The sequence below is a fragment of the Flavisolibacter ginsengiterrae DSM 18136 genome, assembly GCF_059568575.1.
Map to the genome: position 1 here is coordinate 1 of NZ_JCANTR010000021.1, position 57,671 is coordinate 57,671.

Annotated in this window: 55 protein-coding genes (1 of these 55 running past the window's edge); 28 read left to right on the plus strand and 27 right to left on the minus strand. The window is 40.8% G+C overall.

Annotated features, from left to right (window positions below; genetic code table 11):
- Positions 1-293: 293 nt before the first annotated feature.
- From BP74_RS17715 to trmD, 6 genes are all read left to right on the plus strand, one after another.
- Entirely contained in the window at positions 294-677 is a 384-nt protein-coding gene (locus tag BP74_RS17715) for a hypothetical protein (protein ID WP_496376136.1), read from the plus strand.
- Positions 678-688: 11 nt separating this feature from the next.
- Positions 689-1,141, plus strand: coding sequence for a cytochrome c oxidase subunit II (locus tag BP74_RS17720; protein WP_496376138.1), 453 nt, complete (start codon positions 689-691; stop codon positions 1,139-1,141).
- 37 nt (positions 1,142-1,178) lie between these two features.
- On the plus strand, positions 1,179-2,924 hold the full coding sequence (locus BP74_RS17725; RefSeq protein WP_496376140.1) for a cbb3-type cytochrome c oxidase subunit I: 1,746 nt from the start codon (positions 1,179-1,181) through the stop codon (positions 2,922-2,924).
- Positions 2,921-3,541: an SCO family protein gene (locus BP74_RS17730; protein WP_496376142.1), complete on the plus strand. Its 621-nt coding sequence runs from the start codon at positions 2,921-2,923 to the stop codon at positions 3,539-3,541. Before BP74_RS17725 ends, BP74_RS17730 begins: the two co-directional genes overlap by 4 nt.
- A gap of 95 nt (positions 3,542-3,636) precedes the next feature.
- Positions 3,637-4,164, plus strand: a complete 528-nt coding sequence (locus BP74_RS17735) for a c-type cytochrome (RefSeq protein ID WP_496376144.1) — start codon at positions 3,637-3,639, stop codon at positions 4,162-4,164.
- 100 nt (positions 4,165-4,264) lie between these two features.
- Positions 4,265-4,951: a tRNA (guanosine(37)-N1)-methyltransferase TrmD gene (trmD, locus tag BP74_RS17740; protein WP_496376146.1), complete on the plus strand. Its 687-nt coding sequence runs from the start codon at positions 4,265-4,267 to the stop codon at positions 4,949-4,951.
- Positions 4,952-5,004: 53 nt separating this feature from the next.
- Here trmD and BP74_RS17745 read toward each other — a convergent pair whose 3' ends face one another.
- From BP74_RS17745 to BP74_RS17765, 5 genes are all read right to left on the minus strand, one after another.
- Positions 5,005-5,232, minus strand: coding sequence for a hypothetical protein (locus tag BP74_RS17745; protein WP_496376148.1), 228 nt, complete (start codon positions 5,230-5,232; stop codon positions 5,005-5,007).
- A 792-nt stretch (positions 5,233-6,024) separates the two neighbouring features.
- Positions 6,025-8,193, minus strand: coding sequence for an ATP-binding protein (locus BP74_RS17750; protein WP_496376150.1), 2,169 nt, complete (start codon positions 8,191-8,193; stop codon positions 6,025-6,027).
- A 25-nt stretch (positions 8,194-8,218) separates the two neighbouring features.
- Entirely contained in the window at positions 8,219-8,419 is a 201-nt protein-coding gene (locus tag BP74_RS17755) for a hypothetical protein (RefSeq protein WP_496376152.1), read from the minus strand.
- Between the two features lie 207 nt (positions 8,420-8,626).
- A complete protein-coding gene (locus tag BP74_RS17760; RefSeq protein WP_496376154.1) occupies positions 8,627-9,322 on the minus strand; it encodes a LytR/AlgR family response regulator transcription factor in 696 nt (231 codons plus the stop codon).
- Between the two features lie 95 nt (positions 9,323-9,417).
- Complete coding sequence (locus BP74_RS17765; RefSeq protein WP_496376156.1) at positions 9,418-12,537, minus strand: WD40/YVTN/BNR-like repeat-containing protein; 3,120 nt, start codon at positions 12,535-12,537, stop codon at positions 9,418-9,420.
- Between the two features lie 99 nt (positions 12,538-12,636).
- Between BP74_RS17765 and ade the strand changes: the two genes are divergently transcribed.
- The gene (gene ade / locus BP74_RS17770) at positions 12,637-14,289 is read left to right on the plus strand and encodes an adenine deaminase (RefSeq protein ID WP_496376158.1); all 1,653 of its coding nucleotides are present in this window, start codon (positions 12,637-12,639) and stop codon (positions 14,287-14,289) included.
- Positions 14,290-14,320: 31 nt separating this feature from the next.
- Here the strand turns inward: ade and BP74_RS17775 are convergent, their stop codons facing one another.
- Positions 14,321-15,442 (minus strand): anhydro-N-acetylmuramic acid kinase, encoded by a 1,122-nt coding sequence (locus BP74_RS17775; RefSeq protein ID WP_496376160.1) that lies wholly within the window; start codon positions 15,440-15,442, stop codon positions 14,321-14,323.
- Between the two features lie 111 nt (positions 15,443-15,553).
- Here BP74_RS17775 and upp point away from each other — a divergent pair, with 111 nt between their 5' ends.
- Entirely contained in the window at positions 15,554-16,204 is a 651-nt protein-coding gene (gene upp / locus BP74_RS17780) for a uracil phosphoribosyltransferase (protein WP_496376162.1), read from the plus strand.
- Positions 16,205-16,259: 55 nt separating this feature from the next.
- On the plus strand, positions 16,260-17,270 hold the full coding sequence (locus BP74_RS17785) for a PorP/SprF family type IX secretion system membrane protein (protein WP_496376164.1): 1,011 nt from the start codon (positions 16,260-16,262) through the stop codon (positions 17,268-17,270).
- Positions 17,271-17,311: 41 nt separating this feature from the next.
- Here BP74_RS17785 and BP74_RS17790 read toward each other — a convergent pair whose 3' ends face one another.
- Positions 17,312-17,917 carry a DNA-3-methyladenine glycosylase gene (locus tag BP74_RS17790; protein WP_496376166.1) on the minus strand — a complete coding sequence of 202 codons (606 nt, stop codon included), beginning with the start codon at positions 17,915-17,917 and terminating at the stop codon, positions 17,312-17,314.
- 60 nt (positions 17,918-17,977) lie between these two features.
- On the opposite strand from BP74_RS17790, the gene BP74_RS17795 reads away from it, so the two are divergent.
- From BP74_RS17795 to BP74_RS17810, 4 genes are all read left to right on the plus strand, one after another.
- A complete protein-coding gene (locus BP74_RS17795) occupies positions 17,978-18,736 on the plus strand; it encodes an EI24 domain-containing protein (RefSeq protein WP_496376168.1) in 759 nt (252 codons plus the stop codon).
- The gene (locus BP74_RS17800; RefSeq protein WP_496376170.1) at positions 18,736-19,440 is read left to right on the plus strand and encodes an SAM-dependent methyltransferase; all 705 of its coding nucleotides are present in this window, start codon (positions 18,736-18,738) and stop codon (positions 19,438-19,440) included. Before BP74_RS17795 ends, BP74_RS17800 begins: the two co-directional genes overlap by 1 nt.
- An 84-nt stretch (positions 19,441-19,524) precedes the next feature.
- Complete coding sequence (yihA, locus tag BP74_RS17805) at positions 19,525-20,157, plus strand: ribosome biogenesis GTP-binding protein YihA/YsxC (protein ID WP_496376172.1); 633 nt, start codon at positions 19,525-19,527, stop codon at positions 20,155-20,157.
- Between the two features lie 39 nt (positions 20,158-20,196).
- Positions 20,197-20,406: a hypothetical protein gene (locus BP74_RS17810; protein ID WP_496376174.1), complete on the plus strand. Its 210-nt coding sequence runs from the start codon at positions 20,197-20,199 to the stop codon at positions 20,404-20,406.
- 272 nt (positions 20,407-20,678) lie between these two features.
- Here the strand turns inward: BP74_RS17810 and BP74_RS17815 are convergent, their stop codons facing one another.
- The 8 genes from BP74_RS17815 to BP74_RS17850 form a co-directional block, all read right to left on the minus strand.
- Positions 20,679-21,152: a ribonuclease H-like YkuK family protein gene (locus BP74_RS17815; protein ID WP_496376176.1), complete on the minus strand. Its 474-nt coding sequence runs from the start codon at positions 21,150-21,152 to the stop codon at positions 20,679-20,681.
- A gap of 69 nt (positions 21,153-21,221) precedes the next feature.
- Entirely contained in the window at positions 21,222-22,808 is a 1,587-nt protein-coding gene (locus BP74_RS17820; protein ID WP_496376178.1) for a T9SS type A sorting domain-containing protein, read from the minus strand.
- 45 nt (positions 22,809-22,853) lie between these two features.
- Positions 22,854-23,318 carry a hypothetical protein gene (locus BP74_RS17825; RefSeq protein WP_496376180.1) on the minus strand — a complete coding sequence of 155 codons (465 nt, stop codon included), beginning with the start codon at positions 23,316-23,318 and terminating at the stop codon, positions 22,854-22,856.
- Between the two features lie 186 nt (positions 23,319-23,504).
- Positions 23,505-23,867, minus strand: a complete 363-nt coding sequence (locus BP74_RS17830; RefSeq protein WP_496376182.1) for a CoA-binding protein — start codon at positions 23,865-23,867, stop codon at positions 23,505-23,507.
- Positions 23,868-23,909: 42 nt separating this feature from the next.
- Positions 23,910-25,061, minus strand: a complete 1,152-nt coding sequence (locus BP74_RS17835) for an NAD(P)/FAD-dependent oxidoreductase (protein ID WP_496376184.1) — start codon at positions 25,059-25,061, stop codon at positions 23,910-23,912.
- Entirely contained in the window at positions 25,048-25,761 is a 714-nt protein-coding gene (locus BP74_RS17840; RefSeq protein WP_496376186.1) for a methyltransferase domain-containing protein, read from the minus strand. Before BP74_RS17840 ends, BP74_RS17835 begins: the two co-directional genes overlap by 14 nt.
- Positions 25,761-26,837, minus strand: a complete 1,077-nt coding sequence (locus BP74_RS17845; protein WP_496376188.1) for a type III polyketide synthase — start codon at positions 26,835-26,837, stop codon at positions 25,761-25,763. The genes BP74_RS17840 and BP74_RS17845 overlap by 1 nt, the downstream gene beginning before the upstream one ends.
- Positions 26,834-27,691, minus strand: coding sequence for a UbiA family prenyltransferase (locus BP74_RS17850; protein ID WP_496376190.1), 858 nt, complete (start codon positions 27,689-27,691; stop codon positions 26,834-26,836). The genes BP74_RS17845 and BP74_RS17850 overlap by 4 nt, the downstream gene beginning before the upstream one ends.
- Before the next feature lie 151 nt (positions 27,692-27,842).
- On the opposite strand from BP74_RS17850, the gene BP74_RS17855 reads away from it, so the two are divergent.
- The 5 genes from BP74_RS17855 to BP74_RS17875 all read left to right on the plus strand — a co-directional run bounded on the left by BP74_RS17855 (position 27,843) and on the right by BP74_RS17875 (position 33,225).
- Positions 27,843-28,031 (plus strand): hypothetical protein, encoded by a 189-nt coding sequence (locus BP74_RS17855; protein WP_496376192.1) that lies wholly within the window; start codon positions 27,843-27,845, stop codon positions 28,029-28,031.
- A 107-nt stretch (positions 28,032-28,138) separates the two neighbouring features.
- A complete protein-coding gene (locus BP74_RS17860) occupies positions 28,139-29,686 on the plus strand; it encodes a YifB family Mg chelatase-like AAA ATPase (RefSeq protein ID WP_496376194.1) in 1,548 nt (515 codons plus the stop codon).
- 12 nt (positions 29,687-29,698) lie between these two features.
- Positions 29,699-30,475: a glycosyltransferase family 25 protein gene (locus BP74_RS17865; RefSeq protein ID WP_496376196.1), complete on the plus strand. Its 777-nt coding sequence runs from the start codon at positions 29,699-29,701 to the stop codon at positions 30,473-30,475.
- A 22-nt stretch (positions 30,476-30,497) separates the two neighbouring features.
- Positions 30,498-31,397, plus strand: coding sequence for a hypothetical protein (locus BP74_RS17870; protein ID WP_496376198.1), 900 nt, complete (start codon positions 30,498-30,500; stop codon positions 31,395-31,397).
- Between the two features lie 13 nt (positions 31,398-31,410).
- Positions 31,411-33,225 carry an ABC transporter ATP-binding protein gene (locus tag BP74_RS17875; RefSeq protein ID WP_496376200.1) on the plus strand — a complete coding sequence of 605 codons (1,815 nt, stop codon included), beginning with the start codon at positions 31,411-31,413 and terminating at the stop codon, positions 33,223-33,225.
- 42 nt (positions 33,226-33,267) lie between these two features.
- Here the strand turns inward: BP74_RS17875 and BP74_RS17880 are convergent, their stop codons facing one another.
- From BP74_RS17880 to BP74_RS17895, 4 genes are all read right to left on the minus strand, one after another.
- Complete coding sequence (locus BP74_RS17880) at positions 33,268-35,646, minus strand: TonB-dependent receptor (RefSeq protein ID WP_496376202.1); 2,379 nt, start codon at positions 35,644-35,646, stop codon at positions 33,268-33,270.
- A 51-nt stretch (positions 35,647-35,697) separates the two neighbouring features.
- Positions 35,698-36,036, minus strand: a complete 339-nt coding sequence (locus BP74_RS17885; protein ID WP_496376204.1) for a hypothetical protein — start codon at positions 36,034-36,036, stop codon at positions 35,698-35,700.
- Positions 36,037-36,128: 92 nt separating this feature from the next.
- Entirely contained in the window at positions 36,129-36,539 is a 411-nt protein-coding gene (locus tag BP74_RS17890; RefSeq protein WP_496376206.1) for a response regulator, read from the minus strand.
- A 105-nt stretch (positions 36,540-36,644) separates the two neighbouring features.
- Complete coding sequence (locus BP74_RS17895; protein WP_496376208.1) at positions 36,645-37,820, minus strand: acetyl-CoA C-acyltransferase; 1,176 nt, start codon at positions 37,818-37,820, stop codon at positions 36,645-36,647.
- Between the two features lie 100 nt (positions 37,821-37,920).
- Between BP74_RS17895 and BP74_RS17900 the strand changes: the two genes are divergently transcribed.
- Entirely contained in the window at positions 37,921-38,961 is a 1,041-nt protein-coding gene (locus BP74_RS17900; RefSeq protein WP_496376210.1) for a quinone-dependent dihydroorotate dehydrogenase, read from the plus strand.
- 20 nt (positions 38,962-38,981) lie between these two features.
- On the plus strand, positions 38,982-39,785 hold the full coding sequence (locus BP74_RS17905) for a TerC family protein (RefSeq protein ID WP_496376212.1): 804 nt from the start codon (positions 38,982-38,984) through the stop codon (positions 39,783-39,785).
- Here BP74_RS17905 and BP74_RS17910 read toward each other — a convergent pair.
- On the minus strand, positions 39,782-40,489 hold the full coding sequence (locus tag BP74_RS17910; protein ID WP_496376214.1) for an RsmE family RNA methyltransferase: 708 nt from the start codon (positions 40,487-40,489) through the stop codon (positions 39,782-39,784). The two genes, BP74_RS17905 and BP74_RS17910, sit on opposite strands and share 4 nt — an antisense overlap.
- A 99-nt stretch (positions 40,490-40,588) precedes the next feature.
- Positions 40,589-42,142 carry a replicative DNA helicase gene (gene dnaB / locus BP74_RS17915; protein ID WP_496376216.1) on the minus strand — a complete coding sequence of 518 codons (1,554 nt, stop codon included), beginning with the start codon at positions 42,140-42,142 and terminating at the stop codon, positions 40,589-40,591.
- A 967-nt stretch (positions 42,143-43,109) separates the two neighbouring features.
- Between dnaB and pheT the strand changes: the two genes are divergently transcribed.
- The 3 genes from pheT to BP74_RS17930 all read left to right on the plus strand — a co-directional run bounded on the left by pheT (position 43,110) and on the right by BP74_RS17930 (position 46,203).
- Positions 43,110-45,530 carry a phenylalanine--tRNA ligase subunit beta gene (gene pheT / locus BP74_RS17920; protein WP_496376218.1) on the plus strand — a complete coding sequence of 807 codons (2,421 nt, stop codon included), beginning with the start codon at positions 43,110-43,112 and terminating at the stop codon, positions 45,528-45,530.
- A 10-nt stretch (positions 45,531-45,540) separates the two neighbouring features.
- The gene (locus BP74_RS17925) at positions 45,541-45,825 is read left to right on the plus strand and encodes a hypothetical protein (RefSeq protein ID WP_496376220.1); all 285 of its coding nucleotides are present in this window, start codon (positions 45,541-45,543) and stop codon (positions 45,823-45,825) included.
- Between the two features lie 81 nt (positions 45,826-45,906).
- Entirely contained in the window at positions 45,907-46,203 is a 297-nt protein-coding gene (locus tag BP74_RS17930; RefSeq protein ID WP_496376222.1) for a cell division protein ZapA, read from the plus strand.
- 55 nt (positions 46,204-46,258) lie between these two features.
- Here BP74_RS17930 and BP74_RS17935 read toward each other — a convergent pair whose 3' ends face one another.
- Positions 46,259-47,383, minus strand: coding sequence for a redoxin domain-containing protein (locus BP74_RS17935; protein WP_496376224.1), 1,125 nt, complete (start codon positions 47,381-47,383; stop codon positions 46,259-46,261).
- 181 nt (positions 47,384-47,564) lie between these two features.
- Here BP74_RS17935 and rny point away from each other — a divergent pair, with 181 nt between their 5' ends.
- The 5 genes from rny (at position 47,565) to BP74_RS17960 (ending at position 52,512) form a co-directional block, all read left to right on the plus strand.
- The gene (gene rny, locus BP74_RS17940) at positions 47,565-49,130 is read left to right on the plus strand and encodes a ribonuclease Y (RefSeq protein ID WP_496376226.1); all 1,566 of its coding nucleotides are present in this window, start codon (positions 47,565-47,567) and stop codon (positions 49,128-49,130) included.
- A gap of 140 nt (positions 49,131-49,270) precedes the next feature.
- The gene (gene rplS, locus BP74_RS17945; protein ID WP_072834208.1) at positions 49,271-49,636 is read left to right on the plus strand and encodes a 50S ribosomal protein L19; all 366 of its coding nucleotides are present in this window, start codon (positions 49,271-49,273) and stop codon (positions 49,634-49,636) included.
- A gap of 134 nt (positions 49,637-49,770) precedes the next feature.
- Entirely contained in the window at positions 49,771-49,995 is a 225-nt protein-coding gene (locus BP74_RS17950) for a Sec-independent protein translocase subunit TatA/TatB (RefSeq protein ID WP_496376228.1), read from the plus strand.
- Positions 49,996-50,030: 35 nt separating this feature from the next.
- Entirely contained in the window at positions 50,031-51,440 is a 1,410-nt protein-coding gene (gene gatA, locus BP74_RS17955) for an Asp-tRNA(Asn)/Glu-tRNA(Gln) amidotransferase subunit GatA (RefSeq protein ID WP_496376230.1), read from the plus strand.
- Positions 51,441-51,489: 49 nt separating this feature from the next.
- Positions 51,490-52,512, plus strand: coding sequence for a lytic transglycosylase domain-containing protein (locus tag BP74_RS17960; protein WP_496376232.1), 1,023 nt, complete (start codon positions 51,490-51,492; stop codon positions 52,510-52,512).
- 56 nt (positions 52,513-52,568) lie between these two features.
- Here the strand turns inward: BP74_RS17960 and BP74_RS17965 are convergent, their stop codons facing one another.
- The 5 genes from BP74_RS17965 to BP74_RS17985 form a co-directional block, all read right to left on the minus strand.
- Positions 52,569-53,870 (minus strand): anthranilate synthase component I family protein, encoded by a 1,302-nt coding sequence (locus tag BP74_RS17965; RefSeq protein WP_496376234.1) that lies wholly within the window; start codon positions 53,868-53,870, stop codon positions 52,569-52,571.
- A gap of 5 nt (positions 53,871-53,875) precedes the next feature.
- Positions 53,876-54,262: a hypothetical protein gene (locus BP74_RS17970; RefSeq protein WP_496376236.1), complete on the minus strand. Its 387-nt coding sequence runs from the start codon at positions 54,260-54,262 to the stop codon at positions 53,876-53,878.
- 87 nt (positions 54,263-54,349) lie between these two features.
- Positions 54,350-55,621 carry an adenylosuccinate synthase gene (locus BP74_RS17975; protein ID WP_496376238.1) on the minus strand — a complete coding sequence of 424 codons (1,272 nt, stop codon included), beginning with the start codon at positions 55,619-55,621 and terminating at the stop codon, positions 54,350-54,352.
- Between the two features lie 108 nt (positions 55,622-55,729).
- Positions 55,730-57,043 (minus strand): RagB/SusD family nutrient uptake outer membrane protein, encoded by a 1,314-nt coding sequence (locus BP74_RS17980; RefSeq protein ID WP_496376240.1) that lies wholly within the window; start codon positions 57,041-57,043, stop codon positions 55,730-55,732.
- A 19-nt stretch (positions 57,044-57,062) separates the two neighbouring features.
- Positions 57,063-57,671, minus strand: partial view of a SusC/RagA family TonB-linked outer membrane protein gene (locus tag BP74_RS17985; RefSeq protein WP_496376242.1) — the final stretch only. Its footprint extends 2,352 nt past the window's final position; only the last 609 of its 2,961 coding nucleotides appear in the window; the start codon falls outside the window, past its right edge; it ends in the stop codon at positions 57,063-57,065.

Consider the following 57,671-nt stretch of genomic DNA (forward strand, 5'->3'; position numbering starts at 1 on the left):
ATTGAGCATTGCTCATTGATCATTATTCCTCTTTCAACCTATGCCAGGACAGCTATAAACAATGCCTCTCCAATCTAACTCCACTTCAACATTCGACATTCCCTGTTCAACTGTTCGATATTCCCACCCTTCTTCCTATCTACAGTATACCAACGCCCTACCTGCAGTATAGCTACGGTATAGATACTGCGTGATGATCACGCAGTATCTATACCGTAGGTAGGGAGTAGATAGGGGGCAGCTATACTCCAGACCGGGAGTAGGTAGTATCCAGATAGGTTATTGATAGGTCGATGCTAAAAAGAAAAACTGGAGATAGCCCGATTCCATTGGTAAGGAATGTAGGAACGTCATTGACCAACCGGGCCATCAAAAAGAGCCTGGCCATAACAGGGGAAATGAAAACTGCCGGGGAAGAAAACCTGATTAAAATCATGTTCCCTCAAATCTCTTATCATCTACATGGGTATCCCATAAAAATACTTTTGCTTCAAACAAAAATCATCGATATGCAAACCACCGAAATGGTGCAACCCAATGCGCCACAAACTTCCCAGGAAGAGGAGTTTGACAAAAACTTCAAGCCAAAGGGCGCCATTGCATTCTTCATTTTATTAGTACTGCTCGGAGCCTTTATCTGGTATGGTATCTATTTCATCATGCTCGGAAGAGTCTAAACATTCAAACCATGGTATTGGACAAATTTGAAAAAAGGATCCTCCTTATTACCGGGGCTATATTGTCCCTGTTTATATTTTCTATGCTATATGGCAGAAGCAAGTATAATGACCTGCCTGAATGCCTGCCTTTTGATAAGACTTATACTGAGGCTAAGGTTACCAAGCTGGATGAAAATACCTACCAGGTCTTTGCGGTTGCACAGATGTGGCAGTTTCAACCATCACAGATTTATATTCCTGTAGGCAGCGAAGTTGACTTCTTCCTGACATCCAAGGATGTAGTACATGGATTTAACATAGCCGAGAAGAACGTTAACATGATGGCTGTGTATGGCAACATCAATAAACAAACTGTAAAGTTTGACAAGCCAGGCGTTTACAAGATCACCTGTCATGAATACTGTGGTGTTGGCCACCAAAACATGCAGGCTGAAATAATTGTAAACTACCCTGCCAAATAATTTCCACTTTTTTATTCAAACGAAAAGCGCGATCAATATGCAACTTTCAAAATCATTAAGAAGAGTAATATACTGGGAACTAGGCATTCCCCTGGCACTCTTATCGATAGGCATTTACCATGGACTCATGCAGGTCATTTACCGTGCAGGGGTTTTGCATCAACCTTCTTTTGCCAAACTGGATTATTACCAGGGCTTAACATTACATGGCGTTATCAATGCCATTGTATTGACCACATTCTTTGCTGTAGCTTTCGGGCATGCTACGATTGCTTTCTTTCTAAAGAAGGAGCCTAATAAAAAGCTGTCCTGGCTTAGCTTCTGGCTGATGACCATCGGAACACTGATGGCTGCCTGGGCTATGCTGGCCGGCAAGGCTTCGGTATTATACACTTTCTATCCTCCGCTAAAAGCACATCCCTTCTTTTATTTAGGCACTGCTTTACTCATAGTAGGATCATGGATTCCACTGTTTGACTGGTCACGCCTGTACAGGCAATGGAGAAAGGAAAACCCGGATACCAAAACCCCACTGGCTGTTTTGGGTACTCTGGTAAACTTCATCATCTGGTTTGTGTGTACACTTGCAGCCGCCTATGAAGTATTAGTGTTATTGCTTCCCTGGGCCATGGGATGGAAACAAACTGTGAACGTTACACTTGCCCGTACCTTGTTTTGGTTCTTCGGACATGCCCTGGTGTATTTCTGGCTGTTGCCGGCATACATCATGTTTTATAATTTCCTGCCCAAACTGGCAGGCGGTAAATTGTTCTCTGATCTTGCAGGCCGCATCGCTTTATTTGGCTTCCTGTTATTTTCAGTGCCGGTAGGTGTGCACCACCAGTTTTCAGATCCTTCCATCACCAAAGGCGTAAAGATCTTTCAAAGCTTACTGACCTTTGGAGTTGCCATTCCAAGTTTTATCACTGCATTTACCCTTGCGGCTTCACTGGAGTATGCAGGCAGGAAAAGAGGTGCTAAAGGTCTGTTAGGTTTTTTTGGCAAACTACCTTACCTCGATCAAAACCGTTACCTGTTTGCCTATATGATCTCTGGATTATTCCTGTTCATATTTGGTGGGCTCACGGGTATAGTCAATTCTTCCAGTGAACTGAATGCCGTGGTACATAACACTGCATGGTTACCAGGTCACTTCCACATGACTGTAGCAGGCCCTGTATTTCTTGCCATTATTGGAATGAGCCTTTATATCTATTCAAAGAACTCAGGTAAAAAAGTGTTCATGCCAAAAGTGGCCGTGATCATACCTTACCTCTGGGTGATCGGCATCCTGATCTTCTCCACAGGCCTATCCTGGGGAGGTCTTCTGGGTGAGCCGCGCAGGACCAATTTGGGAATGACCTACCTGAACCCAAAAAATGAATTGTTTACACCGGAGTGGGTGCCTACTACAACGCTTGCCTTATTAGGAGGCATCATTATGTTCATTGCGGGCATGCTGTTCCTGGTAGTATTCTTTGGTACCATGTTAAAGAAACAGACAGAAGCAGCCATGTTGGAGTTCCCAGTGAGTGAAAACCTGCACAATGAAAGGCGCATACCATTATTTGATTCATTTAAGCCTTGGCTGGTGACGATGGCGATAGTATTGGTGATAGCCTACGTACCTGCCTTCTTGGATGCTACAAAGAATCCGGGTCCGGGAGCTCCCCGATTCACGCCTGACAACCCCGTGCCGGTTTCAACTACCTTAAAAACTGATGGTTTGAAAACACCGGCTTTAGGGGATAAAACGGCAAGTGCGGTAACCATTCAGAAATGAAAAAACATTTTAGCATCTGGATGTTCCTGGCCATAGTGGTGCTGCTGCCCATGGGTGTATTCGGGATTGTGAAGTGGTATGAACATACCTATACCAGGTTACCCGTATTGGGCGGAAATGATCATACCATAGCTAATTACCAGTTGGTGAATCAATATGGAAAGACTTCTTCCCAGGCGGAATGGCAGGGAAAGATCACGGTCAATAATTTCTTTTTTACCCATTGCCCAAGCATTTGTCCCAAAATGATTCGCAATCTGAAAAAAGTGCAGCAATTATATGCCAATGATCCATCTATCCTGGTCAATTCCTTTACGGTTGATCCGGAAAGAGATTCTGTTGGGCAGCTAAAGTCTTATGCCACAAAAATGGATATCCAGAATAACTGGCAACTGATTACAGGAGAAAAAAAAGAGATATACAAGCTGGCTAGAAAAAGTTTTCTTGTGGTAGCCACTGACGGAGATGGAGGACCCAATGATTTCATCCACAGTGAATTATTGGTTTTAGTGGACAAAGCAAAACGCATCAGGGGCTTTTATAACGGTACTGATGATGCGGAGGTAAATAATCTATTAAGAGACATCAAAAGATTAGAAAAAGAATACTCCCGTTAAACCTGACCAAAATCATCTGTTCGTCTGTTTGAAGTAATCATTTTGAAAAATTTATTCTTTCAGCTTTGTAACGAAAAGAAAACAACGCATTACTAATGAAAAGGAAGATCACTCAATTAGCTCTGATATTCTTTATAAGTTCATACGTCATGGCTGCGCCTCCGGTAGAGGAAGGCAAGGCTATATTCAGTTCCCGTTGTGCAGCTTGTCATAATGTAAACAAAATAGTTACCGGGCCTGCACTGGCAGGAGTGGATCAAAGACGTTCCATTGACTGGATCATCAATTTTGTACACTCCTCTCAAACAGTGATTAAAAAAGGTGATAAGGATGCAGTTGCGCTATTTGACAAGTTCAACAAAATCCCAATGCCGGATCATCCGGACCTTACCCCTGATAATATCAGGAGCATTGTAGAATTTATTAAAACAGAGGCCAGTGCAGGCCCAGAGAAAGCACCGTTTACTAAACCGGGCAAATTACGCCCTGTATATACACCATTGTCTATCACCAACTATGGATTCTTTATTGGTTATTTAGCTGTTGTAGTCCTGCTTATCATAGGTCTGCTTATAGCCGTAAAAGTAAAAAGCATGGAACGCTATATGCGCCGTAATCAGTAAAGAGTGTATCGTTGGTTTTCGTTTCAATTGTGCTCTATCCATCCAGCAAGTCAGGATTAAAGGATAGGGCACTTTTTTTTGCCTGGCCTATCTTTGCCTGATGCATGTTGATATCATTAGTGTGTTGCCCGAGCTGCTAAACAGCCCCCTCTCCCATTCCATCATGAAAAGAGCGCAGGATAAAGGTTTGCTGACTGTAAGAACCCACAACCTCAGGCAATGGGCGGTGAATGAATATGGACAGGTGGATGATTACCAGTATGGCGGGGGCGCAGGCATGGTGATGATGTGTGAACCCCTGGTCAATGCCATTGAATCTCTTCAAAAGGAAAGAAAATATGATGAGATCATCTACCTGACACCTGATGGAGCCACTTTGAACCAGCAATTGGCCAATCAATTTTCACTGAAGGAAAATATTTTACTGATCTGCGGGCATTATAAAGGAATTGATGAACGTATCAGGGAACACTATATAACCAAAGAGATTTCCATTGGAGATTATGTATTGAGCGGAGGTGAGCTGGCGGCGGCCGTACTTGTTGATGCTATCGGCAGGCTACTCCCTGGTGTGCTGAATGATGAAACATCTGCCCTAACAGATTCTTTCCAGGATAATTTATTGGCCCCCCCCGTATATACGCGACCATCTGAATTCAATGGATGGAAAGTGCCGGACGTATTGCTGAGCGGCGATCCTAAAAAAATTGATGAGTGGCGCCATGAAATGGCCATAGAAAGAACCAGGGAAAGAAGACCGGATATTTATAAGAAGCATGAGGAATAAAATTTTGGGTTGATTTGAAAGAAAGAAGCTAAATGCTATTTGCATATGTTGAATTACCATTTCATTTCATGATGTTTCTGAATAATTTTTTTTGATTCATTAAAAGCTTTAAGCATACCTACTTTTGGATTCCAGGAATCAATTTCAGATATTCCATGGCCAAGAGTAACATTAGCTATCAGTTTGCCCTTGGAGAAATAAAAATTTCCAACCCATATTACAGAATCAATTTTGCCCATGTCGATGAGGTAGGTAGTAATTTTCTCATTAGCATAAATCAAACTCCCATTTTTACAATAGAAGCATTGTTGGATAGTATCCTTTTAATTAGCAAACTTTCTATTAATTAGTTCATATCCTTCTGAGGATTCAACTTACTGATAATGTATGTTGGGAAAAGTATTATCAAGTCCAGATATTGAAACGTTTGATGCTTTTAATTTTTCTCAATTTGAGATATGCTTGATTTGTAAGTCAATAACAACTTTTTGCTTTTCTAAATTTTGCCCAAATAAATTGATTTCAAATACATGAACAACTATAAAGAGTAGGTATTTCATCTTGAACATTTCAGTTTTGCTTTCGGGCCTGCGAGGTAAAGGAATCTAAAGTGCAATAATTTTATTATCTCGACTATAGCACTTTTAAATGTTACATCATTTGTATCAAAAGTTTCCTGGGTATTTTAAATGCTAGTGAATATGACAGTCTGAGAACTGATAAACAATTTCAAGAGGAAGTTTTTTTAAAAAAAAGAGCCTCCTGTAGAAACAGGACGCTGTTGATTAGGACATTGCTTCCCAATTGTTATGGCAATTAGGAGGGAAGCTCTGTAAAACGTTTTTGGAAAAAAAGTGCCCCGCTTAGAAAAGCAGGGCTTCACCCTTAACCATACGAAACCAAGTTCTTAAATTCTATGTAGAAATCTTACGATCTATTAATCTATCAGAAGGCGATATAAAGGTACATAGCCACTATTCCGTACAATATTTGTTTCGGTGAAAGCCCCAAAAAAATCGATAAATGTAAGGTAGTTCTTAATTAGCCGAAGTTGTATAAAAGATTGTGAAAGCTTAACTGGTTTTAAGCAATCTTTTCACACCTTCCAGGGCTTCAAAACATTTAACAGAAATGAAATTATAATGCTCGTCCAGCACAGAATTATCATGAAGATGTTCAACATTTTCAATCTCAGATAATGCAGGTGTTAATTCATCGGATAAGCCCACATACCCAACAGTAGATTTCATGGTATGTGCTACCCTCCTGATCTTATCAAAATCCCGATGCTGAATAGCATGTTTTAACAAATTCAATTCTTCGGGCATTTGCATTTGGAATTGTTCTAATATCTGCCTTTCAAAATCAGAGTCATTCCCTGATAATTGGTGCAGGTATTCCAGGTTGATCTGGATATGATGGTCATTATTCAGGTCGGAATGATGTTGCGCATGACGGGCTATGATATTATACAATACCGTTTCTTTTATGGGCTTTGACACATAATCATTCATTCCCAAGGCCAGGCATTTTTCCTTTTCACCTGCCATCGCATGAGCGGTCATGGCAATAATTGGAATATCGATCTGCAGATCTTTCCTTATCGTTTCAGTAGCTGTATAACCATCCATTTCCGGCATCTGGATGTCCATCAATACAATGGAGTAATTATTAACCTGCAGTTCTTCTATGGCTTCGGCGCCATTGTTAACGATAGTATAATCAATAGACCAGCTTTTTAATAAATGCGCTATCAACTGCTGGTTCATGAGATTATCTTCAGCTATCAAAGCCTTGATACGTTGAAGGGTTACAGGTTCCATTTCCGCCGCCAGTGCTTCGGAAAACATCTGGTCAACATCCGGTAGTTTATACGTCAGTTCCACTGTAAATTCAGTGCCTTTATTCAAAACACTTTTTAAATCGATATGGCCCTGTTGGAGGTCAACAAGTTGTTTAACGATGGCCAGCCCCAGGCCGGTACCCCCAAATCTTCTTGTGATCTCCGTATCGGCCTGCTGGAACCTTTCAAATATATATTTCTGTTTTTCGGGAGCAATACCAATCCCTGTATCTGAAATGATCATTCGGATACGCACCTCTGATTCGTTCATTTCAACTGCATGAACAGCAATGGTAATAGATCCTTTGTTGGTAAACTTTACTGCATTGCTTATAAGGTTCACGATGATCTGGGTCAACCGCACCGCATCACCCTGCAAAACGTCAGGAACATCTTTATCAATCTGCACGTTGAGGCTCAGGCGCTTTTCCCTGATCTTCTCTATGAACATGGCCCCCACAGAGCTGATCAAACTATTCAGGCTAAAACGCACTTCTTCCAGGTGCATCATACCCGCTTCAATTTTCGAAAGGTCGAGGATATCATTTACCAGCGCCAGCAAGTTCTCTCCTGCCGAATGAATATTTCTTACATAATCCTTTTGATGATCATTTAACTGGGTGCGTCGCAGCAAGTTGGTGAATCCTAATATGGAATTCATGGGGGTGCGAATTTCATGACTCATATTGGCCAGGAATTGTTCTTTCATCTGTGCCACCTCACGGTTACGCTTATCCGATTCATTTAGCAAGCTTATGATCCTTTGCTGATGACGGCCCTGGCTAAGAATGTACCAGAAGGCAATTATAACGGCCAGGAGGGCTATGGCAGTAACCACAAGTCCCCAAAGACGCGCCTTGCGACCAGAGGATTCATTGGAAGCTGTAAGTTGATTCAATTGCGCCTGGCGGTTATTATCCAATACAGTGATAACCTGAGAAATACTATCCCTGAGGATCTGCCCCCTATGGGAATTGATAACTGATTCTGCCGAATCCTTGCTAAAGTGATTAAACGCCTCCAGTATCTTACTGCTGAAATTCAATTTTTCATTTACCAAAAACTGCAGGTTGCTGATCTCTGACGACTGAAGCTGCCCACTATTTAAATGCTGAAGTTTTGCAAGTTCAGATCTTATTAAATCTATCCTGCCTTCTGTATTATTTAATAAAGACCGGTTGGAAGTGATAACGGCACCCCGAATATCGCTTTCTACCATTAGTAAATTGGATTCCAGCTTGCGCAGATCATTCTGAACTTTGATCTCACCAAGTAATCGTTGATTACCCTGGATCAACCTGTTTATATTGTATCCCGAGATAACCTGTAGGAAAACGATAACTATTACACCCACTAAAAACAACCACAATACGAGATATCTTAATTCCGGCTTACGCATAGTATTGCTACCGAAAATACGAAAATCAATTTGCCGGGGTGCTGTGTTTGGAACTTAGGATGGTTTTTTTAGCAAAGCGGAAGATACCATAGATGGAAAGGATCATCAATAGCAGGCTGGGCAATAGAACAATTGACCTTTTTTGAGAGAATATTTCTATGAAAAAATAATACTCAGAGGTGATGAGCACAGAAAGGAATAATATGAATACAAGAAATTTTTTCATAAAAAAACAGGATATATCCTGTTGGTTGCTTAGTTATTTGGTGTATTGTTACTATGTGTAAAACACAGGCCTAAAGAACTGCACTTATAAACCGGATCTTGATTGTATAAGTGCAAAACAAAAATAACAGTCCCAATTTTGTATTTGGGATTACTTAGTTTAAAGTATGAAACACTTCGATGAAGGGGAAGTTAGATACGGTGAAATTTAAAGAAGATTCAACCTTTTGTTAAGATTTGCCTTATGGGTATCTGCAACCGGTATACTGGTTTTCCCAATACTGATGGTTCCTTCCTGTATATAGTCAATTTTATTAATAGCAACAATATAACTGCGATGAACCCTGATAAATTTTGAAGATGGAAGTTTTTCTTCAATGGATTTCAGCGTTGCATGCACCACATGGAACTTTTGTGCGGTATGCACTTTTACATAATCACCCATTGCTTCCAAAAAAAGAATATCGTCGATACTTATCCTTTTCAGGATGCCATTATCTTTTACAAATACAAAACCCTGTTCTTCAACCTTCACCTCTTCTTTATTGCTTTCCAGTGCTTCATTAGCCTTTTCAATAGCCTGCTTAAAACGTGGCATTGCAATAGGCTTCACCAGGTAATCCACAACATTCAATTCAAATGCTTCAACAGCATAATCCGCCTTGGCGGTGGTGAATATGATCAGCGGTTTTTTATTGCCCATTTTTTTTATAAGTTCCAGTCCGCTCATCCCGGGCATTTCAATATCAAGTAGCAGCAGGTCTATGGAAGTATCATTTAATTCTTCATTGGCTTCCATTGCATCACTGCATTCAGCCACCAGTTCCAATGAAGGCACCTGGGTTACCAATTGCTTCAGGGCCATCCGGGCCATCTTATTATCGTCTACTATTAAACACTTCATAGTTAAGGGTATAAACAAATATAATAAACCATGGGTTGCTTCATACAAAAAACATGAAAGCAGGAATCTTCTTCCTGCTTTCATAATCATGCCAATTATTTAGTACCTATTACAGGTAATGATCTTTGACGAATCAGTTCATTCAATGCAGGGATGTTCTTTTCCCTAATTGTCCTGAACTTATTAAGCTGTTCATCGACCTGTGCACTGATATCTTTGAAAACTTCTCTTGATTGCTTGCTGGGTGCAAAATTGCCACTGTTTGCCACATCAAACAATCCGGATAATTTATCATTCAAACGGATGGGATAATTCAATACATCCTGCTCACTTTTTGCTTTTGTCTGGTACAATGCCTCTTCGATCATGGACATTTGCTTATTGATGCTATCTGCCATTGATTTAACATCCTTTGGAATATCCTTTCCCTGTAATGCGGTGAAAGCATTGATCTGGGCCCGGAGATTCCTGATGTCCTTAATGGTCTTTTGTGTGGAATCAAACTTCTCCTGCACTGTTTTCAGAAAAGCAAATTGTTGCTCGTATTCTTCCTGGGTGGTTTTATAGGTAAGGTCGGGAGTAATTGAAAATGGAACATCGACTGAGTCCATGCCTATTTTAAACCGGGCATAATAAGAACCGGGAGGAGCTACAATACCTGAAGGAACACCATTCCAGAGTACCATCCCCTCCACTCTTTCTGACCCCGGATATAATAAATTCCACGAGAAAGTATTCATACCTGTAGCCACATCCACCTTAGATCTTGCGTCTTTAGCATCGGAAGTAAAAGTTTTGATCTCTTTGTGTTCCTTATCAAAAATGGTTATTGCTGCTTTGGTTGAATCATTGATCTCTTTTACATAATACTTAAAAACTACGCCCGAAGGAGGGTTGGTGCCTGCGTTTTTCGGAGTACCAAATGATTGTGAAAAACGGTTACCCGGTATGCGGATGGTAGGCTTGACCTGGAAAACATGCAATTTTTGCCCGAGTATGGATCTGTCAAACTGCTGAATCACACCAAGGTCATCTATTATCCAAAAAGCACGACCCTGGGTGGCTACCACCAGGTCATTGTCTTTGATGGTTAGGTCAGTAATAGGAACCATGGGCAAATTCTGCTGGAAGCTTTGCCAGTTCCTTCCGTCATCGAAAGAGATATACATGCCATATTCTGTACCTGCATACAACAGTCCTTCACGCCTGGGATCTGCTCTCAGGCAACGGGCAAAATGCATGGAAGGAATACCATTGGTGATCAGTTTCCATGTTTTGCCGTAATCTTCCGTTTTGTAGATATAAGGTGTAAAATCATCCAGCTTATACCTTGTGCCTACAAAATAGGCGGTGCCCTTTTTGAAAGGATCTGCTTCAATACAATTCCACATCATCCATTTAGGACTATCCTTTGGGGTTACATTAGACCAGTTCTTACCGCCGTCACGACTAACAGATATGATGCCATCATCACTTCCTGTCCACAACAGGTCTTTTTCAAGTGGGGATTCGGTAGCCGTAAAAATGGTACTGTAATATTCAACTGAAGTATTATCCTTTGTGATCGGTCCACCACTTGGTCCCTGTTTGGATTTATCATTGATAGTAAGATCCGGTGAGATCTGGGCCCAGGTTTGACCCTCATCCTCTGTTACAAATAAAACATTACCTGCGGTGTATAAGCGTTTTGGATTATGAGGAGAAAAGAATATGGGAAAGTTCCACTGGAATCTATATTTCTGCACATCAGCGCCAGCACCCATAGGGTTATCCGGCCATGGTGATACAGCCCTGTTTTCACCGGTTTTATGATCAAGCCTGGAAAGGTATCCACCATAGTTACCCCCATATACAATATCCGGATTCAAAGGATCTGCTACCACGTATCCACTTTCTGCCCCTGCAGTTGATTCCCAATCATTTTGTGTGATCCCCTCACCGGAAGACCTGCTTTTAATCCTTATGGTACTGTTATCCTGTTGGGCACCTAAGATCCTGTAGGGATAGGAATTATCAGTGGTGACCCGGTATATCTGGGCCGTGGGTTGATTCATATAAGTGCTCCAATTGGCCCCCGCATCAAAACTTACCTGTGCACCCCCGTCATCAGCAACGATCATCCTGTTACCATCGGCAGGATCTATCCACAGATCATGGTGATCACTATGAGGCGTATTGATGGCTTGAAAGGTTTTGCCGCCATCCCTGCTTCGCATCATGTTTACATTGGGTGCATATACCAGGTTATCATTTTTAGGGTCTACAAACACCTTATTATAATACCAGGCTCTTTGCCTTATGTTGTTATCGCTGCTGGTAAGCGTCCAGGTTTCACCTGCGTCGTTTGACATAAACATTCCGCCATCCTGGTTTTCAATCAATGTATAGATCTTATCAGGATTGGATGGGGCCACCGCCACCGATACAATGCCCCAAACACCTTTTGGCAAGCCTTTTTTTGCAGAAATATTGGTCCATGTCTCTCCACCATTCGTGCTTTTCCATAGCCCGCTGCCTTCACCACCACTTTCCATACTATAGGGTGTTCGCAAAGCCCTCCAGGTGCCTGCATACAACACTTCGGGATTTCCATCCTCCATAACAAGGTCTGAAGCGCCTGTCTGATTATTTACATACAATACCCTTTTCCATGATTTTCCACCATCAATTGTTTTATAAATGCCCCGCATTTCATTCGGACCAAACAAATGACCCATTACAGCCGCCCACACTATATCCGGATTGCGCGGGTGAATAAGAATACGTACAATGTGACGCCCATCTTTTAACCCTATATTTTTCCAGGTGCGGCCACCATCTTCACTGCGCCACATCCCCTGTAGGCCCTCACTAACATTGCCGCGCAGGGTATTTTCCCCCTCACCCACGTACACAATATTTTCATCACTGGGTGCCACAGCTACAGCGCCAATTGTTCCACCAAAAAATTTATCACTGATATTTTTCCAGTTGCTGCCACCATCTGTTGTTTTCCATACACCGCCACCAGTGGCACCAAAATAAAAAGTGTTCTTGTTATTATAGCTTCCTGCAACGGCACCGCTACGGCCACCACGGAACGGTCCTACCAGGCGGTAATTTACTTTCAATAAAAGAACAGCTTCTGTGGATTCAGAAGTAGTATTCGGTTTCTTCTTTTGGGCAACTACAGTAAAAGCAAGAAATATAGGAATACATAACAATAATTTCCTCATGTGTGTTTTACAATTAAAGCGGAAAAGTTACAAAGGCGAAATTGATTCAAAAAAGAAATGCTTTGGAAACCCGCAAAATTATTTTGATAGCTTTATTCCATGAACGATTCATTTACCATCAGGGGAAAGCTTGTGGATGTGCATGCCAGGGAGATCTATGCTGCAGAAATAAGGGTGGAAAAGGAAAGAATAGTGGCAATAACACGCGTTACAGAAGAAGCATCGTTGGCTAAGGATTTTGCGCACTTTATCATTCCGGGTTTTATAGACGCGCATGTTCATATAGAAAGTTCCATGATCATTCCTTCCGAATTTGCACGACTGGCAGTGGTACACGGCACCGTGGGCACGGTAAGCGATCCACATGAAATAGCCAATGTGTGCGGAATGAAGGGTATTGATTTTATGATTGAAAATGGGAAGACAGTCCCGTTCAAATTTAATTTTGGTGCACCCAGTTGTGTTCCTGCAACAAGTTTTGAAACAGCTGGTGCTACCATAAATGCTAAGGCTATTGACCTTTTGATGCGGAGAGATGAAATTCTTTACTTAAGTGAAATGATGAATTTTCCAGGAGTGTTGCAGGGAGATGCGGAAGTAATGGAAAAAATAAAGACCTCTCATAAATATAATAAGCCGGTAGATGGTCATGCCCCCGGATTAATGGGTGAAACTGCTTCCAGGTATATCAATGCGGGCATATCGACCGACCATGAATGCTTTACGAAAGAAGAGGCATTGGATAAGTTGCATCGGGGAATGAAGATACTGATCAGGGAAGGTAGTGCCGCCCGCAATTTTGACGCGCTCATTGACTTGCTCCCTGGCTTCCCGGACAAAATGATGTTTTGCAGTGATGATAAACATCCTGATAGCCTTGTTCACGGTCATATCAACCTTTTATGCCAAAGGGCCGCGGCAAGCGGCATAGATATTTTTACAATTTTAGCTGCTGCCTGCGTGAATCCTGTAAATCATTATAAACTAAAAGTTGGATTATTGAGGCTAAATGATTTTGCTGACTTCCTGTTGGTGAAAGACCTTGAAAATTTTGATGTGGTACAAACCTATGTAAATGGTAAACTGGTTGCTGAAGAAGGCAGATCATTTATTGAGGCTACAAAAGCGACATCTGTAACTGCCGTAAATAATTTCAATTGCAGTAAAAAAACCGTTTCTGATTTCTCCACCAGTCTTCCTATGAAGAGATCTGCTATCCCGGTAATAAAGGCCCTGGATGGTCAACTGATTACTAATGCATTGACATTGTCGGCTGAAGACCTTTCCGAAGTGGGAAGTTCCAATATTGAAAAGGATATTTTAAAAATTGTTGTTGTAAACAGGTACCAGGATATGCCGGTGGCAAAAGCATGGATCAATGGATTTGGACTACAGGAAGGAGCGCTTGCTTCTTCTGTGGCTCATGATTCACATAATATCGTTGCTGTAGGAGTTGATGATGAATCCATTTGCAAGGCAGTGAACCTTGTCATCGAAAATAAAGGCGGGGTAAGTCTTGCATCTGCAAACCAGGAAATGGTGATAGCACTTCCCGTTGCAGGATTAATGAGCGCTAATGATGGTTATAGCATTGCAGAACAATATTCATCAATAGATAAGGCAGCCAAAGCATTGGGATCTACACTGGGAGCTCCGTATATGACGCTTTCTTTTATGGCCCTGCTGGTAATACCGCACCTGAAGCTAAGCGACAAAGGATTATTTAACGGTGATAGTTTTTCTTTTGTATAAAACTTTACAGGAGTATTTTCCAATTTGAAATCTATGCTTCCTGGCCAATCCATACTGCACCACCAATGCTATCTCTTGTTGCCCCGGTAACTGATGAAAGCACATTATATTCCTGCCTCCACCTTAATACTCCTATCAATGCCATGATCAGCGCCTCCTTATAATTAATCACATTGCTTTCCGGAATGATCAGATCAACACACATCGTTTCCAGTTTTTGGCTAAGTGCCTCCGTTAAAAAACTATTAAATGCCCCACCACCGGTCACCAACATGCGGTGGCGTCTATTATTGGTTTCATCTACTGATTTTTCCTGGTTTGCCGGGAAGTTGGCTTTTATGGCTTCACTTAATTGATGAACAATATGTTCCGTATATGTCCTCAACCCATCATTATGCGTTAGCCCAAAGGATTGAATGATAGGAAAAACCTTATCGATGCCAAAGTCGTTGGCAAGAGATTTAGGGTAAGGCTGACCGTAGTAAGACAAACCGTTTAATTTTTCCAGGAGCTCAGGATGAACATTTCCAATTGCCGCCATTTGTCCCTTATCATCATATTCCTTGCCTACAGTATTACACACCAGGTTCAATACTTTATTGGCAGGGCAAACATCGTAGGCAATATATTTCCCTTGCAGGTTGAATGAAATATTGGCTATGCCTCCCAAATTCAGGTAAAGGTCGAAATCAGGGAACAATAGTTTTTCGCCAATTGGAACAATTGGTGCTCCCTGCCCCCCAAAAGCCACATCCAGTGCTCTCAGGTCGCTGACAACGGGCAAACCCGTTTGTGCAGCAATAGCAGCACCGTCGCCCAATTGAGCAGTTAACTTCCTGCCAGGCATGTGGAATGTGGTGTGACCATGAGACGCGACCAAACCAACCCTGTAATGCAAATTATTTTTCTCAATAAAACGGTTGACAGCCTCGCCAAGGTAGTGCCCGTACTCCACATGCAATAACTGGTAATCCATGGCATTTAACCCGGTAGCATGTTGAAGTCTTTCCTTCCATGACTGGGAATATTCTTCACATTCCGCGGCAAGGATCTCAAATTGCCATTTTCCTGCATTTTCCTGGAATTCTGCAAACACGATATCCAGACCATCCAATGAACTGCCACTCATTAATCCTATAGCTCTGTACAACATAATTAATATTAGTATTAAAACGTGAACACCTGCATAAAAACGAATTCAGTTAAATCAGCTTAAACTGCTTTCTTCTTTATATTTTTGGGGCGAAGGTAGAAATTCAACTTAATGGTAATCAATTTAAGCAGGGAACATTCTTTAGTAAGTAACTGGGTAGCTGAACTTCGTGATGTTGAAATCCAAAAAGACAGGATGCGTTTCAGGCGTAACCTGGAAAGAATAGGTGAAGTAGCCGCTTTTGAGATCAGCAAAAGGTTACCCTTTGTACAAAAAGAAATACAAACCCCTCTTGGTACGGCTATTTGTGAAGTACTGGAGGAACAACCCGTTCTTACGACTATATTAAGAGCAGGGTTGGCACTGCACAATGGATTGATCAGCTATTTTGACAAGGGAGATAATGCCTTTGTATCTGCCTATCGAAAACACAATAAAGAGGGTTCTTTTGAAATTGCCCTTGAATACCTTTCCTGCCCCGAAATTGACGACAAGGTTTTGATCATTTCCGACCCGATGCTGGCAACCGGAGCATCCCTGGTAAAGACCATTCAATACCTGAAAGAAGAAGGTAGCCCAAAATCCATTCATGTAGTAACAGCTATAGCCTGCACGGTAGGTATTGAATACCTCAGGCGTGAAGTTCCTGAAGCCATAATCTGGTGTGGCGCTATTGATGATGAATTGACTGCCAAAGGATATATCGTTCCGGGATTGGGAGATGCAGGCGACCTTGCGTATGGCGCCAAGATCCAATCATAGAAAGAATTTTGCGGTAAACACCTTTATTTGTAATTTTCGCATCTAACTGTGATGAATGCGGAAGCTACTGTTTTGTTTTTCCCTGATATGCTGTGTTTTTTCCTTGAAGGCACAAGACCCTAATTTTTCCCAATTTTTTGCTTCACCCCTTACGCTAAACCCAGCCCTGACAGGCAAGTTTGATGGGGTATTTCGCGTAGCAGGCAATTACCGGAATCAATGGCCTACTATAAATAATGCTTTCACCACGGCTACTATTTCCATGGATGCAGGCATACTTCGCAATACCATTCCTGATTATGACCAGTTTGGAGTAGGCATCATGGCTTTTACTGATAAAAGCGGCAACGGGGTATTACAAAATAACTTCCTGGCATTGTCCACCGCTTATCATAAAGCACTGGACGAAAATGGATTTCACCAGATAGGTCTGGGTTTCCAGGGAACTTACGTCAATAAACGCCTTGATATTGCCAGTCTTAAATTTGAGAGCATGCTTCGGGCAGATGGCTTTACGGGATTGATGGACGAATCCTTCAGCTCAAACCAGATCAAACTCTCCTATTTTGATATGAACCTGGGTATTCTTTATAATGGTACAACAGATGGTTCCAATAATTTTTATTTAGGAGCCTCCATGTACCATGTAAACCATCCCAAAGAGACATTCAAGCAAGGTAACTACCTGTTGGATCCCAGGGTTACCATCCAGGCAGGAGGAATGGTACCAATTGGAGAATTCAATGCTTTTCATTTCAGTGCCAATCACAGCCGCCAGGCAAATGCTACGAATACGGTGATCGGTGGTGCCTATATGATCAATGTTTCGCAGGATGCCGGAAACCCAACGAATCTATACCTTGGTAGCTGGTACAGGTTTGGAGATGCTATTATTCCCTATGTGGGACTGGAGTTTGGTGAATTCCAATTAGGGGCGAGCTATGATGTCAATACTTCCAGCCTGAAACCTGCATCTAATATGCGGGGTGGTGCGGAGATCTCTCTTATTTACATCAAGAAACATACTGATCCAAATGCAAAAAAGCTGAACTGTCCTAAGTTCTAAAGCACGCTTAATTCCTGGACCGATAGTACATGTATTGTAGCTTAATTTCTTATTTTTCCACTTACATATTTATTGCCCCTGATAAAAAAGCGATAGTGCCAGGCAGCGTGTTCACCAGCATAATCCACCCCTATCCTTGGTGATGCTCCCAGCATGTCTTTGGTAACTTTAAACCCATCATCCGCAATATATAGCTCCTTGCTATTGAGTGAAATTCCACATTGGGATGTATGAAAGCCAAAGGCTTTTCCCACATTTCCGGGTCCCCTGGTAAGCGTATCATCAGGTTTGAGCTTGCCTGTTCGTTCCAACATGGTATCAATGCCAGCAATAGGTTCAACTCCCCTGATCAAAATAGCATGCGGCATATCGGTATAATTGGTGACTATATTAAACATCTGGTGTATACCATAACATAGATACACATATGCTCTGCCTCCTTCGCCAAACAATACCTGGGTTCTTGGCGTTCTGCCTTTGGATGCATGAGATGCCCTGTCAATCTCACCTTCGTATGCTTCAGTTTCAACAATTCGTCCTGATGTGAATTCATCATCCCAATTAGTTACCAGCACTTTTCCGAGAAGTTCCTTTGCTATTTTGACCACATCGTTTCTCAGGTAAAAAGATAAGGGCAGTTTTTTCATGTACTTATCAATCATTTAGGGTAATGAAATTCCAATATATTTACCGTTCAAATCTACTATTTGCTAAAAGAAATTGTAATAGCAATCCAATCCTATATTGATGCGCACCAGTTCATCAGGAAGCATAACCTTTGGAAATGGATACTGATTCCAGGTATTATTTATACCATATTATTCATAGCAGGAATGTACTTCTTCTGGAATTCTTCAGATAGCGCTGTGACCTGGCTTAGTAAAAGCATTGGCCTGGAAAACTGGCTGCAACATCAAACCAATACCTTCCTTAATTTTTTATTCCTGATGGCGGGTATTATGCTTCGGCTAATATTGGTATTTTTTTATTTTTCCCTATTCAAATATCTTTTTCTCATTATCGGGTCTCCCGTATTTGCCTACCTCAGCGAAAAAACTTCAAGCATCATTGAGGGCCGTGAATTTCCTTTTAACTTCAACCAGTTAATGAAAGATGCAGGAAGAGGTATTCGCCTGGCTTTGCGCAATACAGCCTGGCAAACCCTGTATGCTGTTTCTTTGATCCTGCTATCACTGGTTCCATTGGCCGGTTGGATCACTCCATTGATCGCCTTATTTGTAGAATGCTATTATTACGGTTTTTCCATGATGGATTACAGTTGTGAGCGAAATCAACTATCCTCTACGGAAAGCATTGCCTTTATCAGCCGCCATAAAGGACTGGCTATTGGCAATGGCCTTATATTTTACCTGATGCATGGCCTGGTGATCATAGGTTGGGTATTGGCACCAGCCTATGCGGTGGTGGCTGCCACTCTAAGTTTACACAGAATTAAAAATCAATAATGCCCGCAACTGTTTACCTTATTCCAACCGTATTAGCAGAGGGTGAGACCCAATGCCTGCCAGGTTATCTCTTGGATGCTGTAAAAAAGTGTTCGGTATTCTTCGTAGAAAATGAAAGAACCGCCAGGAGATACCTCAAACTGCTTTGGAAAGAAATGGTGATCGATGACTATCAATGGCATAATATGAAAGAGGCCAATGCAGCAGTTAAAGGGTCCTTTGAACAAGCCATTAAAGAAGACAGAACAATAGGAATAATAAGCGAGGCTGGATGCCCCGGAGTGGCCGATCCTGGACAGGTGTTGGTTGCTCTTGCCCAGGCAATGAATGTACCCGTAAAACCATTAGTGGGCCCGAACTCTATTTTATTAGCATTGATGGCAAGCGGCATGAACGGACAAAGTTTCCAGTTTTTGGGATACTTACCTATTGATCAATCTAAAAGGATACAGTCAATAAAAGAGTTGGAAGCTGAATCAAAAAGTAAAAATTGCACCCAGATTTTCATTGAAACTCCTTACCGAAATAACCAGTTAATGGAGTCATTGGTTAAGTCATGCCAGCCTCAGACTCATATTTGTGTAGCAGTTGATATCACCTCCCCCTCAGAGGAAATTCGTACAATGACAGCGCAACATTGGAAAAACAAACTACCTTCCTTGCATAAGCGCCCTGCCATTTTCTTAGTGTATGCCGGCGAATAATAAGATACTCAAGGCATAATTTTTATATATTCTTATAAGAGAATTGCCAGGGTGAGTACGTTGGCTATTCCCTTACTTTGCAAGATGGAAATTATTCAGGCCAGTTATCTTATCAGCAGTCCTTCTGTAGAAAAGTGCCCTGCTCCCGACAAGGCAGAATATGCTTTTATTGGCAGAAGTAATGTGGGAAAGTCTTCCCTCATTAACATGCTATGTAATAAAAAAGAACTGGCTAAAGTTTCTGCATCCCCGGGCAAAACCCAGATGATCAATCATTTCATTATCACATCCAGTGATAAAAAGGAATGGTACCTGGTAGATCTACCCGGGTATGGATATGCCAAACGATCCATAAAACAGAGAAACAGCTGGCAGATAATGATTGATGGTTATTTAAAAAGCCGTGAGAACCTTGTGAACCTGTTTATTTTAATTGATAGCAGGATTAGTCCACAGAAAATAGACCTGGAGTTTGTCAATAAGCTGGGGGCCTGGCAAATGCCATTCGCTATTGTTTTTACAAAGGCCGATAAGTCCACACAAAGAGAAACCGCTAATAATGTCAATGATTTTTTAAAAGAATTGCTGAAAACCTGGGAAGAACCCCCACCCCATTTTGTAACTTCAGCTATCAAGAGGACGGGATCCCGTCAAATATTGAACTTTATCGGCGATCTCAATACAGCCTATGAAAAACACAAAAAAGACAGAGTATAGTTTTTTATGATTTAAATTGCACCAGTTTAGGTAAAGCATATGAAAAGACGGAGACAGGAAAGAAATATGGTGGTTGTTCTATTTGTCCTGGTTATCATTACTTTTTCATATGCCGAAAGAGACTCCCGTAAACTTGAACGATTATACGCACCTGCAAAAGCTACCTACACTCCCCTTCAAAAAGAAAAGAATATTGCAGGAAATGAAGAACATAAAAAAAGTTTAGTCCTCAGGATAGCAAAAAGCTAATTATTTCTATTTCGATCCTGATTGCACCCAATGATATCCAGATAGGCTAAGATTTTATTATTACCGTCATTATACTGATTTCCTAAAAAGGAAAGGAAGCCATTGTAGTCTGAATACACATGTCTTAATATATGTAATTACCAGCTATCAATTTAAGTAAGGCCAGCAAGAATTGAGAAAGCAGGTCCATATGTGGTTAACAGATGAAATTGCACTTACAGTTATAATTGCTACTATAACTATTCATGGTGAGAGAACAGTAAGATCAATATTTAATTCACGACCTTATTGGCGCAACTACTACTGGCAAATGCTTCGGGTTTTGCTTTAAAGGCAAAGCCCATACCCAGTATATACCCCATGGCCTCCTTTAAAGCATCATTACTTTTAAAATGAGGATTGGTATTGATGTCTGCATGAACTTCCATATCTACATCATAAATAGTAAAGAGATTGCATAGTTCGTATGCAATCTCTATGCTCTTGGCAACTTCGACAAGCATTCGTTCTTTGATTGCGTATTGCTGTCTTGTTTTCTCGTTATGGATAAACATGAAGCCTCCGTGACCTTCTCTTAAGAATACGATCACTGTAGCGAATTCGGTTTCCTGGCCTTTGACCTGGGAGTCGGTTCCTATGCAAACTTTTAAACGGTAACCTGCCGCTGTTTCTCTCCTGATGACATTTTCAACAGCATCGTAAATGGGCAGATTAATGGTTTCTCCATTGAATTTTCTCCATTTCATATAAAAAGAGGTTTTTCCAAGTTACGGAAAAACCTCCTACTTACCAAGGGGCACGGATCTGGTAATATCTTACTGCTTCATAAATTTCTCTGTAAACTGGCCTTTATCATCCATATATTGTATTATAAACATCCCGGAATTCAGGGAGGAAGTTGAAATGGAACTAACACCTTGTGAAAGCTTTCCTTTAGCCACCAGACGGCCATTGATATCCGCAATGGAATAATTATACAATCCCGGACTGTTCACTGTTAAATTGCTTCTAATAAGATTGCTAATCACATACGGCTTGCTGGTATTATTATTTCCAATAGAGATAATATTGGAATAATACTGGCGGCCATTATCCAGCTCAATATTTATTCGATAATATAATACAGCCCCGGTACCGGCAAAATAGCTGAAAGTCCTTTCGGTTGCAGCCGGCTGACCTATGACCTGGAAATTCTGCCCATTGGTGGACACTTCCACGGTTTGTTTCACTACAGCTTCTTCAGCTTCTATATCCCAGTCCAGCTTGTGCTGGCTCTTTTCTACAGCGCCATGAAGTTCCAGCTTATGTAATGGTAGAATGATACCAGCTCCAAATTGACCAAGCAGGTTATAGGACCCCAGGCTGGCATATTCACTGGTGAATGAATTGCCCATACCTTGTAGTCTTAAATAATAAGTTCCTGCGTTCAACATCGTATCAATACCAGATTTTAGTGTGTTGGCAGGGTTATAGGTACCAAGAACGGTGGTGGCACTTGTCATCAGGTCCACTTCAAGGTCAAGGTTGGCACCTGAATAACCATCACCGAGGTTAAATGGAACTGCATCTAATTTAAACCTTCCAAATGATGGAATGGTTACACTTACAACATCCACATCTGTGCTTTGTTCAATTATGCCATTCAATGAGAATTTGTCATTTGTGAAACTAACCTTAGTAGGCTTTTTAAAATCTGCTGTATAATCATCAGCCCTATACGTAAAGCCATTATAGGTAGTAATGATCTGAAGATCGTTTTGAAAATTAGTACATCCGTAAGGGTTAGCCCCATTGTTCCAAAGCGTAAAGTTTCTATAGTAGCCCGAACCCATAATCGGTGCCCAGCCTATTTCTCCTGAACCAATTCCGCTGTTATATTCAGAAAGCTTATTACAATTGTTATCATAAGATGCCTGGTGTTTCAAACCAAGTGTATGCCCAACTTCATGAGACGCTGCTTCAGCAATGTATTTAGGCACATAATTCAGAAGGGCAGTAAATACAAAACCGGGTGTATTATCACCCCAGGTAAAAGAGCCCATATAGGATACACCCCCGGCATTGCCGTACCAATCAGATGTTGTTGTAAGTATTATTCTGATCCTCCTGTCGATAGGAGCTGACCAATACTTTGTAGAGTCCGTGGTTACATTAATATCAAATGGCCGATAGTCTTCTGAAACCCTTTCAAAAACTTCCTTTATCTGGGAAGCATTTATGCCAGCGGGCGCACAGGTAATGGCCGAACCAGACATGTTCCAGCTTGTACCTTGCAGCGTCTGACCATCAAAATCAAGGTAAATAGTTGCTGCAGAGGAAGGATTGCTATTATAAATAGGTACCTGGCTGAATGCTGAGACAGAAATCAGCAAAGAAAGAAATACAGAAGTTAGGGTTTTCATGGAAGTTACGGATTGGGTTTGGATAGGACTTGGAACTAATGAATATTACTCGCTTATCAGGTCATAAAGGTTTTTCTTTTTTAAAATGTATTGATCATCTTCTTTTACAATTTCGTAAGCATCAGAATTCTTTGTGCTGATGATCCTTCCCAGGTATTTTACAGTACCATCTTCCTTCATTGTCCTGGTGTAAGTAAGAATGGCGCCCTTCCTGTTGATAGATTTGATAACGATGCTTTTTACATTCACATCCTTTTCAGAAGATTTTGAAATAACAGAGCCGATAATATGGAAATTGGTTGAAATGGCTACATTAACGGGATCGCCAGGTTCCAGATCCAGTAATGTTTCAAGATTTGAAACTTTAACCGGCATCTTATCAGGAAGATCAGCAAAAAGATGGGGCTTATTGTAATCAGGTTCGTTTATGGGAACTTTTCCCTGTGCAGAAGATGACATGCCACAGGCAATCAGGAATACGCAAAAGGCGCAGGTTTTCAGGATATTCATCGGACTTGGATTTAAAAGTTAGTTTCTAACTTTTAGCAGGGGTTAGCTGCTGGTTTTCAAGGATTACTTATAGTGCAAATTTGTAAAAAACAATATCAGTTCAAAGTGTAAATCAAAAATTTTTTAAAGATTAAGTGTTAATACTGATTAAAGACGTAGATCTCCGATAACAAAATAGAAAAATGGCTAGTACTGACCAGTGCTCAACATCACAAGCGTACAACCAATAAACGGTTCAATATTATTTTCTTTCGCCTTTTTGATCAGGTCATCGTTTTCGGTTCCCGGATTGAATATAATTCGCTTAGGCTTAAGACTTAAAATATAATCATAATACTCAACCTGGTTCCTGGGATTAAGATATAATGTCACAGTATCAATCCCTCCCTCTGCAATATGGTCCTTGTGAATGATTATATCGCCAACCTTTGTTTCCTTCCTCCCTATGGCCACCACAGGATGTTGATATGCAGACAATTTTTGCATGGCCAGATAACTATACCTGCGTGGATTGTCAGAGGCCCCTAATACTAATGTTTTTTTCTCCATTTCGTAATCGTTACCATTGATGTAAAATACAAAGCTTATGCCTTAAAATGGTTGACCATGGGTCATCCGTATAACAGGTTTAGCCAAAAAAGGAAACAATTGGAAAAACCGAACAAATAAGTTACTTGTCCATTGGCTTCCAAAAAATAATTGCAATCGCCTCCCTTTATTTAACCGCCTGGAAAAATTTTGATCCCATGCGCTACTATATAATTTTTCAAGCTGTGACCTTGTAATCATCCCCTGTAAAAAAAGGTCGATCAACCTGGACGCGATCTTACCTGTGTGCAATGCTATGCTCATGCCATTGCCGCATAAAGGGGTTATGAGTCCCGCGGTATCTCCCATCATGATCACATGATTCTCGATCCTTGTTCTTGGCTGAAAATTGATTTGAGATATAGTTATTGGAAACTCTTTGATTATGGTCGAAGATGAAAATATCTCCTTTAAATGAGGATTATGCATCAGGATTGAGTGCTGCATCTGATCAATACTATTATTGCTTTTTTTGAGATTGACTGCAGTGGTCATGTAGCAAAGGCATGTCAATCCATCTTCAATATTGGAAATTCCACAATAGCCATCCTGAAAGTTATGAAGGCCTATACTTCCATCGGGCCAACCTGACCTAATATGATATTTGACAGCTATGAAATTATCCAGGCGTTTATTAATCCGGTTCAGAAAGCTTCGGTTCCATTTCCTGTCAATATTGCTTTTCTTGCCCCAGGCTGCACAACAAACTTTTGCTTTTACTGAAGGGGTTTTAGTTAGCCTTGAATGGAACTGTATGGTAAAATATTCATTAAATGCAACCTGCTCCACCTTGCTTTCCTCCATTACTACCACCCCCAGGCGTTTGGCCTTTTGAGCCAATGTATCGTCTAATAAATAACGGCTTATGCCAAACCCTCCTAATGGAAGTTCGGTTTTGAATTCACGGCCATTGGGTGCCGTTAGAACCAATGTATGGATGGACGGTACATTCATTTCCCTTATGGGAACTCCCAGGTGCTGTAAATAATTGATAGATTCAAGGCTTACATATTCTCCACAGACCTTATGAAAAGGATATTTTTCCTGCTCAAATAAGATTACTTCATACCCGGCTAACCTGAGTTCAATAGCACTGGATAAGCCCGCGAGGCCACCTCCAATTATGGCAACATCATATTGATCACTTAACTCCATAGTTATGCACTGTAATTAGCCATCTGAATGCCCATTTCCACTCACAGGAATAAGTTGTAATGTTCGCCTTTTTCAATAAAAGCTCCCAGTCTTTTTTTGTAAAACCCCTGCTTACAGATAAGGGTGCATCATTTTTTACAAGATAACTACTGGAGAATAATTGAGTAAGCCATTTTATTATATGAAAAGCGATGGGATGACGATGAAGGTCATTTATAAAAAAACCCAATGAACTGTTATGGTACATGTACGCAAACATTTCCACCAACTCCACGTCAGTGAAATGATGGCAGAATAAAGAAGAAAAAAGAATATCAGGTTTCTCCTGGAAATCAACCAGCCTGTAATCAGAATGAATAAATCGAATAATACCTGATTTATTTCTGGATGAAGCATAATGGATACATTCTTCATTAATGTCTATACCTGTAAGGGATACTGGAATATCTTTTTTGAGTGCCCATTTTTGAATAGCATTCAGGTTGTCTCCGCCTCCGCAGCCCATTTCTACAATCTTAATTGGCTGGCGGTCGTCGTAATCATTGATCAACTTATTGACTCCATCCAGCGTTATAGCATGTCCACCCAAATAGCGGTTTATAAATTCCAGCTCCTGCATGTTGCGCATGATATCCCTGAATGGAATATCAGAACTATCAAGGAGTTCTTTTTGATAAGATCGTTTTGCCGAGGTGAACATCAATTATGCGCTGAAAATGTTTCGACTGTCAGGCCAGGCCCAAAAGCTGCTCCAACCAACCTGGTCAGTTTTTCCTTTTTTTGAATGATCTTTTTGAGAACAAATAAAATGGAGGCTGATGAAATGTTCCCATATTCACGAAGTACTTCATAAGACTCATTCAGTTGCGGTGATTCAATACCCAAACTTCTTGATACTGCCTCCAGTATTTTCTTTCCTCCAGGGTGTATACACCAACTGGAAACATCCCTTATGCCAAGGTTTTGCTTTTGCAAAGCCCTTTCCAATATCGATTTAAAATCTTCCTCTATCAGGTCTGGAACATACCCGCTTAAGGTCATCTGGAAACCACTGGAAGAAATTTCCCAGGCCATGTCTCGTTTTCCTTTGGGAATCACTTCACTATAGAAGTTATCCAGGTACAATCCTCCTGGCTGGTCGCCGGTTACCAGGACCGCAGCTGAACCATCGCCGAATAAAAGGGAAGACGTCAGGTTATCAGTAGTGCTATCCCTTTGGAAGTGAAGGGTACACAATTCAGTACATACGATCAGTACTTTTGATTGGCTGTCTGCAAGACAAATGGCATTGGCCATTTTCAATGCATGAATAGCAGCATAACAACCCATAAAATTTACAGAACTTCTGACTATTGATTTATCCATATCCATAAGCTCCATCACCTGGAGGTCTAAACCCGGGGCACTTAAACCCGTGCAGCTTACCGTAAGCAGATGAGTGATCGTTTTTGGATGATGTGTATGACCGAGGCAATCCCTGATAGCATCTACAGAAAGCGAGGGTGCATACTTGCAATAAATGGCCATACGCTGTTCCAGTGAAGGAAAGGGCTCAAGGTTCTCGGACTGGGGATAAAACTTCCAATCCTTTACTTCTTTACTATAGTCCGAAATAACGGAGAACCGCTGATCGATCCCCGACTGCTTATATAAAAACCGCATCTTCCTTTTGTCCGCTTCTGTAGCTGCATATACTGTTTGCATAAAAGCAAGAATATCCATTTGTTGATGGCAAAACGAAGGAACTGCAGTACCTATTGAAATAATCTGGCTCAAGGTTTAGATAAAATAAGGGTTACAAAATAAAGAGTCGTACAGAGGGTAGCGATCACATTCATGCGCAAACTATTTTTAAAATTTGCCTCCTGTTCAGATATCCACACCTTTCGCATCCATGTCAAAAAAAACAATACCACCGGTAACATGATCAACAGGTATCTAAGCCAATAGTTCACTTCATTCTTCCGTTCAAAATGCAAATACATCAGGATTGTAGCAACCAGGAAGAGACCCATACTTAATAAAAACGTCCCACGTTTGCCAACGAGATAGCTGATTGTTATGACACCGTCAGCTTTATCTTCCTGGTGTTGGTAGATCTGTGTCAAAGGGTATAATGCTGCAATTAAACAACTGGAAATGATGCAAGGCAATATGGGAACATTTAAGTCCGTGGATGTGTTTGTTCCCATATAGGTAATATAATAGACCAAAGCACCCTGGAATATAAATACCGTAAGGAACCCTATAACCGGAAAACGTTTTAATCGTATCTGCCTGGAACTATAGGCCCTTGAAGCTATTATGTAGAGCAAAATACCCAGAGAAAAGTAGGTTGAAATAAATAGTCCAAGTATGATAGCCAAAGCATCCATCAGGATGGCAATACGGTACAATTGCCTGGTAGGTTGCAAAGGTGTTTGCAATCCTCCTATAGGTGTAACATCTCTGTCCATATAGGAATTGTAGCCATTACTGGATGGATATACCAGGAAATGGAGGATCATAAATATTACAATTGCATTTGAAATATGAATGTTAGGCACCTGGCTCAAGGCAAACAGGTAAACCGGAAGTAAGAACAGGGAAAAATGAAATCTGAGTAATTGTATGGTTGATCGGTGCAGCACATTGAAAGTTAGGTATTAAAAGGAATGAAATCTAAATGAGAATAAGTTCAATTACCATCAAATAGAAGCATTATTGCTTCAGCAATATAGGGTCAGAAATAAAAGTCCATGGTGCTCCATTTTTGCAATTATTTGCAAGTAATAGCTCACCATGGATACTAACTACTATTCTTCCCACAATTATCTTCTGCCTCTACCAACCAGCCATAATATTAGTCCGACAACCACGACAACCACGAGTATGCCTACCCACATACCCGCTTTAAAGATTCCACCCACTACTTCGCAGGAACTAAGAGTCATTGCCATTGCTAAAACGCTAAGCCATAATAATGAATAATTTTTCATGAGTTCGTCTTTTTCTTTGTTAATGCAAAAGTTTTGCCGCAGAAAGAAAACATAATTCCTTTCTATTATCTTCATTGATCTATAAGAACTAATCTGCTTATGTTGGTTAAGACATTTGGAAGTGCCGTTTACGGGGTGGAAGCGACAACCATCACTGTAGAGGTCAATTGGATGAAGGCCAATTTGGGTTTTATGTTAGTGGGTCTCCCGGATAGTGCCATTAAAGAAAGCTTTCAAAGGGTGGAAAGCACCCTTAAAGCCAATGGATATACGCTTCCAAGGACAAGGATAGTGGTTAACCTGGCTCCTGCTGATATTAAAAAAAGCGGGACGGCATTTGATCTTCCTATAGCTATTGGCATTCTGGCAGCTACCGAACAATTGAACAATATTGAAGCAATCGAACATTACCTGATAATGGGCGAACTAAGCCTGGACGGAGAAATACGTCCTATCAAAGGTGCCTTGCCCATTGCCATTCAGGCAAGGAAAGAAAAATTCAAAGGCCTTTTTGTGCCAGCCGCCAATGCCCGTGAAGCCGGCATGGTCAATAACCTGGCAGTGTATGGTGTTACCCATATCAAAGAAGTGATTGACTTTTTTGAAAATGGTGAAACAGGCATCGAGCCTGTAGCTATCAATACACGGGAAGAGTTTTATAATTCCCAATCTGATTATGAAGTTGATTTTGCAGATGTAAAAGGACAGGAAAATATAAAGAGAGCCTTAGAAATAGCTGCCGCCGGCGGACATAATGCGATCCTGATAGGACCTCCTGGCGCAGGTAAGACCATGTTAGCCAAAAGGTTACCCACCATTTTACCTCCTTTAAGCTTGCAGGAGGCATTGGAAACTACCAAGATCCATTCCGTGGCAGGTAAACTTCCGGAAAATACCACATTGGTTTCCAAAAGGCCTTTTAGAAGTCCTCATCATACTATTTCGGATGTGGCCCTGGTGGGTGGAGGCGGAAACCCACAGCCTGGTGAGATCTCCTTATCCCATAACGGAGTATTGTTCCTTGACGAATTGCCGGAGTTTAAAAGAACAGTACTTGAAGTTATGCGTCAGCCCATGGAAGAACGCAGGGTAACCATCTCACGTGCCAAGGTGGCGGTTGATTTTCCGGCAAGTTTTATGCTTATAGCCTCAATGAATCCTTGTCCTTGCGGGTTTTACAATCATCCGGAAAGAGAATGTAGCTGTCCCCCGGGTGCTGTTCAGAAATATCTGAATAAAATTTCAGGGCCTTTGCTCGACAGGATTGATCTGCATGTTGAGGTTACACCGGTAATGTTCAGTGAATTATCTGCTACAAAGCCACAGGAAAATTCAACATCGATAAGGGAAAGGGTTATAAAGGCCCGGGAGATACAGGAAAGGAGATATAAAGATCATGCAGGCATTTATTGCAATGCGCAAATAAGCAGTAAAATGCTTAAAGAGATCTGCATCATTAATGCTGCCGGTCAAAACCTGTTAAAGGCCGCCATGGAAAAATTAAATTTGTCGGCAAGAGCCTATGACAGAATATTAAAAGTATCCAGGACAATAGCCGACCTGGCTCAAAGTGAAGAAATAAAAGTGGAGCACCTGGCAGAAGCCATACAATACAGGAGTCTTGACAGAGAAGGTTGGGCGGGTTAAATTTTAAGAGATATGGATCAGTTGGAAGTGTTTTTTAAGAGCCTTGAGGATTATTTTGATAGAATATATGTCATCACCTTGTCCCGTGCCACAGACAGGCATCAACACATACAAGAGGAATTAAAGGGATTGAAATATTCCCTTTTTTGGGGACAGGATAAAGATCAATTTGAAGTAAAGGAATTAGAAGAACAAAATATTTATAATGAAGCCCTGGCAAGGGAATCTCACAGGTGGAATAAAGCCATGCCCCCTGGAATGATCGGATGTTCCTGGAGTCATAAACTGATATATGAGGATGTAGTCAAAAACAATTACAACCGGGTGCTAATCCTGGAAGACGATATCATAATTGATAAAAACAGCATCTCTGCTTTTCCCCAAATACTAAAAGAACTTCCACACGATTGGGAATTGCTTTACCTGGGATACGAAAGAAATGAAGAATTCAAGCCAACTTATTATATCAAACAATGGCTGTATCATTTGCAAAGAACCCTTGGATTGATCCGCTTTTCCCACAAGACCATCAGGAATATGTATGCCAAAAAGCTCAGCACACATATTTATTCTTCCGGCTATCACGACCATACGCACGCCTATGCAGTCACCAGATCCGGGGCAGAAAAATTAAGTAAACTGCAGGAGCCGATCCGCTTTTTCCCAGATAATTTACTGGCGTATGCGGCCACCAATGAATTGGTAAAAGCCTATATCGCCAGGCCAAAGCTAATTAACCAACTTTCCCAGGGAGAAACAAAAAAGCTAAGTACCTACATTGGGCACTAATCAATTCTTAACTTTATTCATAATGGCGAATGTTCTGGTTTTACAAGCAATTCAGGGAATTGACAATATAAATAAATGCAGGTATGCCATTTTAAAATACCTGGATGCGTATAATCTGAATCCTCCTTCAGACGTTGCCATATTTCTTTATACAGATCAGCCTGCCTATTTTGAATCCTTTATGCCTTATTTCAATCAGTTTGGCATTAAGGAGCTTTCCATTTCACAGGCTAAAGAATGGGCAGGAGAGCCAGGAAATAGTGGAAGAATCAAAATGCATACATTGGCTGAGGTAAATACACATTTCCATGGCAATGTCCTGTACCTGGACAACAATTGTTACCTGACCGCACCGGTTGAGGACATTTTCTCAGAAATTGAAGCAGGCAATTTCTATATGCATTCATGCCTTGGAGACATCAACAGTAGTAAGAATGCACAAGCCCAAAAGCTCAATAAACTTTTATCAGGCAATACTATACAGAGCAATGGAAATCCATTGCAAACAAAAGGTCTGAAATTGTTTAACCCATCCGTTATTGGAATCAACTCTTCATCGAAGGAAGTATTAGAAGATGTCATTGAATTATCAGATCTTATTTATAAAAAATATCCACACCCCATAATTGAATCCTTTGCATATAGCTATTGCTTCCAGGCAAATAACAGGCAGGTGAAAAGCTGTGAAGAAAGCGTTTTCTATTACCAGGATGAAAAAACTTTACATCGATTATTACGCAGTTTTTTTGAAAAGAATGCTGAGGAAAGTGTACCAAACCTGGTAAAAGCTTTAAATAAAATAGATATTAAAAGTATCTGGAAAAAGAAATCAGAATTTGATTCAATGCCTTTTTACCAGAAATGGATCAACACTTTGGTTGGTAAGGGATGGAATATTAAATCTTACGAAAAGAAAATATAGAACAAGTGATCATATGAAAATATTATTAGCGCATTTAAAACCTTATAAACTATTAGTTGCCCTTATTTTAGTATTGGCAGCTTTGAATATTGGATTCTCCTTAATTGACCCCATCATCTTCGGGAAATTGGTAAACCTTGCCAATGAATTTGTCAAGTCTATTGAGAAAGGAGCAAAGATGGATAAGGAAAGATTTTTCTGGCAATTTAACTGGGTTTCTCCCGGTGTGGTTTACCTGCTCCTCTGTTCCATTGGGGTGGCAATGGTAAGTCGTATCGCCAAAAATTTCCAGGATTACTTTTTGAATGTTGTAGTCCAAAAGTTTGGCGCGAAGGTATTTACCGAAGGCCTGCAGCATGCCATGAAACTGCCTTACCAGGAGTTTGAAGACCAACGTAGCGGAGAAACACTAAGTGTTCTTCAAAAGGTTAGAACAGACACCGAGAAGTTCATTAACAACTTTGTGAATATTCTTTTCACTGTATTGGTGGGAATTGTCATAGTAGCCATTTTTGCAGCCAGCATTTCTTCCCTCCTTCCAATTGTTTATTTTGGAGGCATTGCCATATTAATGATCATCTCTAATCTTTTGAGTAAAAAAGTAAAAACTATTCAAAAGACCATTGTAGCACAAACAACCTCACTGGCAGGAACTACAACAGAGTCGCTTCGAAACATTGAATTGGTGAAAAGCCTGGGACTTACCAACCAGGAAGTGGAAAGATTAAATAAGAATACCTATAAGATATTAGGTCTTGAACTCACTAAGGTGAAGCGGATCAGAAGTATTGGATTTATCCAGGGCACTTTTGTCAATACATTAAGACAGGTTATCCTGTTCATGTTAATGTGGTTCATCTTTAAAGAAGAAATGAATGCCGGTCAGCTGGTGACGATGCAGATTTATTCCTTCTTCATTTTCGGCCCCTTGCAGGATATTGGGAATATAATATTGAGCTATAGGGAGGCCGAAGCATCTCTTAATAATTACCATGCATTAATGGAAAAAGAATCTGAATCTCAACCTGATCATCCCAAACACCTGGGACCCATCAGCCAACTTGAGTTCAGAGGTGTTAGCTTTAAACACCAGACTGCTATGCATAAAGCGATTGATGATATCAGCTTTAAAACGCAGAGAGGAGAAACTATTGCTTTTGTAGGCCCCTCAGGTTCTGGTAAATCTACCTTGATGAAATTACTTGTAGGCTTATATCGCCCGCAACAGGGAAATATATTTTATAACGGTTTGGATGAAAATAAAATCCATTTCGATGACCTGAGAAACCAGATAGGGTTTGTAACACAGGACACGCAATTGTTCAGTGGTACTATTAAGGAGAACCTGATGTTCGTAAATCCTTCTGCAAGTGATGAAGATCTTTTAGACGCGTTAACCAAGGCTTCCTGCCAAAATTTATTATTAAGGGCTGAAAAAGGCCTCGATACTATGATCGGTGAAGGAGGTTTGAAATTGTCCGGCGGAGAAAAACAACGATTAAGTATTGCCAGGGCCCTGCTTAGAAAGCCCAAGCTTTTGATCTTTGATGAAGCTACATCCTCATTGGATTCTCTTACCGAAGAAGAGATCAATAAAACTATCAGGAATGTATCTTCATTCAATGACCAGATAACAATCCTTATAGCACACCGTTTGTCTACGATCATGCATGCTGACAGGATCTTCGTACTGGAAAAAGGAATAATTATAGAAACTGGAACCCACGAAGAACTCCTTGAAGAAAAAGGATTGTACTATGCCATGTGGAGACAACAAATAGGTGAAAGAAAAAACACAACCGTATCCACACCAGCCATTTCCAATTAAGTAAATAAAAAGACCCCTTTATCGGGGTCTTTTATTTTGGTTTTAGAATGCAATAGGAATATTCAATCGTATCATAAAATTCCTTCCTGTATTAAAAACACCATTCCTTCCGGTCAACTGGTTTACATCTGTATATTTCAACCGGCTCAGGTGGCTTTGATAAGCAACATCAGTAAGATTATTGGCCATCAGGTAAAGACTGAACAAAGTTTTATTCTTATTTTTTATATCAGAGCTCACACTGGCATTTAATAAAGTATATCCAGGAGTTGCTGTTTCAGTTCCAAATGCCGTAAAAGGTTTGTTCTGTGAAAATGTATGATCTACTTCAAACTGTAAATGAAGATTCTGTAACTGTTTTCCATTTTTCAATAGTTCCGCCCTTAGTTCGCTGATCCATTTTGTAGCAGGAATAAAAGGAACATTTTTGACACCTTCCACAGGGGTGGCAAATTGTCCCCTGACATAGGATACAGTATTCTCAAAATGGAACCAGTCAAGGGGATGTGGGTGAATATCTAAAAGAACTTCGCCCCCGTACAGCGTCGCATTTCTTTGATCAAATTTATAGGCAGGAATTTGATCTCCATTAACTTCCACCAATGAATCAGATCCATTAGCACCCATTAACTTACTGTAAAAAATAAAATTGTTGATCCGGTTGTAAAATGTATTTGCAGTGAATAAAACATGTTCTGAATTTAACTCCATCCCTATATCTCCCTGCCATGATTTTTCCGATCCTAATCCAGCATTTCCATATTCATACCTGTTAGTACCCTCATGTGTTCCATTAGAAGCAAGTTCCGGGATACTTGGAGCCCTGAATCCACGGGCAAGATTAATTTTGAGTAATAAGCGTTCTGTCGCTTCATAACTAACACCAAGGCTACCCGAAACGTTAGAATAGTTCTTTGCTATGCTATTGAATTTTACAGCGCCATTTTCTTCAAGGTAGCTGGACTGAAGGGAACGGTTATCAAAACGTATCCCACCGCTAATAGTGGATCCGCCAATGGTTTTTTGGGTATATAAAAAGCTGCCAATATCAAACAAATGGTATTCTGGAATCAGCACTTCCACCCCTTTATTTTGATTTTGTTGTGCCATACCCCCAATCCCAACTGAATGAGTCCACCCATTCTTATCTGCTAAATGGTAGATAGCACTATAGTTTAAAGTATTCAGATCAAATGCCAGGCTCTTTTCAGTGGGTATATCCGTATTACCAAATTCCGTTCGTTGGTTTCGTTGCCAACCCATGTTAATACTCACCTTTCCTGCTCCCATCCTGATGCTGTTATCACTGATCAACTTAAAATGGTTGACATGCTGGTAAGGCACCTGTGGATTGACACTATTGAAATCGCTTTCTGTAGGGGTTTGTTCTATACCACCGGGAAGTGTTTTCACAAATGCTCCTTCAGCATTCCTTGTCCCTTCTATTACACCCAGTTTCTGGTTGAAATTGCTAACAATTAAATGCGAAAAACCCCATGAGCCATTATATCCAACGTAACCACCCAAGTTATGTTCATTAAATTTTGAATTGAAAACAGGACCATCAAATTTATTCCTGTAGTCTCCTGCAGCTTTATAATCTCCCCATGCATTCCAGTTAAACCCATTCTGGTTCCCTCCCAAACTTGCATACAATGACCGTTGCCTGTTATTGGTTTGATACCCAGAAAGAATATTTCCTTTAAAACTATTGATAGGTGCAGGATTTGTTGTGATTATGTTGATAACACCAGCCATGGCATCGCTTCCATAGATCAACGATGCCGGACCTTTGACTATCTCTACCCTGCTAACACTATTTTCGTCAATTTCAATTCCATGTTCATCGCCCCACTGCTGCCCCTCCTGTCGAATGCCATCATTTACCACAACTAACCTGTTATATCCAAGCCCTCTGATGATAGGCTTTGAAATAGCAGGTCCTGTAGACAGCTGATTGATACCTGGCTGTCTTGTCAGGGCGTCAATAATATTTGTAGACGCGGTAGTGAGTAACTCAGTTTTATTGATCCGGTTGATAGGGATAGGAGTTTTGCGCATGCTACTGGCCCCGGCCACAGCGGTGATAGTGATGCCCTCATTCATAACATAGGTTGAGGTTAAGGCAAAATCATGGACATCATTTCCCTTAAGATCAATATGTTCTACAAGCGTTTTATAACCTGAATAGGTTATTTCAATAATTGTATGTCCTAAAGGAATATTGTCAAGGACATAATTACCGGAGCTATCAGAAAAAGTTCCGTTTTTTGAATCTGGCAATGAAATACTGGCACCAGCCAAAGCCTCGCCTGTCTTCACATCAGTGATCTTTCCTGATAGTTGGTTTTTTTTAATATCCTGGCCAAAAGAAATATATATAGTGAGGCTGAGAATAGATAACAGCAATAGCTTTTTCATTCAATAATTAATTTGCTAGCAAATAAGAAATAGGTAAAATCTCGACTTTTGTTAGCAAACAGGAGGGCTTCTTCCTGCCTCAGATGAAAATAGATTTTGTGTAAAATCGCTATAATAGACCGGGTAAGATCTCTTATACTCCTGGTAGGGAACCAGAGGAGATTCATATTTTACATAAATGAAGGGTACAGTAACCACCAATTCATCGAAATGGCAATTTGTACCCTGTATGTGCATGCAATTTGTAGTTAAAGGGCCATGCGTACAGGAAATAGTGTCTTTATGTTGGGCTAAAACATCATGGATAAATGCCTTGGGCATGGCACTAACCATAAAAACAAACAGAAGCAAAATAGCCGATAGCTTTTTTATGGTGATCTTCTTGTTCAAGTTGTACTATACTTTACCGTTGCCGGCGCCCAATGAATTTCCGGCAAAGTAAAAGCTTTGCAACCAAGCTGCAATATCAAATTTAGTTAATACTAAGAATGACCCAGGAAGGAACCAAAACTATTGATGATCTGTTTGTAATCATCAAATCGGTAAGGTTTTGTATGATAGGAACTTGCACCTAGCAGTGCACAGCTTTCCCTGTCACTGTTACTATTGGAAGTACTGAGAATCACAACCGGGATGCCGGCAAGATGAGGTTGCTTTTTAAGATAATTTAAAGTCTTACGCCCATCCCATTTAGGCATATTTAAATCAAGGATAATCAATGATGGAAGATCGGAAGCCTTTATAGAATTCAGGTACTGTATGGCATCTTCACCATTTGAAGCACAAATAAGATCAGCATTGGTACCTGTTTCTGATAATGACAGACTCATAAAATACCTGTCATCTACATCATCATCAACGTAGAGTATTTTGGTGGGTTGTGGCAGTGGCATAGGTTATATTTTGGTGTTTACCAAACTTAACCATTTCTATCATTTTTTACAAGGATTAGAGTGTATTAAATTTTTACAAATTTGTTAATCAGTAAGCATTGCTATCTACAGCCTTTCAATGATACCGGCTATTCCCTGGCCACCACCTACACAGGCTGTAACCATGCCGTATTTTTTCCCAGAGCGCTTAAGATCGTTCAGTGCCTGTATGGTTAGTTTAGCACCAGTGCAACCTAAAGGATGGCCCAATGCAATTGCCCCTCCATTGGGATTCACTTTTTCCGGGTCTAAACCAGCTTCCCTTATAACAGCAATAGATTGCGAAGCAAAGGCCTCGTTCAATTCAATGGTATCTATATCTCCAAGGCTCATATTGGCTTGCTTTAAAACTTTGGGAATAGCAGCCACAGGACCAATTCCCATTATTCTTGGTTCTACTCCGGCAGAGGCGCAGGCTACCAACCTGCCAATGGGTGTAAGACCTAATTGCTTTACCAATTTCTCACTCATAACAATTACAAAGGCAGCTCCATCGCTTGTCTGGGAGGAATTCCCGGCGGTTACACATCCCCCGGCAGCAAATGCAGGCTTTAATTTGGCCAGGACCTCCAGCGAAGTATCTTTCCTGGGGCCTTCATCAACAGCAACTGTGAAGTTCCTTTTCTGCTTTTTACCCTTGACATCCAAATACACCTCTTCTACTTCCATAGGCAAAATACCTTCCTGCAAATAGCCTTTTTCAATGGCATTGATCGCCTTTTGATGGGACTTATAGGAGAATTCATCCTGGTCCTCCCTGCTTACCTTATATTGCTTAGCCACTTCTTCAGCAGTAAGACCCATACTTAAATAATAATCAGGATCCTCCTTAGCTATGGCGTAAGAAGGAACAGTTTTCCATCCGGCAGTTGGCACCATGCTCATGCTTTCTGTACCTCCGGCAATGATACAGTCAGCCATCCCCATACGGATCTTTGCCGTAGCTATTGCAATAGTTTCCAGGCCTGAAGCGCAATACCTGTTAACGGTCATCCCCGGCACATCAAAACTTACGGCCCTTGCTGCAATGATACGTCCCACCTGCAAACCCTGTTCTGCCTCTGGCACAGCATTGCCAACTATCACATCATCAATTAAATTTTTATCCAGTTGAGGCACCGAGGCCAATAAACCTTTTATCAGGTTTATAGCCAGGTCATCTGGCCGATAGAACCTGAAACCCCCTCTCTTTGCCTTACCTACTGCGGTCCTGTATCCAGCTACTATATAAGCTTCCTGCATAATTGAAGATTAAACTTAAAAGTACACAATTTGTGTTTTAGTTGCATCAACAACCAATTTGCCTATTCAAAATATCCTCAATTACTATCTTCGCTCACCCATGTACAAGATCCTCAGGCGCCTTTTATTTCTATTTTCTCCTGAAACAGCTCATTCTATTTCGATGAAATTGTTGAAAATGGCCTGTTCAGTACCATTTTTAAGAAGTCATTTTAAAAGCTATTTCGCTGCTCCCCAAAAAGAGATCAAACTTTTAGGATTGAATTTTAAAAACCCTATTGGTCTGGGTGCGGGCTTTGATAAAAATGCGGAATATTTAAGAGAACTGGAGGTTTTGGGTTTTGGTTTTGTTGAGATTGGAACTGTTACTCCCAGGCCACAGCCTGGTAATGATAAGCCGAGGGTTTTTCGTCTTCCGGCAGACCAGGCACTGATCAATAGAATGGGATTTAATAATGATGGCGTACAGGTAATTGCTGAACGATTAAAACAATGGAGACATGCCGAATCCAATTCAAATAAAAAAACTGCATTCCTTATAGGCGGCAATATTGGCAAAAACAAGGTAACCCCAAATGAAGAGGCTTGGAAAGACTATGAGATCTGTTTTACTGCATTACATCCCTATGTTGATTTTTTTGTAGTAAATGTGAGTTCTCCCAATACACCAGGGTTAAGAGAATTGCAGGAAAGAGATGCCCTAAAGAAGATATTGATACACCTGCAGTCCTTGAATAAAAACTTTGCTGTAGTCAAACCCATATTACTTAAAATTGCTCCAGACCTTTCCTGGTCACAACTGGATGATGTAATTGACCTTGCCACTGAAATCAATCTGGATGGTCTTGTTGCTACCAACACAACTATTGGAAGAGATAATCTTACGACACCAATGGAACGCATCCAATCAATAGGACCAGGAGGCTTAAGTGGAAAGCCATTGAAAACTAGGTCAACTGAAGTCCTGGAATATATCATGGAAAAAACAAACGGAAGTATTCCTGTTATTGCCAGTGGTGGAATCTTTACAGGAGCAGATGCCAATGATAAAATAAATGCCGGCGCTTCATTAATGGAAGTTTGGACAGGCTTTATTTATGAAGGTCCGGTTATTGTTAAAAAGATTTGTAAGTCATTATAACGAAACATTCTAACGCATTCATGGAACATCTATTCACAACCGAAAGCCTGGTAAGTTTTATTGTCCTGGTCATATTAGAAGTGGTGCTTGGAATTGACAATGTAATATTTGTCAGCATCATCATTAACAGGCTGAAAAATGAGAACCAAAAAAAGGCACGCCGGGCCTGGATGGTATCGGGCATCATTATCAGAAGTATATTATTAATGGGATTAAGCTGGTTATTATCACAAAAAGGTAAACCGCTATTCTCATTGTTTGGTAAAGGCTTTGACCTGGCGAGTCTTGTAATGCTTGTGGGAGGTTTGTTCCTGATCTATAAATCAGTAAAGGAGATACATGGCAAGCTGGAAGGTGAGGACCATGAAGATTACAACGCAAAACCTGTACACCTTTCACTTGCCCAGGGCATTGTGCAGATCATGCTGGTTGATACCGTATTTTCTTTCGACAGTGTAATAACAGCAGGAGGAACCGCCAAATATGTGCAAATCATGATAGCCGCTGTTATTATTGCTATGATCATCATGTTCTTATTCAGTCCCAAAATATCTTCTTTCATACACAAGCATCCTACACTTAAGATGCTTGCACTATCCTTTCTTGTTATGATAGGTTTGAGTCTTGTTATAGAAGGCTGGGATTCAGAAAGCGCAGACCAACTGCACCTGAAGAATTACATCTATTTTGGCATGGCCTTCTCTTTCCTTGTAGAAGTATTGAATATGACCATGCGCAAGAAATCGGCTAAAAGAAAGGTGGTAAAATTACACGAACCTGTATTGAATGATGAGGGACCCATTGATTCGGATTCAGCTCATTAATGCGTAATACAAAGTAGGGTTGCAGCAACAAGTCCGGCGGTTTCTGTTCTCAACCTGGTTTCGCCAAGGGCAACAGGCACATAATCTTTTTCAAGGGCTTGTGTTATTTCACTGGTTGTAAAATCACCTTCAGGTCCTATTAATATAATGATTGAAGTATTTTCTTCCCCGGAAAAGTTACCTGGCAAAGATCTTTTATCGCTTTCTATGCAATGCGCAATGAACTTGTGGGCATAACCAGTTTCAAGTAATACCTGGTCAAATTTTATTGGTTCATGCAATAGGGGCAACCAGGTTTGCTGCGACTGCAACATGGCACTAACCACGATATTATTCATCCTGTCAAACCGAAATTTTTCCTTTTCAGTTCTATCACAGATCAATGGAAATATTTCACTAACACCTATTTCTGTCGCTTTTTCAAGAAACCATTCAAACCGTGCGGAGTTTTTAATAATTGAAATACCAACTGAAATTTTTCTCTGTCGTGGCACATCTATTTCAGTTGATAAAACATCCACTACACATTTTTTCCTGTTGTCATCAACAATTTCAGCAATCACTTTTTTACCTTTTCCATCTGTAAGAAGCAACTCCTCACCTCTTTTCATTCTCAACACAAGCACCACATGCTTTGAAGTGTCTTCATCCAGTATGATAGACTTACTATCCAGGTTTGCAACATAAAAAAAAGGCAGGGCCATACTGCGAAGAAAATTGATTTTTATTATAAAATATTGAATGGTAATTCCGGTAATAAAAAAAGCTCCCGGGAGGAGCTTGTATAATGGAAAAGTTAGTAACTAAAATGGATCTTCATCGTCGGGAAGGTCATTCATTTTGCTTCCTGTCTGGATGAACATTCTTGCGCCTCCATTGCCATCATTGCCAGATACCGGCTTAAAATTAGAAGGCATGTTAAAGGAACCATAATCATTGCCTCCGCCATCTTCCACAAATTTTTGAATATGGAGCAGGGCCCTGAGTTTGATCGTTTCCAAAGAACCATTCCGGTGCTTGGCTATACGAACGTGTGTTTCACCCCTGTTGTTATCACCCATTTCATCTTGCGTGATATCATAGTATTCCGGGCGGTACAGGAACATTACCATGTCGGCATCTTGTTCAATGGCTCCCGATTCCCTTAGGTCACTTAACTGGGGCATCTTGTTGCCATCTTTTCTTTTTTCCACCTCACGACTTAACTGGGATAGTGCAATGATGGGAACCTGCAGTTCTTTTGCCAAACCTTTTAAGGACCTGGATATCGTTGAGATCTCCTGTTCGCGGTTGGAGTTCCGCTCACCCGTGCCACTCATTAGCTGCAAATAATCGATAATGATCAAACCGATATTAGCTGTATTCTTCAGACGACGGCATTTGGCCCTTAATTCAAAGATGTTCAATGCAGCTGTGTCATCAATGTAAATAGGTGCCTGTGCCAGCCTTTGAATACCCTTGGCATACAACTGTTTCATTTCATGCTCCTCCATCTTTCCCCTGGAAATCTTTTCCAGGTGGATCTCACTTTCCGCAGAAAGAATACGTTGAACCAGCTGCCCGGCACTCATTTCCAATGAAAACAGGGCTACAGGTGTCGATTTGGTGGCATGTAAGGCTGCACTACGCGCCAGGTTCAGGGCAAAAGCTGTTTTACCTACCGCGGGACGCGCAGCAAGGATAATAAGGTCAGTGCTTTGCCATCCATAGGTTACCCTGTCCAAAGAAGGGAATCCGCTGGGCACACCGGTAATATCTTCGTTCTTATGTCTCAGATCCTCAATACGTTGTATGGTCTTTACCAATACAGAATCGATGGATTCGTAGTTGTTCTTTAAGTGGTTGCTGGTCACTTCATACATTTTGCTTTCAGCCTGGTCCAACAGGTCAAAAACATCGGTACTGTCCTCGTAAGCGTCTGAAATGATCTCCCCGCTTATACGAATCAGTTCTCTTTGTATGAATTTTTGTAAGACGATCCTGGAGTGCGCCTCGATGTTAGCCGAAGAAACAACGGCATTTGTAAGCTTGGTCACATAATAAGGACCACCAACAATATCCAGTTCTTCCTTAAAGCGAAGCTCTTCAACAACAGTTAAAATATCTATGGGCTGGCTTTTATTGGCCAGGCTTTGCATGGCTTTGTAGATGCGTTGATGTGCATCCACGTAAAAACATTCCGGCTTCAGGATCTCTATTACTGCATCAAATGCACCCTTTTCCAGCATGATCGCTCCCAGCACCGCCTCCTCCAGGTCCTTGGCCTGGGGTGGCACCTTTCCGTAGATCATTGTGCTGAGATCTAACGGGGTTTTTCTTCTGTTCTTTTTATCCCGATTGAGGTTAGTAAGATCCATATTTCAAGTTCGTCAAAAAGTTAAACCATTGATTTTTTCGATCAATGACCTATAGGGGCTTTCAATTAGTTTGGCTTTTATTAATTTATTGTTATCAGATTATTATCTGAAGGGTCCCAGTAAGTCAGACGGCGAATATAAATGCAGGCATAAGTACTAAAATCATTTTTTCGATGAATATTTTAATTCACAGAAAATTCATCCAACATTCACATTAATATACCGCTTATGCACATGGAATACCAATATATCCACAAATTTGGATTTTTTTACGCAGCTTTCAGAAGCTTGTGCACAAGTTTTGTCAAGAAATATATTGGTAAAAACATTTGGTGGTATCGTTGAAACTACAGAATGGACTTTTACGTCAGGTTGCCCCTTTTATCCCATTTAATTATATACTATTTCACCCAATGGTTACGGAGAAGAACATAACCAAATCCCTGTGTGTGAAACTTTATTATGCAAAACTTTTGACAGGGAAGTTAGAATAGATGTAAGACACGATCCTTTACTATCTATGAAAAACAATAACCATAAATAATTATTGACATGGCCGTTGAAAAGATCCTTTGATCCCATCATTATTTTACCCAGTTCATAAAGAAGTGAAATGTATTTTATAGCCCAACCCTTCAATTGATTATATAAAGAACGGTCAATACATGTTCGAATTCTATGAATGCAACCAGATGACTGCCATACACTTCCAGGCTACTTCTATATAATACCCTATTTTACTCGTTGAGTCTTCGTTGTTTCCCCGTACTTAAGCCGTTCATCAACGGGGAAACAACGGAAATACAACGGGGTTACTACGGGGATACAACGGGGATGAAATCCTGTAACATGGGTTATACATAATTGTTGGTAATAATTTGCTGGCTTGTTCATGTTAATGACAAATGTGGATTGGCAATAACAATTCCGGCCCAGTCTTATCTTTGCCGACCTACAATTTATTATAATGACTATTTCATATAAATGGCTAAGTGAATATTTGCCTGTCCCTGTTGACCCGGAACGCCTATCCAGGATCCTGACCTCAGTAGGTCTTGAGGTAGAAAAGATGGAACAGTTTGAAGAAATAAAAGGCGGATTAAAAGGATTGGTGATCGGTGAAGTTTTATCATCAGAACAACATCCCAATGCTGATAAATTAAAGCTAACTAAAGTTGGTATTGGTGCGGCAGATCCATTGCAAATAGTTTGCGGAGCGCCCAACGTTTCCGCCGGCCAAAAAGTGGTAGTAGCCACAGTCGGCACTACTATATATCCTTCCACTGGTGAACCCCTGACCATGAAGGTGGCCAAGATTCGGGGGGTGGAAAGCTACGGGATGATATGTGCTGAGGATGAAATAGGCATGGGCACATCCCATGCAGGAATAATGGTGCTGCCGGCAGATGCTAAAGTTGGTACTACGGCAGAACAATATTTTCAACCTTTCAGTGACATCATATATGAAATAGGGCTTACACCAAACCGTATGGATGCCATGAGCCATTGGGGAGTTGCCCGGGATGTATGTGCCTACCTGTCACACCATGATAAAAAAGAACTGAAGCCTGTATTGCCAAAAAACAATTTTAAGGTAGATAACCCTGCGCTGGCTATCGATGTAAAAATTGAAAATAACGAAGCATGCAAAAGGTATTCAGGGGTATGTCTTTCCAATGTGCAGGTGAAAGAATCACCCAAATGGCTGCAGGAAAGATTAAAAGCCATAGGCCTCAGGCCTATCAACAATATAGTTGATATTACCAACTTTATTCAACATGAAACGGGACAACCGCTGCATGCTTTCGACTATGATAAGATAAAGGGCCATAAGGTTGTTATAAAGACCATGAAGGAAGGAACTTTGTTTACAACACTTGATGAAAAAGAAAGAAAGTTGAATGCTGAAGACCTGATGATCTGCGATGCAGAAGATCCTATGTGTATTGCAGGTGTGTTTGGCGGATTGTATAGTGGCGTCACCAATGAAACAACCAATATTTTCCTCGAAAGTGCCTACTTCGATCCAGTATTTATCCGCAAATCATCATTTAGACATGGCTTACGTACGGATGCAGCCACGAGGTTTGAAAAGGGTATAGATATTTCTAATACAGTCAATGTTGTGAAGAGAGCGGCTATGTTGGTTAAAGAGATAGCAGGTGGTCTTGTTTCTTCGGACATTATTGATGTATACCCTGATCCTCAACCAAAACCGCAGATATCAATCAAATACCATTATCTTAAAAAATTAAGTGGTAAGAATTACCATCCAGATACAGTCAAAAATATTTTACAAAGCCTGGGATTTACGCTGGAAAGAGATAGCATGGATACCTTGACCGTTGCTGTTCCTTACCATAAACCCGACGTTTCCCTGCCTGCTGACCTTGTGGAAGAAGTATTGCGCATAGACGGTCTTGACAATATTGATATCCCAACAACGATAAGCATTTCTCCTTCCATTGAAGAAAACTACAGAGGCGAAATAATAAAAGAGAAGATCTCGAATGTATTAACAGGATTAGGATTTACAGAGATCCTGACCAACTCCATTACCAATGCTGCTTATTTTTCACCTGAGGAATTAAAGAATGTTGTCAGGTTGTTGAATAATTTAAGCAGCGAACTGGATATAATGAGACCTTCCATGCTCCAAACCGCCCTGGAAGTAATATCATTCAATACCAACAGGAAAAACAATAACCTCCGCTTATTTGAATTTGGAAAAACTTATTCCACATCCGGGGTAGGGAAATATAATGAACAAACACACCTTTCCCTATACCTTACAGGACAACTAGTCGAAACACAATGGAAACAGGGTAATGCATCTTCAGATATTTTTTACCTGAAAGGAGTGGTTAGTTCCCTGCTTTCAACCCTGGGTGTAAAAACAGATTCTTTTGAAACTGTAACAAGCAATGAACTGGATGCTGGCATTGCTGCATTTTATAATGGTGAAAAAGTTGCGGAGTTAGGAACAGTGCGTAGTGAACTGATATCTAAATTTGACATCAAACAAACTGTATTCTTTGCTGATCTTTTTTGGGATACTATAATAACGCAAGGCAATAAAAAAGTTCAGTTCAAAGAGATATCCAGGTATCCCTCAGTTGAAAGAGACCTTGCGCTGGTGGTACCAAAATCCATGAAATACCAGGATATAAGTGAGCAGTTAACCAAACTCCGTTTGAATAAACTGCAGCAGGTACGTTTATTTGATGTGTTTGAAAGTGAAAAGCTTGGAAAAGATAAAAAGTCAATGGCTATCAACCTCACATTTATGGATGAAGAAAAAACATTGACGGATAAGGAAATTGATTCCTGGATGAGTAAGATCATGACTATCTTAGAGAAGGAGCTTAATGCTGAAGTAAGAAAATAAATCTTCATCCATGACCATTGACCAGCAATTCACCATCATCAATGAAAAGTTGCAGCAACTGCTGAAACAATACAGCCGTTTGCAAAAGGAGAACGAAAGGCTCAAAGTTGAAATAACTGAAGCTAAGCAAAAGGAAATTTTGACCGTGCAGAAGCTGGATGAAATGCAACAACAAATAACCATTCTTAAAGTTGCTTCGGGAGAATTAACTGAAAAGGACAAAAAGGAATTTGAAAAGAAGATCAACCAGTATATCAGGGAAGTGGATAAATGTATTTCCTTCCTGAGCGAATAAAACTAGCTTTTGTTTATAAAGCTTTTCGCGTTGCCCATAGCAATAAACCAGTTTAAATACACGCACAATTAATAAGAAACCATGAGCGAAGAATTGATCCCCCTGAATCTTTTAATTGGTGATCGCACGTACAGGGTAAGGGTTCAGCCGAAAGATGAAGAGGTGGTGCGCAAGACAGTGAAAACGATCAATGATAAAATGATCGAGTTCAAAACTCATTTTGCAGGTAAAGACATGCAGGATTATATCGCAATGGTTTTGGTATGGTTTGCAACAGAACAAAATGCATCTATTTCCAATGTGGTGAATATGGATAATGTCAGCAGCCGGTTGCAAACACTGGAAAAAATGATCGATGGCTATATAGAACCCTCTTAAAATAAGAAAGCCACCCTTTGGAGCGGCCTCTTACTGTATAAATCAACTGATATTGTTACAGGATCTCGCTTAATTTCTTTTCAAGTTTATCCCCATTCAGGTTTTTGGCAATGATCTTACCCTGCGGATCGATCAATACATTCTGAGGGATGGCCCTGATACCATATTGTTTAGCTGCTTCATTATCCCAGAATTTCAGGTCACTTACATGATTCCAGGCCAGGCCGTCATCATGAATAGCTTTCATCCATTTGTCCTTAGCATTAGGACGGTCGAGAGAAACACCTAAAACAGTGAAGTTTTTATCCTTAAACTTATTAAACGTTCTTACAACGTTAGGATTTTCTGCCCGGCAGGGACCACACCAACTGGCCCAGAAATCAACCAACACATATTTGCCTTTAAATGAAGAAAGTGCTACAGGATTACCCAGGGTGTCATTTTGAGTAAAGTCCATAGCATAACTTCCTACGGCTGTTTTCTTAGCAATATCTATCAGGTCTTTCAGGGATTTGGCAGATGCCCTTTGCTTCTGGGCTGCAGGTAATGAATTAAACAAAGGCTCAACCTTCACCGGGTCAATTTCCCAGCCTGCATACTGCTGCAAGGCATATAAGGCCAGAGGAGATGATGGATTCTGGTGTAGGAATGATCCAAAAACCTTTTCCCTCATTTGCTCATCCGCTTCATTGATCTTTTCTTCAAGTTTAGACATCTCTTCCTTATTATTTGCCTTCTTGGCCACCCCATATTCATCATATAATTTATTCAGGGCCGGGCTGAATTCCTCCTGGTCTTTTTGCAGTTTTTCCAAATCTGCCTGTCCTGCAGAACCTGAAACCTTATTGTTTTTGATTGAATCCTTGGCCTTGATCTCAATTTTTGTTGGCTCCAGGAAAAAGCTCATGCCCTGTTGTTTGGCCCTTTCTTCACCGGGTTGTTTTACATATTTTACAGTCAGCATAGCTACCGTAGGTTCACTTACTGTACCCTTGAAAGTAAACTCTCCATCAGTAAGAGTAGAACTGTCTCTATTATAATTGTCACCATCACGGTATCCAAAATAAACCTTATCCACTGGCTTAAAAGACTCCAGTTTGCCTTTCACTTTAAATCCTCCGACGGGTGCCTGGGCAAAAGAAGATGCTGGTATTAAAAGAAATAAGAAGAGTTTCTTCATTTTATAATATTTATATATGCAATTTTAAAAAAATGATCAGACAATTGATCACCGTTTATCCATAAAGGTTTGTTAGTACTTTAAATAGTGCCGGTTTTGTATCTTCGCCATCTACCGCTAAAAAGCGGTATGACAACTTATTATACATATATCAACCACCAAATTTTTAAAACCCTGAAAAATGGACCTCAATATAATTACACTCATCATAGCTGTAGTGGCCTTAGTGGCCGGTATTATAGCGGGTAAATTCATATTTGCCCAGGACACGCGCAAGAGAATCGATGAAGCAGAATTACAGGCACAATCACTCGTTAAGGAAGCCCAACTAAAAGCTGATACCTATAAAAAAGAAAAAGAACTGGAGGCTAAGGAAAGATTCGTTCACCTAAAGTCGGAACATGAAAAAGAGGTGATGGAACGCAATCGAAAGGTTGTGGAGGGTGAGAACAGGATCAAGCAAAAAGAACTTACCCTGAATCAAAAAACGGAACACCTTGAGCGCCAGATCAAAGAGAATGACGCCATTAAACAAAATCTTAACCGCCAGATAGAGGTGGTCAATACCCGCCAGGCCGAACTGGAGAAACACCAGGAAGAGCATACCCGCAGGCTTGAAAAGATCTCCGGACTCACTGCAGAAGAAGCTAAATCCCAATTAGTGGAAAGCCTGAAACAGGAAGCCCATTCCCAGGCTCTTGGCCTGCAACAGGAGATCATTGATGAAGCCAAGCAAAAAGCAAATAAAGAAGCCCGCAAGATCATTATACAAAGCATTCAAAGAACCGCCTCTGAACAGGCCATTGAAAACGCCATTACTGTTTTCAATCTGGAAAGTGATGAGATCAAAGGCCAGATCATTGGAAGGGAAGGAAGGAATATCAGGGCCATTGAGGCTGCCACAGGTGTTGACCTTATAGTGGATGACACTCCCGAGGCAATTGTGCTTTCATGCTTTGATCCATTACGCCGGGAAATCGCCCGTCTAAGCTTACAAAGGTTGGTATCCGACGGTCGTATTCACCCTGCACGTATTGAAGAAGTAGTTGAAAAGACCCGCCGCCAACTGGAAGAGCAGGTAATGGAAATCGGTGAAAGGACAGTGATTGAGCTGGGCATACATGGTTTGCATAAAGAATTGATAAGAATTGTAGGTAAAATGCGATTCCGCTCTTCTTACGGTCAAAACCTGCTGATGCACAGCCGCGAAGTAGCTAACCTTTGTGCTGTTATGGCTTCTGAACTTGGATTGAACCCCAAACTTGCCAAAAGAGCAGGATTATTACACGATATAGGTAAAGTGCCAGATGAAGAAACAGAACTGAGCCACGCATTGCTGGGAGCCAAGTTGGCTGAAAAGTATGGTGAGAATCCTGCCATTGTGAACGCCATTGGTGCGCACCACGATGAAATGGAAATGCAATATGTGATCTCACCAATCGTACAGGCCTGCGACTCTATCAGTGGTGCACGTCCGGGTGCCCGCAGGGAGATCATGCAGCAATACCTGCAAAGGATAAAAGAATTAGAGAACCTGGCGCAGGCTTACAATGGGGTTGAAAAGGCATACGCTATACAGGCTGGCCGTGAATTGAGGGTGATTGTGGAAGCAGATAAGGTTTCAGACCAGGATAGCGAGAAACTATCGTTTGAGATAGCCCAAAAGATCCAGACCGAAATGACCTACCCTGGCCAGATCAAGGTAACTGTAATCAGGGAAAAAAGAGCAGTGAACGTAGCGAGGTAAAAAATACTTAGGGAGAAAAAAGTTAAAACTGAGCTTTCAATTCAGCAATTGGGCTCAGTTTTTTAATTTTTGCTTTCCTGTTTTGACATTTCTCCCTTACCTTTGCCTCCCGAATTTTTCGGGATTTAAAATTTTGAGTTATGAACGCTGCAATTGCCTACGTACACGAACAATTAACAGGCAAAAAGGAATTTCCTAAGTTTAAAGCCGGTGACAACGTTACTGTTAACTATAAGATCATTGAAGGTAATAAAGAAAGAATCCAGTCTTTCCGTGGTGATGTGATCAAACTTCAGGGTGAAGGTGCAACAGCTACTTTCACTGTACGTAAGATCTCTGACGGCGTGGGTGTGGAAAGGTTATTCCCTTTTTTCTCTCCAAACGTTGAATCAATCATAGTGAATAAATCAGGCCGTGTTCGTCGTGCCAAATTGTTCTACCAGCGTGGAAGAAGCGGTAAGAGCGCAAGGATCCAGGAAAAGAAAAGAGCAATTGAAACAGCATAAAATCGTTAATCTTTTTAAAAAAGCGGAAGTCGAACCTTCCGCTTTTTTATTGCATTAAAATCTTAGCTACCTTGCTGTCATCTTTATTTCTAATACCTTTGTATTCTTAATTCTTCATTTAATAAATCCATTTTATGGGCCCTCTAGGTTTTAATGAAATCCTGATCATCCTATTGATCGTATTGTTATTGTTTGGTGGTAAAAAAATTCCCGAACTGATGCGTGGTCTTGGTCGTGGAATGCGTGAATTCAATGATGCAAAAAATAACGTACGCCGCGAGATTGAAGAAGGCATGACAGAAAAGGAACGCCCGGCCAACACAACAGCGAGCACTCCATCTAATTCTTCCCAATCTTAATTCTTCACCCTTAACCATTTACGCACAAGGTTTAGGTGACCAATTACCAATCTATTGAAGAGTATCATGACCGTTTAAAAACCGGTCAAACTTCTTGTAAACAGGCAGTTCAACACTGCCTTTTTTTAATTGACCAATTCAGTGGACTTAATTCCTTCGTGGAGGTTTTTGCTGAAGAAGCCTTAGCGCAAGCTGAATTGCTTGACAGCCAGGTGATCAAAGGCAGGCTTCATGGAGTCGTTATTGGTATAAAAGATAATATCTGCTATAAAGACCATATGGTCACAGCTGCTTCCAATATACTGGATGGATTCACGTCGCTTTATTCTGCCACTGCGGTGGAACGTTTGCTGGGTGAAGGTGCCATCATCATAGGAAGGCAAAACTGTGATGAATTTGGGATGGGTTCAACCAATGAAAATTCAACTTATGGTCCTACACTACATCCAGATGATCCCAACCGGGTGCCAGGTGGATCTTCGGGAGGTAGTGCTGTGGCTGTAAAAAAAGGAATGTGCATGGCCTCTCTGGGAAGTGATACGGGTGGATCTGTCAGGCTACCTGCAGATTATTGCGGAGTGGTTGGACTAAAACCAGGTTATGGAACTGTATCAAGACATGGATTGTTAGCCTACGGTTCTTCATTTGATCAAATAGGCATATTGGCCAACAATGTTGCGGATGCAGCCACTATACTGGAAGTGATATCCGGCCCGGATGATTTTGACAGTACTGCTTTACCGGTTAAACATGTTAAAGCAGATCTGACTAAGCAGGAAGAAAAATTCAGGATTGCTTACTTTCCGGAATGGATAGATCATCATTCCATTGATCCCGAGATCTCGTCTCAGATAAGGAATTATATAGAGAAACTTAAAGAAATGGGACATGAAGTGAAACCTGTTTCTTTTGACCTTACAGAGTATATTGTTCCTACCTATTATATATTAACAACCGCCGAAGCCTCGTCCAACTTGTCACGTTATGATGGCATCAGGTATGGAAAGTCAGCTGGGGAAACCGAAGACCTTGCCAGTTTTTACAGGTCAAACCGGGCCCAGGGGTTCGGTAAAGAAGTAAAACGGCGAATTATGTTGGGAACTTTTGTGCTGAGCTCAGGTTATTACGATGCCTATTTCACCAAAGCTCAACAAGTTAGGCAAAAATTATATCAACAAACTACGTTGATATTCAATGAATTTGATTTCTTCCTCGCTCCCAATGCACCTACAATTGCTCCTCATGTAGGAGAGAAAAACAAGGATCCCCTTGCTATGTACATGGGGGATATTTTTACTGTTTTTGCCAACCTAACTGGTATTCCAGCCATTAGTTTACCAGTATTTAAACATTCCTCTAACCTTCCTTTTGGACTCCAGGTAGCTGCGGCAAGTCAGAATGAGGTATCTTTGCTACGCTTTACGCATCAACTGATGCAACAATAAAGGCGAGTAAGGAAACCGTGTGATTTGACTCATCCCGTAAAATTTTGTGATGAACAAACTTTTATTGTTGGCTACCATTCTTCTCATGAGCCTGACTATACAGAGCCGTGGTGCCATACATTCTCTTTCAACCGAAATTAAAAGATCGATAGCTGCCTATGAGGATTCCACTATTAAGGTCCAGGCTGTTAATGATCCTAAAAATGCATTTAAGAACCTCTTTGAAACTGAAACCGCCAGTGGTATCAACATCACACGGTTAAATCCTAAAGCAATCAGCTTTGTGCAGGATTATATTGAAGACAATGGCGCCCGGCTGAACAGAATGAAATCCTGGGGTAAGCCTTATTTTGATATGATCGGTTCTGTATTCAGTGAACGAGGATTGCCTATTGAATTGAAATACCTTTCAGTTATTGAATCAGATCTAAAATCATCTGCCACTTCATGGGCTGGCGCTGTGGGTCCCTGGCAATTTATGCCGCAGACAGCAAAGGATTATGGATTAAAGATCACCCATAATAAAGATGAACGTCGGGATTATTATAAAAGTACCAATGCGGCAGCGAGGTACCTCTCTGACCTGTACGATATTTATAATGACTGGCTACTGGTAGTGGCTGCTTATAATTGCGGAGCTGGTAATGTCAATTCAGCCATTCGCAGAAGTGGAAGCCATAATTTCTGGGATCTGCAATACTACCTTCCGGCAGAATCAAGAAATCATGTTAAAAAGTTTATTGCCACGCATTATATCATGGAAGGTGATGGAGGCTTAACGACTATTACCAAAAAAGAAAGGGAGAATTTAACTCCTGAACAGGTCATTACTGATCCTACGGCTTCAGTACTTACCATCAGTGGAAAGTATACAGCTTTTGCTATAGCCAATGCCATTGGTATGAATATCTCAGATTTTAATAAGCTAAATCCAAACTTTGATAAATCAATTGCAGGTAATGGCACTTATGATATGCGTTTACCTGCGGAAAAGACAACTGTATTCCAGCAAAACAAATCACAAATTCTGGAGCAATCAGTACGTATGATGCTTGCAGAATCATCAAGATAATAACTGGCAAATTAATTATTATATTAGAGAATGCAGGAGATACCCCTCCTGCATTTTTAATTAAGTAAATCTGGTGGGGGTGACAGTATAGCCTTGATGGCCATAGCTTTCAATAAACACTCCTCCCACTCTTTTTCCGGATCACTGTAAAAAGTAATTCCTGATCCTACCTGGTAAGATAGATATTGTTCAGTAGCGTTATACATGATGCTGCGAATCACCACATTAAAATCAAAATCCCCATTTGGTTTAAAATAGCCCACTGAGCCTGAAAATATGCCACGGCTCTGTTCTTCGTAAATATCAATGAGCTGCATAACCTTGTACTTGGGAGCACCTGTCATGGAACCCATGGGGAAACAGGCTTTCAGTATTTCGGAAAAAGACAATTTTTCCTGCAGCTGGCCACTAACTGTAGAAATCATTTGATGTACCTGCGGAAATGAATAAATCCCAAAAAGCTCTTCCACCTTTACAGAGTCTTCAATACAAATTTTAGAAAGATCATTGCGCACAAGGTCCACAACCATAACATTTTCTGACTGATCCTTCTGGCTTTGTTTTAATTCTTCTTTCAAATTCTCATCTAACGATTCATCCTGTAGCTCCCGCCGGATTGTCCCCTTTATAGGCTGTGATATAATCTTATTACCAGTTTTTTGCAGGAACCTCTCAGGACTCGCACAAAGCAGGTATTTATCATTCAAGCGGTAAAATGCGGAAAAAGGATTGGGAGACAGGTCAACCAGTTTCTGGTATACGCTAAAAGGCTCGAGTATACAATTTTCAGCATACAATTCCTGGCAAAAATTAATCTCGTAGCAATCTCCTCTAACTATGTGTTCCTGCAGTTCCCTGATTTTATTTATATAGTCCTCCCTGCTTAACTTTTGCAAGATCTCCGGTGCCGCAATCTCCTTTGGTTCAAATACTGGTTCATTAAGTATGGCATTGTAGATAGCCTTCGGATCATCCGCATAGATAGTAATGTTAGTTTCTGTAAGAACTAAAACCTGTTTGGGTACAAAAAAATAAAGCGGCGGGAACCCGATGCGGTCAATCTTTGTAGAAGAAAAATGATGTAATACGTTCTTCAGGTCATAAGACAAATGACCAAATACCCAATGCGGGCTACGCTCAAGAAAGGCATTTACAGCATTAAGGTCTGTAGATGAAATATGATCCTTTTGTCCAGTAGCCAGGAGGCATTCATACTGATGTGATTCATCAGCATATTGTTGATTGTCCAGGAAACAAAAAATGTTGAACTGGCTGGCCCAGCTCAACATTTTTTTCTTCACTTGAACTACATCACCAATGGGAAAGGTGTAGTTGTTCAGTGTGTTTATTTTATGCAATGAAATTAAAAATCATCGTCTTCGTCATCAAAGCTTTCTGAATCATTGAAAAGATCCAGGTCTTTGAAATCTTCAGTGTCTTCCACCTTAAAATCTTCCTCTTCCTCAGCTTTAGATCCACCTTTGCCTTTTCTTGATTTTGGAAGATCAAACTCTTCAAAATCAGGATCCCATTCATCATCATCTTCCTCAGCACCATCTATGTCATCATCCTCATCCTCATCATCATCGTCACTAACCTTCTTGGAAGATTTCTTAGGTGCTACATCTTCATCATCCAGGTCCTCATCATCTTCTACTTTTTTGGTTTTGGATGTGCGGCCTTTTGCCTGTGCTACTATCGTCTCGAACAAGGTTTCTGAGGTATTCTCCTCGGTTAAAATAACTGCCATAACATAATTTGATTGCGCTGTAAAATTTGGGCTAAGATTTTAAATCGCCAAATTTTGAAAAAAGATTTTTTTACCTGTTGATTATACTCAATATAGTTTCACGATCTGGTCTCTTCCGGGACCATTTGAAATATAATGAACTTTTGCCTGCAGGTTACTATCAATAAAATCTATATAAGTTTTCATCTCGGCTGGTAAGCTCTGAACCTGCTTGATCTGCGTTGTATCCATCTTCCATCCTTTAAAAGTTTGGTAGTTGGGTTCAATCTTACATTGCGTCATTTGAAAAGGTACTTGTTTGGTTTCCTTTCCATTTACGTTATACGAAGTACAAATATTCAGATCATCAAAAGCATCCAATACGTCTGCCTTGGTCATCACGATCTGGGTAACACCATTCAACATGCAGGCATAATTCAATGCCACAAGGTCCATCCAGCCACAACGACGGGGTCGCCCTGTAGTAGCACCGAATTCATGACCGATCTTACGAAGCTTTTCCCCTGTTTCATCTTCGAGTTCTGTTGGAAAAGGTCCGCTTCCTACACGGGTACAATAGGCTTTGCTAACACCTATTACTTCGCCAATAGTTTGTGGCGCTACACCCAGACCGTTACACACACCTGCAGAAATAGTATTGGAAGAAGTAACAAAGGGGAACGTTCCGAAGTCTATATCCAGCATACTTCCCTGGGCACCTTCGGCCAAAACCTTTTTACCCTTTGAAATATGGTCATTAATAAAATACTCACCGTTTACAATATTCAGGGTCTTAAGGAATTCGACAGCATCAAAAAATTCCTCTTCCCAGGCTGAGATCTCTTCATTGAAATTATAATTGTCCAGTAATTTCTGGTGTTTCAATCTCAGCTTGATGTAAGAAGTTGTAAAACTCTTATGCAACAGGTCACCGACCCTAAGACCATTTCTTCCTGTCTTATCCATATAGGCTGGGCCAATACCCTTTAAGGTAGAGCCAATCTTATCATTTCCTTTCGACAATTCTGCTGCTTTGTCTAGGGCACGGTGCGTTGGCAGAATCACATGCGTACGTTCAGAGATAAAGAGATTTTGTTTGACGTCAACTCCAAAAGATGCCACAGTTTCACATTCTCTTCTTAAGGTAACCGGGTCAAGTACAACACCATTTCCAATCAGATTGATGGTTCCCTGGTGAAAAACACCGGAAGGTATCTGGTGTAACACGACCTTTTTATTCTCTTCGCCTACGTAAAGCGTATGTCCTGCGTTCGGACCACCCTGGAAACGGGCTATGATATCATACTTTGAAGCAAAATAATCCACTATTTTACCCTTTCCCTCATCACCCCATTGAAGACCAAGAATTACGTCAACCATAAAATATTTTATATAAATAGTAAAGCGAGGCAAAAGTAATTGAACGCTCCTAATAGGGAAAATAAAAAAAGCCTCCCGGAAAGGAGGCTTTTAAAAATTATAAAGGCTTTATTCATTGGCAGGTATAGGGAATTGTATCCATACATCATCACCTGGCCTGTCGATAGGCAATTGATTCAATAGGTTATATCTCCTCAGATCGATCCATCTATGCCCTTCCCCAAACAGGGAATACCTGCGTTGCTTTAATATTTCTGTGATCAGGCTATTGGTATCATTACCCCCGGCATAAGGGCCTAATCCGGCAGAAGACCTTATCCGGTTGATGGCTTTAACAGCTTCAGCAGGATCGTTGGTTTGTGCTTTCACTTCTGCATAGATCAATATTAATTCCTCGTTACGAATAATAGGAATTGGGTCTATGTTGGATTTATAGAGAAAAAAATCATAATTACTTTTCAGATCATCCTGGAAAGCTTCGGATGTGCGCAATAGTGTTTTGTTTGTAACTCTCTTATCTCCTGCTTCCGCATCAGTAATAAAACGTGGCTGCACTACCCTTGTTTCCCCACTTGAGTTTGGCGGAAAAAACATGGCATTCAACAGATCGCCACCTGCAATAGAATACATATGATAAACACCAGCATTCAAATCACCATTGAGATCCAAAAAAGATTCCTGTAATGCGGTGTTGGCAGCCGCCCAATCCTGCTTGTATATATAAACCCTGGCTGCTAATGCCCTGTTGAATTTGGAAAATTCAGCTGCTTTTTGGGAATATAATGTAGTATGAAAGGGAAAATCAGCCACATTGTTCTTTAAATCCGTATTTGCTTCATTCAATAGGTTGATGATTGCATCTATACCTTGCTCCCGGCTCAGGAATGGTCCCAAATGGTCTGGGTCTTTAACATCTACACGAAGCCCGTTATTGTATAACAAATTGGAGATCAAAAGATATTGGTAGGCCTGGACTGTTTTTGCATAGGCTATACCGGCCTTGCGCTGATCGCTTGTTATAGGTGCCTTTGTATTTGTCAGGGCATCTATAAGAATATTGGCATTTTTGATGGCCCTGTACCTGGCAGCAAATGGATTGGTGATATAAAAAGTATTACTATCTAATTTGGCAGTTCCTTTGCCTAACAGGTCTGAAGTAAACCTTGGATCAGAAGTTGAAAATCGATAATATTCTCTTCCAATCACACTTACATCATCGTAATAAAAATTCATGTTGATCCTGATACCCGCCTCTGTTCCATCTACCAGGTTTTGAATTTCACTGAGTGTTCCCTTAGCAGCTATTGCAGAAGGACTGGGATTGTTGGGATCCTGGATAGGTTCAACTTTACAGGAATAAATAAGGATAACCACAAAAACTAACCTAATGATCATCCTGTTTTTAATTGATAAGATTTTCATGATTGAGTTAGTTTAAGGTTTAAAAATTTACGGTTAGCGTGAAGTGGTAGCTTTTTGATGATGGATAGGGCGTCACTTCCACATTGCTTGATATGGCATTGGAGCCAAAATTGGAAACCTCGGGATCATAACTGCTGTAATTAAATATATTGATCAGGTTCCTTGCTGAAACACCCACTTTTACATCAGCAACATTCTTAAAAAGATGTTTAGGGATCTTATAAGTAAGGCCTAATTCACGCACCCGGAAATAACTGGCATCTTCTACCCATGGTCTTGCCGTGGTGCCAAGTGCAGCTAAACGAAATTTCCCATTTGTCAATTGTTTTGCAGGGTCTAATGTCATGTCATCATAATCGGGTGAGGTTCCAAAAATATCAGACAACAGTGTGCTTAGGTTTATATTATCCCCACCTTTTTTCCAATGCATCAATACGCTTAATTCAAAATTTTTATAAACAAGATCCTGGTAAGAGGATAAATTAAAATCGGGTTCGCCATCGCCATAAACAGCAACACCTGATTGAGGATCTACTTTATCAGAAGGTCCCCCGATGCCTACTATCTGTGTTGGACTTTTATCCTTTTCAATCCTATACGTTCCCAATGTTGCACCGAAAGCGCCGGT

Excerpts from the sequence above, each read along its gene's own strand:
- BP74_RS17810 (WP_496376174.1), top strand. The coding sequence starts at position 20,197 with ATGAAAAGACGGAGACAGGAAAGAAATATGGTGGTTGTTCTATTTGTC.
- BP74_RS17860 (WP_496376194.1), top strand. The coding sequence starts at position 28,139 with ATGTTGGTTAAGACATTTGGAAGTGCCGTTTACGGGGTGGAAGCGACA.
- BP74_RS17835 (WP_496376184.1), bottom strand. The coding sequence starts at position 25,061 with ATGGAGTTAAGTGATCAATATGATGTTGCCATAATTGGAGGTGGCCTC.
- BP74_RS17910 (WP_496376214.1), bottom strand. The coding sequence starts at position 40,489 with ATGGCCCTGCCTTTTTTTTATGTTGCAAACCTGGATAGTAAGTCTATC.
- dnaB (WP_496376216.1), bottom strand. The coding sequence starts at position 42,142 with ATGGATCTTACTAACCTCAATCGGGATAAAAAGAACAGAAGAAAAACC.
- BP74_RS17895 (WP_496376208.1), bottom strand. The coding sequence starts at position 37,820 with ATGCAGGAAGCTTATATAGTAGCTGGATACAGGACCGCAGTAGGTAAG.
- BP74_RS17825 (WP_496376180.1), bottom strand. The coding sequence starts at position 23,318 with ATGAATATCCTGAAAACCTGCGCCTTTTGCGTATTCCTGATTGCCTGT.
- BP74_RS17720 (WP_496376138.1), top strand. The coding sequence starts at position 689 with ATGGTATTGGACAAATTTGAAAAAAGGATCCTCCTTATTACCGGGGCT.
- BP74_RS17765 (WP_496376156.1), bottom strand. The coding sequence starts at position 12,537 with ATGAGGAAATTATTGTTATGTATTCCTATATTTCTTGCTTTTACTGTA.
- BP74_RS17870 (WP_496376198.1), top strand. The coding sequence starts at position 30,498 with ATGGCGAATGTTCTGGTTTTACAAGCAATTCAGGGAATTGACAATATA.
- BP74_RS17755 (WP_496376152.1), bottom strand. The coding sequence starts at position 8,419 with ATGAAAAAATTTCTTGTATTCATATTATTCCTTTCTGTGCTCATCACC.
- ade (WP_496376158.1), top strand. The coding sequence starts at position 12,637 with ATGAACGATTCATTTACCATCAGGGGAAAGCTTGTGGATGTGCATGCC.
- BP74_RS17750 (WP_496376150.1), bottom strand. The coding sequence starts at position 8,193 with ATGCGTAAGCCGGAATTAAGATATCTCGTATTGTGGTTGTTTTTAGTG.
- BP74_RS17900 (WP_496376210.1), top strand. The coding sequence starts at position 37,921 with ATGTACAAGATCCTCAGGCGCCTTTTATTTCTATTTTCTCCTGAAACA.
- BP74_RS17730 (WP_496376142.1), top strand. The coding sequence starts at position 2,921 with ATGAAAAAACATTTTAGCATCTGGATGTTCCTGGCCATAGTGGTGCTG.
- rplS (WP_072834208.1), top strand. The coding sequence starts at position 49,271 with ATGAACGCTGCAATTGCCTACGTACACGAACAATTAACAGGCAAAAAG.
- BP74_RS17905 (WP_496376212.1), top strand. The coding sequence starts at position 38,982 with ATGGAACATCTATTCACAACCGAAAGCCTGGTAAGTTTTATTGTCCTG.
- BP74_RS17790 (WP_496376166.1), bottom strand. The coding sequence starts at position 17,917 with ATGAAAAAACTGCCCTTATCTTTTTACCTGAGAAACGATGTGGTCAAA.
- BP74_RS17880 (WP_496376202.1), bottom strand. The coding sequence starts at position 35,646 with ATGAAAAAGCTATTGCTGTTATCTATTCTCAGCCTCACTATATATATT.
- BP74_RS17800 (WP_496376170.1), top strand. The coding sequence starts at position 18,736 with ATGCCCGCAACTGTTTACCTTATTCCAACCGTATTAGCAGAGGGTGAG.
- upp (WP_496376162.1), top strand. The coding sequence starts at position 15,554 with ATGGTAATCAATTTAAGCAGGGAACATTCTTTAGTAAGTAACTGGGTA.
- BP74_RS17950 (WP_496376228.1), top strand. The coding sequence starts at position 49,771 with ATGGGCCCTCTAGGTTTTAATGAAATCCTGATCATCCTATTGATCGTA.
- pheT (WP_496376218.1), top strand. The coding sequence starts at position 43,110 with ATGACTATTTCATATAAATGGCTAAGTGAATATTTGCCTGTCCCTGTT.
- BP74_RS17935 (WP_496376224.1), bottom strand. The coding sequence starts at position 47,383 with ATGAAGAAACTCTTCTTATTTCTTTTAATACCAGCATCTTCTTTTGCC.
- BP74_RS17980 (WP_496376240.1), bottom strand. The coding sequence starts at position 57,043 with ATGAAAATCTTATCAATTAAAAACAGGATGATCATTAGGTTAGTTTTT.
- BP74_RS17875 (WP_496376200.1), top strand. The coding sequence starts at position 31,411 with ATGAAAATATTATTAGCGCATTTAAAACCTTATAAACTATTAGTTGCC.
- BP74_RS17970 (WP_496376236.1), bottom strand. The coding sequence starts at position 54,262 with ATGGCAGTTATTTTAACCGAGGAGAATACCTCAGAAACCTTGTTCGAG.
- BP74_RS17820 (WP_496376178.1), bottom strand. The coding sequence starts at position 22,808 with ATGAAAACCCTAACTTCTGTATTTCTTTCTTTGCTGATTTCTGTCTCA.
- BP74_RS17840 (WP_496376186.1), bottom strand. The coding sequence starts at position 25,761 with ATGTTCACCTCGGCAAAACGATCTTATCAAAAAGAACTCCTTGATAGT.
- BP74_RS17890 (WP_496376206.1), bottom strand. The coding sequence starts at position 36,539 with ATGCCACTGCCACAACCCACCAAAATACTCTACGTTGATGATGATGTA.
- BP74_RS17735 (WP_496376144.1), top strand. The coding sequence starts at position 3,637 with ATGAAAAGGAAGATCACTCAATTAGCTCTGATATTCTTTATAAGTTCA.
- BP74_RS17925 (WP_496376220.1), top strand. The coding sequence starts at position 45,541 with ATGACCATTGACCAGCAATTCACCATCATCAATGAAAAGTTGCAGCAA.
- yihA (WP_496376172.1), top strand. The coding sequence starts at position 19,525 with ATGGAAATTATTCAGGCCAGTTATCTTATCAGCAGTCCTTCTGTAGAA.
- trmD (WP_496376146.1), top strand. The coding sequence starts at position 4,265 with ATGCATGTTGATATCATTAGTGTGTTGCCCGAGCTGCTAAACAGCCCC.
- BP74_RS17715 (WP_496376136.1), top strand. The coding sequence starts at position 294 with ATGCTAAAAAGAAAAACTGGAGATAGCCCGATTCCATTGGTAAGGAAT.
- BP74_RS17975 (WP_496376238.1), bottom strand. The coding sequence starts at position 55,621 with ATGGTTGACGTAATTCTTGGTCTTCAATGGGGTGATGAGGGAAAGGGT.
- BP74_RS17775 (WP_496376160.1), bottom strand. The coding sequence starts at position 15,442 with ATGTTGTACAGAGCTATAGGATTAATGAGTGGCAGTTCATTGGATGGT.
- BP74_RS17930 (WP_496376222.1), top strand. The coding sequence starts at position 45,907 with ATGAGCGAAGAATTGATCCCCCTGAATCTTTTAATTGGTGATCGCACG.
- BP74_RS17760 (WP_496376154.1), bottom strand. The coding sequence starts at position 9,322 with ATGAAGTGTTTAATAGTAGACGATAATAAGATGGCCCGGATGGCCCTG.
- BP74_RS17815 (WP_496376176.1), bottom strand. The coding sequence starts at position 21,152 with ATGAAATGGAGAAAATTCAATGGAGAAACCATTAATCTGCCCATTTAC.
- BP74_RS17960 (WP_496376232.1), top strand. The coding sequence starts at position 51,490 with ATGAACAAACTTTTATTGTTGGCTACCATTCTTCTCATGAGCCTGACT.
- rny (WP_496376226.1), top strand. The coding sequence starts at position 47,565 with ATGGACCTCAATATAATTACACTCATCATAGCTGTAGTGGCCTTAGTG.
- BP74_RS17855 (WP_496376192.1), top strand. The coding sequence starts at position 27,843 with ATGGATACTAACTACTATTCTTCCCACAATTATCTTCTGCCTCTACCA.
- BP74_RS17865 (WP_496376196.1), top strand. The coding sequence starts at position 29,699 with ATGGATCAGTTGGAAGTGTTTTTTAAGAGCCTTGAGGATTATTTTGAT.
- BP74_RS17725 (WP_496376140.1), top strand. The coding sequence starts at position 1,179 with ATGCAACTTTCAAAATCATTAAGAAGAGTAATATACTGGGAACTAGGC.
- BP74_RS17830 (WP_496376182.1), bottom strand. The coding sequence starts at position 23,867 with ATGGAGAAAAAAACATTAGTATTAGGGGCCTCTGACAATCCACGCAGG.
- BP74_RS17785 (WP_496376164.1), top strand. The coding sequence starts at position 16,260 with ATGCGGAAGCTACTGTTTTGTTTTTCCCTGATATGCTGTGTTTTTTCC.